Origin of the sequence: Desulfovibrio sp. JC010, assembly GCF_010470675.1 — a bacterium.
Lineage (GTDB): Bacteria > Desulfobacterota > Desulfovibrionia > Desulfovibrionales > Desulfovibrionaceae > Maridesulfovibrio.
The window spans coordinates 57,672-115,342 of record NZ_VOIQ01000013.1; the positions used below are offsets into that span (position 1 = coordinate 57,672).

At 49.2% G+C, this 57,671-nt stretch carries 51 protein-coding genes (2 of these 51 cut by a window edge); 30 read left to right on the forward strand and 21 right to left on the reverse strand.

The window, feature by feature from the left end; all coding sequences use genetic code 11:
• The 6 genes from mutS to FMR86_RS15110 all read left to right on the forward strand — a co-directional run.
• Nucleotides 1–1,943: the 3' portion of a DNA mismatch repair protein MutS gene (gene mutS / locus FMR86_RS15085; protein WP_373682489.1), read on the forward strand. 712 nt of this gene lie to the left of the window's left edge; the window shows 1,943 of its 2,655 coding nt (coding positions 713–2,655); the start codon falls outside the window, past its left edge; the stop codon is at nt 1,941–1,943.
• Nucleotides 1,943–2,395 (forward strand): hypothetical protein, encoded by a 453-nt coding sequence (locus tag FMR86_RS15090; RefSeq protein WP_163352234.1) that lies wholly within the window; start codon nt 1,943–1,945, stop codon nt 2,393–2,395. The genes mutS and FMR86_RS15090 overlap by 1 nt, the downstream gene beginning before the upstream one ends.
• Nucleotides 2,396–2,418: 23 nt before the next feature.
• A complete protein-coding gene (gene lysA / locus FMR86_RS15095) occupies nt 2,419–3,657 on the forward strand; it encodes a diaminopimelate decarboxylase (protein WP_163352235.1) in 1,239 nt (412 codons plus the stop codon).
• Between the two features lie 223 nt (nt 3,658–3,880).
• Nucleotides 3,881–4,603 carry a 16S rRNA (uracil(1498)-N(3))-methyltransferase gene (locus tag FMR86_RS15100; RefSeq protein WP_163352236.1) on the forward strand — a complete coding sequence of 241 codons (723 nt, stop codon included), beginning with the start codon at nt 3,881–3,883 and terminating at the stop codon, nt 4,601–4,603.
• Between the two features lie 225 nt (nt 4,604–4,828).
• Nucleotides 4,829–6,091: a replication-associated recombination protein A gene (locus FMR86_RS15105; RefSeq protein WP_163352237.1), complete on the forward strand. Its 1,263-nt coding sequence runs from the start codon at nt 4,829–4,831 to the stop codon at nt 6,089–6,091.
• Nucleotides 6,092–6,169: 78 nt separating this feature from the next.
• Nucleotides 6,170–7,297, forward strand: a complete 1,128-nt coding sequence (locus FMR86_RS15110) for a PAS domain-containing sensor histidine kinase (protein ID WP_163352238.1) — start codon at nt 6,170–6,172, stop codon at nt 7,295–7,297.
• On the opposite strand, the gene FMR86_RS15115 is transcribed toward FMR86_RS15110, so the two are convergent.
• The 4 genes from FMR86_RS15115 to FMR86_RS15130 form a co-directional block, all read right to left on the reverse strand.
• A complete protein-coding gene (locus tag FMR86_RS15115; RefSeq protein WP_163352239.1) occupies nt 7,290–8,510 on the reverse strand; it encodes an HDOD domain-containing protein in 1,221 nt (406 codons plus the stop codon). The two genes, FMR86_RS15110 and FMR86_RS15115, sit on opposite strands and share 8 nt — an antisense overlap.
• Before the next feature lie 30 nt (nt 8,511–8,540).
• Nucleotides 8,541–9,419 carry a protein-glutamate O-methyltransferase CheR gene (locus FMR86_RS15120; protein WP_163352240.1) on the reverse strand — a complete coding sequence of 293 codons (879 nt, stop codon included), beginning with the start codon at nt 9,417–9,419 and terminating at the stop codon, nt 8,541–8,543.
• A gap of 89 nt (nt 9,420–9,508) precedes the next feature.
• Entirely contained in the window at nt 9,509–10,783 is a 1,275-nt protein-coding gene (locus FMR86_RS15125; RefSeq protein WP_163352241.1) for a glycosyltransferase, read from the reverse strand.
• 12 nt (nt 10,784–10,795) lie between these two features.
• Nucleotides 10,796–12,016, reverse strand: coding sequence for a glycosyltransferase family 9 protein (locus FMR86_RS15130; protein WP_163352242.1), 1,221 nt, complete (start codon nt 12,014–12,016; stop codon nt 10,796–10,798).
• A gap of 104 nt (nt 12,017–12,120) precedes the next feature.
• Here FMR86_RS15130 and FMR86_RS15135 point away from each other — a divergent pair, with 104 nt between their 5' ends.
• The 6 genes from FMR86_RS15135 to FMR86_RS15160 all read left to right on the forward strand — a co-directional run bounded on the left by FMR86_RS15135 (nt 12,121) and on the right by FMR86_RS15160 (nt 17,232).
• On the forward strand, nt 12,121–12,798 hold the full coding sequence (locus tag FMR86_RS15135; protein WP_163352243.1) for a bifunctional precorrin-2 dehydrogenase/sirohydrochlorin ferrochelatase: 678 nt from the start codon (nt 12,121–12,123) through the stop codon (nt 12,796–12,798).
• Entirely contained in the window at nt 12,785–13,612 is an 828-nt protein-coding gene (locus FMR86_RS15140; protein WP_163352244.1) for an inner membrane protein YpjD, read from the forward strand. Before FMR86_RS15135 ends, FMR86_RS15140 begins: the two co-directional genes overlap by 14 nt.
• Before the next feature lies 1 nt (nt 13,613).
• Nucleotides 13,614–14,933 (forward strand): glutamyl-tRNA reductase, encoded by a 1,320-nt coding sequence (gene hemA, locus FMR86_RS15145; protein ID WP_163352245.1) that lies wholly within the window; start codon nt 13,614–13,616, stop codon nt 14,931–14,933.
• A gap of 12 nt (nt 14,934–14,945) precedes the next feature.
• Entirely contained in the window at nt 14,946–15,281 is a 336-nt protein-coding gene (locus tag FMR86_RS15150; RefSeq protein ID WP_163352246.1) for a hypothetical protein, read from the forward strand.
• Between the two features lie 181 nt (nt 15,282–15,462).
• The gene (gene tilS, locus FMR86_RS15155; RefSeq protein WP_163352247.1) at nt 15,463–16,488 is read left to right on the forward strand and encodes a tRNA lysidine(34) synthetase TilS; all 1,026 of its coding nucleotides are present in this window, start codon (nt 15,463–15,465) and stop codon (nt 16,486–16,488) included.
• Nucleotides 16,489–16,560: 72 nt separating this feature from the next.
• The gene (locus FMR86_RS15160) at nt 16,561–17,232 is read left to right on the forward strand and encodes an adenylate kinase (RefSeq protein ID WP_163352248.1); all 672 of its coding nucleotides are present in this window, start codon (nt 16,561–16,563) and stop codon (nt 17,230–17,232) included.
• Nucleotides 17,233–17,298: 66 nt separating this feature from the next.
• On the opposite strand, the gene FMR86_RS15165 is transcribed toward FMR86_RS15160, so the two are convergent.
• Together FMR86_RS15165 and mgtE are read right to left on the reverse strand one after the other, a co-directional pair.
• Nucleotides 17,299–18,723: a transferase gene (locus tag FMR86_RS15165; RefSeq protein ID WP_163352249.1), complete on the reverse strand. Its 1,425-nt coding sequence runs from the start codon at nt 18,721–18,723 to the stop codon at nt 17,299–17,301.
• Between the two features lie 230 nt (nt 18,724–18,953).
• Entirely contained in the window at nt 18,954–20,306 is a 1,353-nt protein-coding gene (gene mgtE, locus FMR86_RS15170) for a magnesium transporter (protein WP_163352250.1), read from the reverse strand.
• Nucleotides 20,307–20,477: 171 nt separating this feature from the next.
• On the opposite strand from mgtE, the gene nadC reads away from it, so the two are divergent.
• The 3 genes from nadC (at nt 20,478) to nadB (ending at nt 24,047) form a co-directional block, all read left to right on the forward strand.
• The gene (gene nadC, locus FMR86_RS15175) at nt 20,478–21,353 is read left to right on the forward strand and encodes a carboxylating nicotinate-nucleotide diphosphorylase (protein WP_163352251.1); all 876 of its coding nucleotides are present in this window, start codon (nt 20,478–20,480) and stop codon (nt 21,351–21,353) included.
• A gap of 11 nt (nt 21,354–21,364) precedes the next feature.
• On the forward strand, nt 21,365–22,387 hold the full coding sequence (nadA, locus tag FMR86_RS15180) for a quinolinate synthase NadA (RefSeq protein ID WP_163352295.1): 1,023 nt from the start codon (nt 21,365–21,367) through the stop codon (nt 22,385–22,387).
• A gap of 79 nt (nt 22,388–22,466) precedes the next feature.
• Nucleotides 22,467–24,047 (forward strand): L-aspartate oxidase, encoded by a 1,581-nt coding sequence (gene nadB / locus FMR86_RS15185; protein WP_239057254.1) that lies wholly within the window; start codon nt 22,467–22,469, stop codon nt 24,045–24,047.
• Nucleotides 24,048–24,130: 83 nt separating this feature from the next.
• Here nadB and FMR86_RS15190 read toward each other — a convergent pair whose 3' ends face one another.
• From FMR86_RS15190 to FMR86_RS15240, 11 genes are all read right to left on the reverse strand, one after another.
• The gene (locus FMR86_RS15190; RefSeq protein WP_163352253.1) at nt 24,131–25,585 is read right to left on the reverse strand and encodes a TrkH family potassium uptake protein; all 1,455 of its coding nucleotides are present in this window, start codon (nt 25,583–25,585) and stop codon (nt 24,131–24,133) included.
• Entirely contained in the window at nt 25,585–26,952 is a 1,368-nt protein-coding gene (trkA, locus tag FMR86_RS15195; protein ID WP_163352254.1) for a Trk system potassium transporter TrkA, read from the reverse strand. The genes FMR86_RS15190 and trkA overlap by 1 nt, the downstream gene beginning before the upstream one ends.
• 190 nt (nt 26,953–27,142) lie before the next feature.
• Complete coding sequence (rpsT, locus tag FMR86_RS15200) at nt 27,143–27,406, reverse strand: 30S ribosomal protein S20 (protein ID WP_163352255.1); 264 nt, start codon at nt 27,404–27,406, stop codon at nt 27,143–27,145.
• Nucleotides 27,407–27,586: 180 nt separating this feature from the next.
• Complete coding sequence (glyS, locus tag FMR86_RS15205; protein ID WP_163352256.1) at nt 27,587–29,680, reverse strand: glycine--tRNA ligase subunit beta; 2,094 nt, start codon at nt 29,678–29,680, stop codon at nt 27,587–27,589.
• Nucleotides 29,681–29,696: 16 nt separating this feature from the next.
• Nucleotides 29,697–30,569, reverse strand: coding sequence for a glycine--tRNA ligase subunit alpha (gene glyQ, locus FMR86_RS15210; RefSeq protein WP_163352257.1), 873 nt, complete (start codon nt 30,567–30,569; stop codon nt 29,697–29,699).
• A 73-nt stretch (nt 30,570–30,642) separates the two neighbouring features.
• Nucleotides 30,643–31,383 carry a DNA repair protein RecO gene (gene recO / locus FMR86_RS15215; RefSeq protein ID WP_163352258.1) on the reverse strand — a complete coding sequence of 247 codons (741 nt, stop codon included), beginning with the start codon at nt 31,381–31,383 and terminating at the stop codon, nt 30,643–30,645.
• A 27-nt stretch (nt 31,384–31,410) separates the two neighbouring features.
• Nucleotides 31,411–32,298, reverse strand: a complete 888-nt coding sequence (locus FMR86_RS15220) for a helix-turn-helix domain-containing protein (RefSeq protein ID WP_163352259.1) — start codon at nt 32,296–32,298, stop codon at nt 31,411–31,413.
• An 89-nt stretch (nt 32,299–32,387) separates the two neighbouring features.
• Nucleotides 32,388–33,326, reverse strand: a complete 939-nt coding sequence (locus tag FMR86_RS15225) for a SurA N-terminal domain-containing protein (protein ID WP_163352260.1) — start codon at nt 33,324–33,326, stop codon at nt 32,388–32,390.
• Between the two features lie 132 nt (nt 33,327–33,458).
• A complete protein-coding gene (locus FMR86_RS15230) occupies nt 33,459–34,421 on the reverse strand; it encodes a SurA N-terminal domain-containing protein (RefSeq protein WP_163352261.1) in 963 nt (320 codons plus the stop codon).
• Between the two features lie 32 nt (nt 34,422–34,453).
• Nucleotides 34,454–37,903, reverse strand: a complete 3,450-nt coding sequence (mfd, locus tag FMR86_RS15235; protein WP_163352262.1) for a transcription-repair coupling factor — start codon at nt 37,901–37,903, stop codon at nt 34,454–34,456.
• 149 nt (nt 37,904–38,052) lie between these two features.
• Nucleotides 38,053–38,532, reverse strand: a complete 480-nt coding sequence (locus tag FMR86_RS15240; RefSeq protein WP_163352263.1) for a chemotaxis protein CheW — start codon at nt 38,530–38,532, stop codon at nt 38,053–38,055.
• A 246-nt stretch (nt 38,533–38,778) separates the two neighbouring features.
• On the opposite strand from FMR86_RS15240, the gene FMR86_RS15245 reads away from it, so the two are divergent.
• Nucleotides 38,779–38,994: a hypothetical protein gene (locus tag FMR86_RS15245; protein ID WP_163352264.1), complete on the forward strand. Its 216-nt coding sequence runs from the start codon at nt 38,779–38,781 to the stop codon at nt 38,992–38,994.
• Between the two features lie 51 nt (nt 38,995–39,045).
• Here FMR86_RS15245 and FMR86_RS15250 read toward each other — a convergent pair whose 3' ends face one another.
• Nucleotides 39,046–40,392, reverse strand: coding sequence for a UDP-glucose/GDP-mannose dehydrogenase family protein (locus FMR86_RS15250; protein WP_163352265.1), 1,347 nt, complete (start codon nt 40,390–40,392; stop codon nt 39,046–39,048).
• A gap of 248 nt (nt 40,393–40,640) precedes the next feature.
• On the opposite strand from FMR86_RS15250, the gene FMR86_RS15255 reads away from it, so the two are divergent.
• The 8 genes from FMR86_RS15255 (at nt 40,641) to FMR86_RS15290 (ending at nt 48,045) form a co-directional block, all read left to right on the forward strand.
• Entirely contained in the window at nt 40,641–41,366 is a 726-nt protein-coding gene (locus tag FMR86_RS15255) for a pyridoxine 5'-phosphate synthase (RefSeq protein ID WP_163352266.1), read from the forward strand.
• Nucleotides 41,367–41,369: 3 nt separating this feature from the next.
• Nucleotides 41,370–41,744 (forward strand): holo-[acyl-carrier-protein] synthase, encoded by a 375-nt coding sequence (locus FMR86_RS15260; protein WP_163352267.1) that lies wholly within the window; start codon nt 41,370–41,372, stop codon nt 41,742–41,744.
• A 121-nt stretch (nt 41,745–41,865) separates the two neighbouring features.
• Nucleotides 41,866–43,401, forward strand: a complete 1,536-nt coding sequence (locus tag FMR86_RS15265) for an NAD(P)H-hydrate dehydratase (protein WP_163352268.1) — start codon at nt 41,866–41,868, stop codon at nt 43,399–43,401.
• On the forward strand, nt 43,395–43,844 hold the full coding sequence (locus FMR86_RS15270; RefSeq protein WP_163352269.1) for a CBS domain-containing protein: 450 nt from the start codon (nt 43,395–43,397) through the stop codon (nt 43,842–43,844). Before FMR86_RS15265 ends, FMR86_RS15270 begins: the two co-directional genes overlap by 7 nt.
• On the forward strand, nt 43,845–44,339 hold the full coding sequence (gene tsaE / locus FMR86_RS15275) for a tRNA (adenosine(37)-N6)-threonylcarbamoyltransferase complex ATPase subunit type 1 TsaE (protein WP_163352270.1): 495 nt from the start codon (nt 43,845–43,847) through the stop codon (nt 44,337–44,339).
• Between the two features lie 38 nt (nt 44,340–44,377).
• Nucleotides 44,378–45,616 (forward strand): aspartate kinase, encoded by a 1,239-nt coding sequence (locus FMR86_RS15280; protein WP_163352271.1) that lies wholly within the window; start codon nt 44,378–44,380, stop codon nt 45,614–45,616.
• A 3-nt stretch (nt 45,617–45,619) separates the two neighbouring features.
• Nucleotides 45,620–47,221, forward strand: a complete 1,602-nt coding sequence (gene cimA / locus FMR86_RS15285; RefSeq protein WP_163352272.1) for a citramalate synthase — start codon at nt 45,620–45,622, stop codon at nt 47,219–47,221.
• Nucleotides 47,206–48,045 carry an MBL fold metallo-hydrolase gene (locus FMR86_RS15290; RefSeq protein ID WP_163352273.1) on the forward strand — a complete coding sequence of 280 codons (840 nt, stop codon included), beginning with the start codon at nt 47,206–47,208 and terminating at the stop codon, nt 48,043–48,045. The genes cimA and FMR86_RS15290 overlap by 16 nt, the downstream gene beginning before the upstream one ends.
• Nucleotides 48,046–48,126: 81 nt before the next feature.
• On the opposite strand, the gene FMR86_RS15295 is transcribed toward FMR86_RS15290, so the two are convergent.
• From FMR86_RS15295 to FMR86_RS15305, 3 genes are all read right to left on the reverse strand, one after another.
• Entirely contained in the window at nt 48,127–50,358 is a 2,232-nt protein-coding gene (locus FMR86_RS15295; protein ID WP_163352274.1) for a DUF3536 domain-containing protein, read from the reverse strand.
• A 167-nt stretch (nt 50,359–50,525) separates the two neighbouring features.
• On the reverse strand, nt 50,526–51,071 hold the full coding sequence (locus FMR86_RS15300; RefSeq protein WP_163352275.1) for a hypothetical protein: 546 nt from the start codon (nt 51,069–51,071) through the stop codon (nt 50,526–50,528).
• Between the two features lie 188 nt (nt 51,072–51,259).
• On the reverse strand, nt 51,260–51,679 hold the full coding sequence (locus FMR86_RS15305) for a hypothetical protein (protein ID WP_163352276.1): 420 nt from the start codon (nt 51,677–51,679) through the stop codon (nt 51,260–51,262).
• Nucleotides 51,680–51,900: 221 nt separating this feature from the next.
• Here FMR86_RS15305 and FMR86_RS15310 point away from each other — a divergent pair, with 221 nt between their 5' ends.
• From FMR86_RS15310 to ybgF, 6 genes are all read left to right on the forward strand, one after another.
• On the forward strand, nt 51,901–52,161 hold the full coding sequence (locus FMR86_RS15310) for a DUF493 domain-containing protein (protein WP_163352277.1): 261 nt from the start codon (nt 51,901–51,903) through the stop codon (nt 52,159–52,161).
• A gap of 161 nt (nt 52,162–52,322) precedes the next feature.
• Nucleotides 52,323–55,136 carry an isoleucine--tRNA ligase gene (gene ileS, locus FMR86_RS15315; RefSeq protein ID WP_163352278.1) on the forward strand — a complete coding sequence of 938 codons (2,814 nt, stop codon included), beginning with the start codon at nt 52,323–52,325 and terminating at the stop codon, nt 55,134–55,136.
• Nucleotides 55,137–55,500: 364 nt separating this feature from the next.
• Nucleotides 55,501–55,971 (forward strand): signal peptidase II, encoded by a 471-nt coding sequence (gene lspA / locus FMR86_RS15320; RefSeq protein ID WP_163352279.1) that lies wholly within the window; start codon nt 55,501–55,503, stop codon nt 55,969–55,971.
• A gap of 2 nt (nt 55,972–55,973) precedes the next feature.
• Complete coding sequence (gene lgt / locus FMR86_RS15325; protein ID WP_163352280.1) at nt 55,974–56,729, forward strand: prolipoprotein diacylglyceryl transferase; 756 nt, start codon at nt 55,974–55,976, stop codon at nt 56,727–56,729.
• A complete protein-coding gene (locus tag FMR86_RS15330; protein WP_163352281.1) occupies nt 56,729–56,965 on the forward strand; it encodes a PLD nuclease N-terminal domain-containing protein in 237 nt (78 codons plus the stop codon). The genes lgt and FMR86_RS15330 overlap by 1 nt, the downstream gene beginning before the upstream one ends.
• Nucleotide 56,966: 1 nt before the next feature.
• Nucleotides 56,967–57,671 carry the 5' portion of a tol-pal system protein YbgF gene (ybgF, locus tag FMR86_RS15335; RefSeq protein WP_239057255.1) on the forward strand. The gene runs 207 nt beyond the window's last position, so only the first 705 of its 912 coding nucleotides appear in the window; it begins with the start codon at nt 56,967–56,969; its stop codon lies off the right edge, out of view.

The window sequence follows — 57,671 nt, forward strand, 5'->3', positions numbered from 1 at the left end:
GTGCGCTAATTTCCTATCTGCGCCAGACCCAGATGCAGGATTTTGATCATCTCGGTGAATTCAAGCCGCTCAATCTGACCAAATTCATGATTCTGGATGAAGTCACCGAACGCAACCTTGAGCTTTTCAAAAGGCTGGACGGCAAAAAGGGCAAAGGCACCCTGCTCAACGTTCTCGACAAGACCATTACCCCCATGGGCGGACGTCTTCTCGCGGTGCGTTTAAAGCAGCCGTGGCGCGAGATTTCGCCTATTGAGCACAACCAACGGGCGGTTACTTTTTTTCACGATGACGACTCTCTGCGCGCCAAAGTCCGCGAACTGCTCGATACGGTCTACGACCTTGAACGCCTTTCCACCCGTGTCGTGCTCGGCCGGGCAACCCCCAAGGATTTCATCAGCCTGCGTCAGAGCCTGAAGACCCTGCCTCCGGTCCATCATCTTCTGCATGAAGCAGTAGTCGGCGTGGACGAAGAAAATCCGGTCACTCCGGCCCTGAAATCCATCGTCAAAAAATGGGATTCCATGACCGATGTGGCTGAACTTCTGGAAGCAGCCCTTGTGGACTCCCCTCCCCCGGTCATCACCGAAGGCGGGTTGTTCAAGTCCGGTTTTAACGAAGAACTGGACGAACTCATCGAGCTGACCGAGCACGGGGAATCCACCCTTGCCGGACTGCTGGAAAACGAAAAATCCGCCAACGACCTGCCCAAGCTCAAACTGGGATTCAACAAGGTCTTCGGTTACTATTTTGAAATTTCCAAAGCTTTCAAGGGACAGGTGCCGGACTATTTTGAACGCCGCCAGACCCTTGTAAACAGCGAACGCTACATTACCCCGGAACTCAAAGAGCTTGAAGAAAAGCTCATTTCAGCTTCGGATAAACGCAAGACCCTTGAATACAACCTTTTCCAGAAAATACGTGAGGAAATTGCCGGGAACCGCAGTCGTTTCATGTTCATGGCAGATGCCATTGCCGCTGTTGACTTCTGGCAGGGACTGGCTGAAGCCGCAAGGGCCAACCGCTGGTCCTGCCCGGAAATCCATCCCGGCATGGAAGTGGTCATTGAGGAAGGCCGCCATCCCGTGGTCGAAGCCGTGCAAGGGGCGGCAAACTACATCCCCAACAGTCTGACCATCGACGAAAAACGGCGTATCCTGCTCATCACAGGGCCGAACATGGCCGGTAAATCAACCGTGCTTCGTCAGGTCGCGCTAATGGGCATCATGGCCCAGATAGGTTCCTACATCCCGGCCACCAACGGACGTATCGGGCTTATGGACCGTGTATTTTCCCGCGTCGGTGCTTCGGATAACCTTGCGCAGGGACAATCCACCTTTATGGTTGAAATGATGGAAACCGCACGCATCCTGCGCCAGGCTTCCAAGCGCAGTCTGGTCATTCTTGATGAAATCGGACGCGGAACCTCTACCTTTGACGGGCTTGCGCTGGCATGGGCTGTTGTGGAAGAGCTTTCCAAGCGCGCACGGGGCGGTATCCGCACCCTTTTCGCCACCCATTACCATGAACTGACCTCTCTTGAGGGAGTCATTGACGGCCTGCGGAATTTCAACATTGCGGTCCGTGAATGGAAAGGTGATATCCTTTTCCTGCGCAGGCTGGTTCCCGGTCCGGCGGATAAAAGTTACGGTATCGAGGTGGCCAAGCTTGCCGGGGTACCCAAGCCTGTAGTAGTCAGGGCTAGGGAAATTCTTGCGAATCTTGAAGAAAAATCGCAGGATGTGGATGGTCAGCCTGTGCATCAGGCCCCGTCCGTGCAATCAATCCTGCCCGGAATGATCTGCACCGAAAACAAAAACGAAGCTCCGCCCGAAGATCATGCACTCATCAAAGAGCTGCGTAATCTCGATGTGAACGGACTTTCACCCATAGAAGCCCTTACCCTTCTGAATCAGTGGAAAAAATCACTGGGAGAAAATTAATGAAATTTTATAATCTTAAAAAACATGTTGTCCTTGCTGTCATGGCTGTGATGCTTCTTGCCAGCGCAGGTTGCGGCGTTAAAATCTGGCCCGCCCCTACTAAGAGTGAAGACTTTTTCAAGTTCACTTCAGTGGAAGGCCGCCGCGTAGGTGAGTGCCTTAAAGTTGTAGTAAAGGTTGACGGCGCATATAAAAATGTGGACAATTTGAGCCTTCAATTTCAAGCTGACGGTTCCGGTCCGGGAGAAGGCTGCCCCACATGTCCTTTCTTCCCGGCTATCAGGAAAGATTTTACCCCCGGTTCCGAAGGTATTCAATCTGACGGCTCCACTTTCGTATTCAGCGATTGTGGACTTGATCCCGCTAAAAGCTATCGTTGGAGAGTCGTAGGACGCAATGTTTACGACGCACTCGGAGTAGTAATTTCCGACGTATACACAGCTGCACCCTAATCATTTAATGGAGTCCTTCCACAATGCATCATTTTGAAATTAAAAATAATGAATTGCATGCTGAAAATATCAGCATCAATGAGCTTGCCAGAGAATACGGCACCCCGCTCTACATCTACTCCGCAGCCACCCTGCGCAGACATTTTGAAGCTTTTGATTCCGCTTTCACCGGGCTGGACCACATGACCTGCTATTCCGTAAAAGCCAACTCCAACCTGAGCGTGCTCAAGCTGCTGGCTGAAATGGGCGCAGGCATGGATATTGTCTCCGGCGGCGAACTTTTCCGTGCACTCAAAGCAGGCGTACCCGCAAGCAAAATCGTATTTTCCGGCGTGGGTAAAAAAGCGTACGAAATCGCTGAAGCACTCAAGGCCGATATTCTCATGTTCAACGTTGAGTCCGTGGGCGAAATGCACCGCATCAACGAAGTGGCCGAGTCCATGAACAAGACCGCGCGCATCAGTTTCCGTATCAATCCGGACGTTGATCCCAAGACACATCCCTACATTTCCACCGGGATGAAAAAGAATAAGTTCGGTCTGGATATGGAAACCGCCAAGGATGCATACAAAACCGCAAAAGAGCTTCCCAACGTCTCCCCCATCGGCATGGACTGCCATATCGGTTCCCAGCTGACCACCATTGAGCCGTTCCTCGAAGCCCTCGACAAGCTCCTCGCTTTCCGCGACGAACTCGGCACCATGGGCATTGAGATCGAACACCTCGACCTCGGCGGCGGACTCGGCATCACCTATGATGAAGAAGAGCCGCCCCATCCCAAGGAGTTCGGTGAAGCCCTCAGCAAGGCTCTCGCAGACAAAGGACTTAAAGTAATCCTTGAACCCGGCCGTGTAATCGCCGGTAACGCAGGTATTCTCGTCGGTGAAGTTATCTACACCAAGAAGACCCCGACCAAGGATTTCCTGATTGTCGATGCGGCCATGAACGATCTGGTGCGTCCTTCTCTGTACCAGTCCTATCACCGTATTTCCGAAGTCACCCAGAACAACCGTCCTGAAATCGACTACGACATTGTCGGCCCCATCTGCGAATCCGGAGATTTCCTCGCCAAGGATCGCATGCTGCCCGAAATGAAGCAGGGCGAGCTTATCGCGGTCTACTCTGCCGGGGCATACGGTTTCACCATGTCTTCCAACTACAACTCCCGCCTGCGTGCCGCAGAGATAATCGTCGATGGAGATGACGTCATCATGGCCCGCCGTCGTGAAACTTACGAAGATCTGCTTAAACTGGAATCTTAGTATATAAAGGCCTCCGGCGGCCCTGCCGGAGGCCTTTTTTGATGCGCTTCGCGCTTTTTGATGGAAAGATTTCGCCTCCGGCGGCCAAAGAAACTTTTTGGAAAAAGTTTCTCTGGACTCTTCAAAAACTTTTAGTAGGGCTTTGCCCCTTTTAATTAGAGTCCTGTCGCAACTCCCCTCCTTGGGGATTTTCTTTTTTGGGGACTTTAAATAGGATAAGGCTATGGCTAGACTAAATTCATTTTACTTAGCTTCAGAAGATTGGGACACCCCTTTTATTCTCCAAGGCAGCGAAGCCAAACATCTCGGAAAAGTGTTGCGCACCCGTGTCGGTGATACCGTGCGCCTTTTCGACGGCTGCGGTCGCGAAGGATTGTTTACAGTCACTGATATCACCAAGAGCAAGGTGCAGCTTGAAATTACCGAAGAAAAATCAATCTCTGACTTGCGTAACATCACCCTTGCCATTGGCTGGAATAAAAGTTCGCGCCGGAATTGGATTCTTGAAAAATCTGTTGAATTACAGACCCGTGGCTTGATATTTTTCCAAAGCGAATTCAGTCAGGGTAAGGTTCCTGCCGAGATTAAAGACAGCTGGCATGAAAAGCTGGTTGCCGCTGCAAAGCAGTGCGGCAACCCATGGTTGCCCGAGCTGCAGACCGTATCCGGATCAATCGAAAAACTCATCGAAGCATCCGCACCCTATGCCAACAAACTTTTCTTGTATGAAAAAGCGGATGAGGATACGGTGCCGGATAATTCAATCTTTGCCGCCGAATCCACCCTTGCCGTTATCGGCCCGGAAGGAGGATTCAGCCCGCGCGAAGCTGAATTATTAATTGAAAATAATTTTATTCCCCTCAGTTTAGGTAATTCTATTCTCAGGTGGGAAACAGCCGCCCTACTCTGCATGGGCAGTGCATATTTAGAAAGACAAAAAACTTGATGCGCTACGCGCTTTTATTAAAAAGATTTCGCCTCCGGCGGCTTAAACCCTTTTGCAAAAGGGTTTAAGAATCCCAAAACCTTTTATTTCGCTTCGCGATTATGGTTATGGATATTTTTTTATGCGAAGCGGCGAAGCCATATTAAAAAGTTTTGAGGGGATGGGGTCTGGGGAAGGGGAACTTTTCCCAAAAGTTCCCCTTCCCCAGCCGCCGGAGGCACCAATATGAAATTAGAATTAACAGATAATCAGCCTTTGGCTGACCGTATCCGTCCTAAAAATATAGATGAATTTGTAGGACAGGCTCATGTGCGTGAGCGTGTTGAGGCATTTGAACGTTCCAAAAGGCTGCCCAGCCTGCTGCTTTTCGGGCCTCCGGGCTGCGGAAAATCTACCTTGGCTTTGCTGCTGGCAAAATCCACGGGCCGTCATTTCATGCGTATCAGCGCACCGGAATCGGGCATTGCAGCTTTACGTAAACAGCTGGCGGGCATGGATATTTTAATTCTTGATGAGCTGCATCGCTTTTCCAAGGCACAGCAGGATTTCTTTTTGCCCATTCTGGAATCAGGCGAAATCACCCTGCTGGCGACAACCACTGAAAACCCTTCTTTCAGCGTAACCCGGCAGCTGCTTTCAAGATTGCATGTGCTGCGGTTACGGGCGTTGAATAAGACAGATCTGCAGGCGATTTGCAAGCGGGCCTGCGAAGAGCTTGAAATCGAACTGAGCGAAGAAAGCCTGGCCCTGATCACCTCCATGGCCGGCGGTGACGGTCGCAGCCTGCTCAATCTGCTGGAATATGTTTCCCAGTTGCCGGAAGAAAAACGCGAAGCTGAAAATCTGCGTAAAATCCTGCCGGAAACAGTTGTTCGCGGCGACCGGGACGGCGATTCACATTACGAACTGGCTTCCGCTTTGATCAAATCTATCCGCGGCAGCGACCCGGATGCGGCACTTTATTATCTTGGCTGTCTGATTGAAAGCGGTGAAGATCCGAAATTTATTACCCGCAGACTGATTATTTCCGCGGGGGAAGACATCGGACTGGCTGATCCTCACGCAATAACCATGGCTGTTTCCTGCCAGCAGGCCGTGGAATTCATCGGCATGCCTGAAGGATTTATCCCTCTTTCGGAATGCGTGGTCTATCTGGCCCTTGCCCCCAAGAGTAACAGCACCTACGCAGCCTACCATACTGTAAAGCAGGAAATCCGCCAGAACGGCATGCTTCCGGTTCCGCTTCATTTGCGAAACGCGACTACAAACCTGCAGAAAGAATGGGGCTACGGACGAAACTACCTGTATCCGCATTCATATCCGAATTCTTATGTGGAACAGAAATACCTGCCTCCGGAAATTGCGGACCGTATGTTTTATGATCCCAAAGATCAGGGAGAAGAGCCGCGTTTGAATGCATGGCTGAAAGGGCAACGCAGACCACGCGCTCCGCGTAAAAGACCGGAACCCAAAAAATGGGGTAAATAAAGGCTTAAAGACGCAATTTAGTTGCTTGTGTTTTTACGGGGGTGTATACTTTGGGCAAACTACCGTAAGGACACATAAATGCCTTCTTTTAATTCCATAATTATCGAGAATATTATTGAAAGTATCGATGTAGGACTGATGGTCATTTCCCGTGAGGGAAGGATCGAATTCCTTAATTCGGCAGCATGCAATATTCTTAATCTGGATCGTAAAAAGCACCTCGGCTTCGGCTGGGGGGAGCTTTTTATTACTGACGCCGTTTTCAATGCCGAGTTCAATCAGGTTATTCTTGATGTTATAAGTGAACAGAAGGCCGGGCTGAAACATGTAGTTCCGTATGCTGTCAAGGATATGGAATGCCCTAAAAAATTATCCATCACTTCATCTTACCTTACTGAAAACAACGAAATTATTGGTCTTGTATTTCTTTTTGATGACATAACTGAAATTTATAATGCCGAAGAACGTGAGAAGAAGGCCCTCTCCCGCAATGCTGAACTGCAAAAGGAACGAATTGAGGGACTGGATTCACTGTCACAGGCTGTGGCACATCAGGTACTAAATCCCACTACTGTAATCGGGGGAATGGCCAATCTTCTTTCCCGCAAATTACCCGAAGAAGACCCGCTGCAAAAAGAATTGGAAATTATTTCTGAAGAAGCCATGAAACTGGAAGGTCTGGTTGCAGCCGTTAAAACCTATTCTAATATTCCAAAACCATACCCATCAGAAATAAACACCGTCCAGCTTTTTAAAGAAGCCCTGCACAATGCCAACCTGATACTTGAACGTATTGGCGAACGCATAGAAATGAAGCTTGATTGCGAGGTGGAGACGATTATTGTCGGCAAAAAATTATTCGAAGCCGCAATAGTTGAGCTGTTGCTCAATGCCAGCAACTTTACCCCGGAAAAAATTACCGATGTAGGAATTGAAATCAAAAAAGTAGAACAGACAATCCAGATCAGGATAATGGACCACGGCATGGGCATTGAACCGCAAATTATGAACCATGTGCTGGACCCGTTCTTCTCCACCAAAGCCAAAGGGGTGGGCATGGGCTTATCGAGGGTAAAAAAGATTGTCTTCGAACATCAGGGCAAGCTGGAGATTGAAAGCCCCGGCAACGGACTGGGAACCACCGTAACTATTGACCTGCCTTGTCCCGACGCGGACTGCTGCCCTAAAGGTAATAGTTTTAATTAAAGAAATTGCTGAACAGTTCTTTAATCTGGTAGTCATAACTCTCAACGATCTTTTTCAGAATGTCGGTATCGATGCCCAGCTGTTCCCATACTTCCTCATCAACACCGGGCAGGACATACATGCCGCCCTCAGCTATGCCGACTGACAGGGCAAGGTTGTCTGCTATTTGCAGGATAGCTGCTTCTTTCGCCATACTGCTTTTTCCCGGAGCATGGTGACTGCTGATAATCTCGGTAAGGGCCGCAGGAAAATTCCACTTCTCCAGCATGCAGCGGGCCACCTGAGTATGGTTGAAGCCGAGAACCATATCTTCAGCTTCCAGCAGAGGAATAAAATTTTCACGGGCGAAAAGCATGGCCTGAACCGCACTGTAAGGCATCTTTTTGAACAGAATCAACCGCCCGACATCATGCAGAAGACCGGCCGTAAACATCATTTCCGGCCCTACTCCGTCAACTTTTTCAGCAATCACTTTGGAAAATACACCACAGGTGAGGGAGTGCATCCAGAAACTCCGCATATCAATGAGTTCCGGTGGAATATCCTTGAAATAACCGATGGTCGAAAGTCCGAGAGCCAGAGTACAAAGTTCCTTTCCGCCTATCAGAGCCACGGCACGGACAAGGTTATTGATTTCTGAGGGGAATCCGTAAAGAGGACTGTTGACCAGTTTCAGCAGCTGTGTGGATAACCCCACATCAAGACCGACAACTTCTGCGATATGTTCTGCTGTGCTTTTGGAATCTTCAACAGCTTCTTTAACTTTGAAAAATATATCAGGAAAGGATGCGATTTTAAGTTCAGCTTCAACGATGTCTTCAAAGGTACCTTCATCGCGGAAAAACAGATCCCGCATTTCATCAAGAGCGACCACATGCTGTTCATCTTTTGTGGGCAGCCGCCAGCCTTCCATTACCCGCATGGCTGTCTTGTACACGGCCACATCAAACATCTGCATAATTACCGGATCATCATGATTGACAAACATGAAATAATCACGCGCATAGACAAAAGCTTTATCAATGCTCTCGTCATCCGGCTCTGCTGCTCCGGAAGGTACTATCTGAAGGGATTCGATACCTTGATTTTTAAAAACAGAAATATTTTTATTGGTCAGAACGGAACCTGCGGGCAGAAGCATTCTGCCACCCTGCAACAGATCTGCGGCTAAAATCATACCCGGCTGGACGTCATCAATGCTCACTGTCTGCATATTGCACCTCGCAAATGTTGAACGGCAGAATCAAATTTTATGATAAGTAATAGTTCCAGCGTGCTGCCTCGGTTTGAATTTGTCCTTTACAAAATGAAGTGATTCAGAGTGTCCCACATATAAGTGTCCGTTATCAAGCAAATTATTATGAAAATTGCTGAGGACTTTCTTTTTCATGTTCTTATCGAAATAAATAATCACATTGCGGCAGAAGATTACGTTGGACTTGGGAATCCTGGCAACGTCACGATCCAGATTCAAATTGATTTTACCAAACCTGACCAATCGTTTTACTTCAGGATTTAATTGAAAGACCTCATTTCCCCTGTCCTTAAAATATTTTTTAACAATGTGAATCGGGGTGGTTCTTAGTGCGTGGCGGGTGTAAATTCCTTTTTGTGCCATTTTTAAAACATTGGTCGAAATGTCATTGGCGGTAATGCTGATTCGCCATTTGCGGATTTCATCCTTCAGTGCTTCATGCAGGATAATGGCAAGGGTGTACGGCTCTTCACCGGATGAACAGCCCGCAGACCAGATTTTAATCTCACGGCGTCCGGTTTTATTACTCTCATCAATAATTTTTTTAAGGGTATGATTTCTGAAAACCTTCAGTTGAGAATTATCTCTGAAAAAACTGGTCTCATTGGTCGTGATCAATTCCGTGAGCATACTCAGCTCTTCGGTTTTTCCTTTATTATGATTTTTCAGGTAATTTATATATGCGGAATAACTCTTCAGATTCAATTCAGAAAGACGGGGAGCAAACCTGTTTTCAATCAGGAATTTTCTGTTGTCCTGCAAATATATACCGGACAGCTCATAGATAATGTCTCTGAGCTGTACAAATTCATTCTGAGTAATTTTTATTTTACCGCTGAATCCTTTTCCTGAAAACAAACCACTCATATATGCAACTCACCACTGGATAAATATTCGATAGTTAAACCTGATAGTATTTCATACTAAGCTAGCAGAGAATAATAAAAACTCAAGAACTATCTTTTATATATTTTTTTCCATTCATCAAGAAAAAGGACCGCTGTGTCCAACGGATTCAACTGTCCTTGCTGTGCTCTAACTGCGGATACGAGATCATCAAATCCAACATTTGCAGGCAAACCCAGTTTTTCAATCAGTTGAACAATATCATTTTTCAATTCATCAGGGAAGCCGGTGTCAAAAAGAGTGTCAACATTCCTTTCCGCAGGCCAATCAGAAAACTGCTTTGCGGTAAAATCAATCAGGGTCTGCATTCTTACTTCATAAGTATGCTCTTTAAGTACCTTAGCCCGTGCCCTTTCGCTGAATGCTGCGCGCTCCTTGGGGTGACTGAGAAAATATTCTATCTTACGATCAAGATCATCAAGGTCTTCAAAATGGGCCAGTTCACCGTCATCAAAAGCTTCAGCCATGAGGCTCCGTTTATCCACAAGCTGGAATGCTCCGCAGGCAGCCAGTTCGAATGTTCGCGGATTGATAAAATCCCCCCCGCTGACCAGTTCATCGGCATTGATTGATGAATGCAGGTTGAGGTTGATCTTGGTGCCGTTGAAAATTTTCACACATTCATCGGAAGATACGCGCCTTCCTTCAAGTTGAAGATAAGGTTCAAGTACGTGGTCCCCATCCCATTCATTGCCCCAGATTTTCAGACCATGATGAATGAGCTTTCGAAAGGCCATACGCCTGTTGGGATAACCGGCCCCCATAAAAGATACGTCACCGCCGTATTTGCGGGTCTCAACGGGATTCAGTTCCTGCGGTTTATGGAAATCCGGATCTGCAGCCAGTGGGAGATACAAAACATTCTCCACTCCGATCTGCTTCAATTCATTAAAAAAGGGATCTTTCTGGATAACTGCGAAGACATCATAAAACGGCGCAAAAGACTGCCAGTAGGTAAAAAGGCGGAAATCCTCCACAAACCACATGGCGGTTTTCACATTGTCTTTGCGCAACCTTTTCAGGGCCTGATGGGTCAGCGGAGCCTGAGCCATGGCCAGCACCATATCGGGCTCAAATGTTTCCACTTTTGCCAGCACAGCCTGCGAGAGCATATTCAAATAGCTGTTACGCAAATACTGATGGCGGTCAGAGGTTACCTTAAGATCGTCAATGGCATTGTAGGCACTGTAAAAATCAGGAGCTTCAAAGGTTTCCACCAGATGACCCATTTTTTCCAATGCGGAAACACAAAAACGCCCTACGGGCAGTGATCCCCCATACAAGGGAAGAACAACCAAAATCCGTAAAGTCTTATTCTTATCCATATCTATAACCTTTTAAGGAGTTATCCAGTCTTTATCTTTGTAAAATTTTTCCGCCAGATCAGGAAACGGGCCATGCTCGCCGATATCAAGCAATCCGAGATGGCAGCCGATAAATTTACGCAGTCTTTGCCTGCGTTCACCCGTAGGATCATTGCCCGCCTTGAGAACAAACCCGGTTCCCAGAAAATCGCAATCTGATTCAAGTACAGAAATACCTTTGGACAAATGTTCAGATTTGCGGGTGGCTACGTAACGGACTGTTAACGGATCAGCAAACGGGTCCAGACATTTTATTTTGTTGTAGCAGGGGCCAGCTTCCATGCATGGAGAGCAATCCATATCCGCCTGCAAAATGGTATGCCCTTTACCATATGGCCCGGTCTCGGAACACCATGCCGAAGAAAGGAAGAAGCCCAGCACCGGAACGCCCAGATGTGCGCCCAGATGCATGGTCCCGGTATCCGGGGTAATAAGCAGGTCAAGTCCGCAAACAGCATCCGCAAGTCCTTTCCAGTCGGTTTCCCCGGCAAGATTGGTCGTGCTTTCCGCCACTGATGCCGGAAACTTGGCCATAAGCTTCCTTCCGGCATCGCGTTCAGCCTTGCTGCCCAGCAGAAAAATATTCTTATTTTTATTTGTAGAACGTGCGGCCATAACCAGCGGGGCCAAAACTTCATAGGGCAGAGAACGCCGACTTTCCCGTCCGGCCAGCACTACCCCGATTCCGCCTCCGCCGGGACTGGCTGCGGGATTAACTTCCGCAGCCGGAATCATGTCCGGACTGAGTGCCGCCCAGTAATCCACAAGATTGATATTGTTGCGTCGCTCGGTAGCCAGCCGGAACCCCAGTTCAAACCACGGTGCTTTCATGACTTGCCCGTTCACACGCTTATGCCCCTTGACCTTTGCGGGATCGAACATAGATGAAAGGGCATAGTTCATGGGCGAAAAATTCAGGTTGTACACTTCCTTGAAATCAATTTCAGCCAATTGTCTAAAGATTTCGTAGTTGACAGGTAGTACCGTGTCTGCACCCTGCCCCTCTATTCCGCTGCCATGGGCTATCAGCGAATGGATTTCGCAATAGGGATAAATAATCCGGGCCAGCCCTTCCAAAGACCTGTCTATGCAGAGATGGACAGTAAAACCGCGACGTTGCAGGGTCAGCACCAGACGTTTGGTCTGGACTAGATCACCGAATCTTGTGAGTTGTATAACCAGTGCCCGTTTCATTAAAAATAGATATCCTTGCAAGGGGTTGATATTTTAAATTATATCTTTTTTTCAGCACTTTGTCATTTTACAATGCGCATACACTTTTGTTATGCAGGACTTCTATGACCTACTACCCTATTTTTCTCAAAGTGGAAAACCGCAATTGCCTGCTGGTCGGTGCCGGGGCTGTCGGAGTGCGTAAGCTCAAGTCCATACTTGAGTGCGGCCCCGCACAGGTAACCGTGCTCGATACAGCACAGCCAAGCCCGGAGATGCTCGAAATCAGCCGTGATCCACGGGTGAAATTTGAACAGCGGCCATTCCGTGACAACGATCTGGATGCCGTATTCATAGCCTTTGCCTGCACCAGCAATACGGGACTGAACCGACGCATAACCGATCTCTGTGCTGAAAAAAATATTCTCTGCAATATCGCTGACTTTCCCGAAGGAAGCAACTTTATTGTTCCCTCGGTCATCAGGCAGGGAGATTTAACGCTGGCCGTGTCTTCCGGTGGTTGCACCCCTGCTTTCACCAAGAAAATACGCCGCGAACTGCAGGATATTTTCGGGCCGCATTACGCTGCGTTTATTACTTTAATGGGAAGAATAAGACCGCTGGTCCTTGACCTCGGCAAGGAAACAAGCCACAACACCGCTTTGTTCAGGCAACTTGTCGGGTCCCCGATTTTAGATGAACTGGAGGCTGGAAACATGGACCGGGTAAAGGAAATTCTGACCTCTACTCTGCCCCAAGAACTTGTTCCCCGTATACCGGAGTTAATTGATGAGCTTATTTGAATTATTCCAGTACGTGACTATCGCCCTCTATCTTGCGGGTACGACCTTTTTCTTCATCGGAAGCCTTAAAAGCAACAAGTTGTTGGGAAAACTGGGTAACCTTTCCGCAATTGGCGGATTCGCATTACATACCCTTGACCTGCTCCTGGCTGTCACCCTCTACCGGGGTACGGTTTTAAGCGGTGGCTATTTTTATTTCAGTCTGCTGGGCTGGAGTTTTATTCTTGTCTATTTCGGGTTGTGGTGGAAACTGCGCTCAACTTTTTTCGCGCTTACCGCCTCCCCGCTGGCTCTGCTGCTCTTCCTCGTCTCCCTTGCATCTCAGGGATTGAAAGTAACTCTGCCCACGCATCTGGCAGGACTTTTTATCGGTCTGCATATCGGAACCATTTTTGTCAGCATTGCGCTTATGGCTATGGCTGCCGGGGCCGGAGTGGCTTTTCTTTACCTGAACAATAAAATTAAAACCAAGGCAAACCTGACCGGAATGGAAAAGGAAATGCCTTCGCTGAATACCTTCGACAATGTAAACCATTGGTCGATCATCATTGGATTCCCTCTTTACACTTTGAGTCTTGCTTCCGGTTTCCTCTGGGCCCGGGCAGCTTTCTCCAAAATGTTTTCATGGGATCCCAAAGAAATTGTTACTTTAGTGGTCTGGTTTCTTTTCGCCTTCGTCTTTCACCAGCGTATTATGGTGGGCTGGCGGGGTAAGAAACCGGCAATTATGGTGATCATCGTTTTCGTAATCACCATGATTTCCCTGTGGGGTATCAACTTTTTCGTCCCCACTCACCATAGCTTTAAAGCCTGATATGGATCATAATATTTACCTTATCGGCCTCAACCACCGCTCCGCCGGAGTGGATGTGCGTGAGCGTTACGCCCTGACCAATGTAGAGGAGTTCGAAGACGGACTGCTTGAATTCGGTGTGCGTGAAGTAATGGCCTTATCTACCTGTAACAGGGTCGAAATCCTTGTTGTCTGCTCTCCGGGAATCACCCAGACCAATATCCTTGAGTACTGGGCCAAGCGGTGCTGCGGTTCTGTGAGCGAACTGGAACCAAACACCTATTGCCACGAGAGCTTAAACGCTGTGAAGCATCTCTTCCGCGTAGCCTGCAGCCTTGATTCCATGATTGTAGGTGAACCCCAGATTCTGGGACAGCTCAAGGATTCCTACCGCAAAGCCGTAGATGCCGGGGCCGCACGGGTTATCATCAACCGTATGCTGCACAAGGCTTTCTTTGTCGCTAAAAGGGTCCGCACCGAAACATCCATCGCCTCCAGTGCTGTTTCCATCAGCTATGCTGCGGTTGAACTTGCCAAGAAGATTTTCGGTGAACTGCAAGGCCAGCGGGCCATGCTCGTCGGAGCCGGGGAAATGGCGGAGCTTGCCGCCACGCATCTGCTGAACAGTGGTGTGGAAAAGATTTCCATTGCCAACCGTACTTATTCCCGTGCTGAAGGTCTGGCCGAATGCATGGGCGGAAGCGCGGTGCCTTTTGAAAATCTGTATGACCATCTGGTTGATGCCGATATTATTATCAGTTCCACCGGTGCCCACCATGCGGTCATCTCCGCCAAAGAGATGAAAAAGGTCATCAAAAAGCGCAAATTCAGGCCCATGTTCTTCATCGACATTGCCGTACCCCGCGATATCGACCCGGACGTAAACGGTCTGGACAACGTCTATCTTTACGATATTGACGATCTTAAAGATGTAGTTGAAGAAAATAAATCCCAGCGCGAAGATGAAGCGGTCAAAGCCAATTCCATCGTTGAATTCGAGACCCTTTCCTTCGGCAACTGGATCAACTCTCTCGATTTGCAGCCCACAATTGTGGACCTTTTCAACCGCAGTGAATCCGTGGCCCAGCAGGAGCTTGCCAAGACTCTCAAGAGGCTCGGCGAAGTTGACGCCAAGACTCACAAAGCCCTTGAAACCATGGCCATGTCCATCGGCAAGAAGCTGCTTCACGAGCCTGTGGCTTTCCTCAAGCGTCGTACTGAGGAAGAAGGCAAGGCTGATGAATTCGTTGATCTTGCCCGGCGCATGTTCAACCTCGACAATGAAACCATTCCTGCGGACGCCCATTGCGGACGCAAGAAGAATAGCAACCCGGAAAATTAAAGGATTTCAGGAATGAGAAACTATCTGCTGGATGATATATACGAAGAAGATGTCAAAAAGATTTCCGCTGCTCTGGCCGAGCTTGAATTTCAGGGACCCATTGAAGGCATTTTCTATCTTCCGGTTCCCGAGGAACTTCTGATTGATGAACAGAAGGAACACATGGGTGAATGCGGACCGTTTTTCATGGCCCTCGAAGTCGAAGAAACATCCGTAAAAGTCGAGCTGCTTGTACGCGCACGCAACAAAATCCGCTGCTCCTGTGTGGCCTACGCTACTTCCGAACAGCGTAATCACATGATGGAATATATTGATAAATTCATCGCTGATTTAGAAATTTCGTACTAAGCTAGCCTTCGGCGACCCTGCCGGGGGCCTTAAACCCTTTTGGAAAAAGGGTTTAAGAATCCCAAAACTTTTTAATAGTTTTAATTGGATAAAAATTAAAAGTGGCGAAGCCCTATTAAAAGTTTTTGAAGAGTCCAGAGAAACTTTTTTCAAAAAGTTTCTTTGGACGCCGGAGGCGAAAATGAAATCGTTGCCAGATAAACTTCAAGATTTAAGCCCTAAGCTTGCTAAGCTTTGTTTAGATATTGAAAAGTTCGGCAAACAAAAATCAGGTGAAGACTTTGCTTCTAAATCAATGCTCGTCGGCGTATCCGGCGGCATTGATTCTACTGCTTTACTGATTATCGCTACCCTGCTTGCCCGTAAATCGGGAGGCAGGGTTTTTTGCGCCCATGTGGATCATGGCTTACGGGATGAATCTGCCGGGGACCGTGCTTTTGTTGAGGAATTGTGCGGGCGGCTGGGCATACCTTGCGAGTCACTTAAGGCCGATGTTGCGGGCTATGCCGCTCAAAATTCCATGGGAATCGAAGAAGCCGGACGTATTATTCGATATGACTTTTTCAAGCAGTGCTTGAAGAAATTTGAGGCTGACTTTTTGCTGCTGGCCCATCATCTGGGGGATTTGTCAGAAGATGTGGTCATGCGCTTGATTCGCGGTACAGGCTGGCCAGCACTGGCTGGCATGGATGCATATGATCCGGCAAGAAAACTTCTGCGCCCCCTGCTCTCTACTAAAAAAGAAGATCTTGAAGAATTTTTGCGCTCCATAGATTGCACGTGGCGGGAAGATAAGACTAACGATTCAGACGATTACACCCGCAACCGGGTTCGCAACCGCATCCTGCCATTACTCCATGAAGAGAATCCCAGTCTGGGGACCGGGCTGCTTAGATTAAAAAGTCAGGCTGAGCTTGATGAAGAATTCTGGCATGAACAGGTTACAGATATTTTAGGCCGGGCTGAATCTGATGATAATGGCGGACTCTTTTTATCTTGTGCCATTTTGAACAAATGCCATTCTGCGTTAAGATTGCGGGTTTATAAGAAAATTTTGGATGACCTTGGTTCGGGACATGCCCTTTTTGATTCGATTATGCAGCTCGATCAGGCCTTTGAGGATCGAAAATCAGGTTCCACCTTCCAGTTTCCGGGAAATAAGGTGGTCAAGGTCAGTAAAACAGGGCTCTTATTCAATATGAAATAGGGCATTGACAGCGACGACAGCAAGGTTTAGAACTTTGTGAAATTTGTTACTAATTCTTTAGGAGGACAACACATGAATATTCTTATTTTTGGACCCAACGGTAGTGGTAAAGGAACTCAGGGCGCTCTTGCTAAGAAAAAATACGACCTCGATCACATCGAATCCGGCGCAATCTTCCGTAAGCACATCGGTGGCGGCACCGAGCTCGGCATGAAAGCTAAAGAGTACATCGACAAAGGTGAACTCGTTCCTGATGATATCACCATCCCCATGGTTCTCGACGTTCTCCAGTCTTCCGGCGAAAACGGCTGGCTGCTCGACGGTTTCCCCCGTTCTATCGTACAGGCTGAAAAGCTCTGGGAAGCTCTCGAAAAAGACGGCGTAAAGCTCGACTACGTTATCGAAATCCTGCTGCCCCGCGAAGTTGCTAAAAACCGCATCATGGGCCGTCGCCTCTGCGAAAACGATCCCAACCACCCCAACAACAAATTCATCGACGCTATCAAGCCCGACGGAGACAAATGTCGCGTATGCGGCGGTGCTCTCTCCGAGCGCGCTGATGACCAGGATGAAGAAGCAATCAGCAAACGTCACGACATCTACTACGATGACAAGACCGGTACTGTTGCAGCAGCATACTTCTACAAAGATCTGGCTCCTAAAGCCGGCTTCAAATACATCGAACTCAATGGTGAAGGTACCATCGACGAGATCAAAGAAACCCTCATGGGTCAGCTCTCCTAGTTCGAAGTTAGCCGATAATATGAAAGGCCCGCAATCAGCAATGATTGCGGGCCTTTTTCTGTTTTCTTAATCATCTTCCACAATAATAGTCGGGAACATGCCCTGCTTTTCCCCGGCCAGATAGGGCTGGAACAGGTTGTAGGAAACGTACTGCGTTCTCTGTGCGTGTCCCCTGCTCTCCTTGTCGCCGTTATAGCGGGCACCGTTTTCCTGCAGAATATGCTCAATACGGTGCTGAAAATCACTGATAAATGCCGCACCATCGCCTTTGAAGCTCATGCGGCCGATACTGAATGCTTTCTCCTTGGAGAAATCAGCAAGAGACATGGACTGGCCGACCAGATCACTCTGCTTGGTGATGTAGCCCCAGACAATGGTTTCATCAGGGATATCAATAGGCTCGGAAGCATGGATAATGGTATGCGGCATGACAATCGATCCTGCGCCAACAGAAACCTTATTTTCATCTGTTCCGTGCAGGAACGAGTTAAACCCGATGAATACATTCTTCCCGATATGGGAATGAACCATCTTACCACCGTGGGCGACTACGACTAATCCGTCGAACTTGGTGTCGACGATAAAGCTGTTTTCCTGAGCATTGGATCCGGCACCGAGCACGGAATTCTCAACGTATGCCCGCTGGGCCACGAGGCAGTTCTCACCGATTTCGCAATCCCCTTTGACAACGGCATAACGGCTGACAAAAGCATTTTCAGGCACCCAGACCGGAAATGAATCGGACAGGGAATCATAGACAGGCAGAAAGTCGCTGCGGCGTCCTTTAAGGAAATCCGCAAAAAGACCTACCAGTTCGCCGTTCTGGTCCCATGAAATGTACTTTTCAAGGGTTGCCTGCGGATAGCGGTAGTCGAATTCATATTTACCTTCAGCCTTGATCCAGATACGTCCCGGATCAATACAGACCTTGGAAAGATCCCCGGCCTGCACGTAGCAGTAGTTACCGAGGATGCAGTTGTGCAGTACGGAAAGGTCGGCAGTAGCGAATGCGCCCAGATAGGCACCTTCTGTGGTGGTGCCATGAATGTTGGCGTAATGCATGGCCACGGTGTTCAGAATACGGAAGAATTCAGGGATTTCCGGATTGCGTGAATGGTTGTGCACCAGTGTCTTGAAAAGGAAGCTGTTAACCACCTGAATGATCTCATCGCGGTAAAGCTCGGTCTTGATGCCGCCGAATTCTACTTCAGTGCCTTCGGTTTTAAGTTCGTCACCGCGAATGTCGCTGCGGATGATGATCGAACGGTCCACATCACATTTGCCCAGAAAATATGATCCGCCGAGATTGCTTTCCCGGAATCGGAAATAAATGGGATGATCGATGGACAATGCGTAATAGGCATAAGCCTCGGTCAGCTTGTCAACATTGATGGTACTGGTCAGGGCCTGCTCCACATCCAGTCCCATGGGGCGGAGGTTTACATTAACCCTTGATATAATATGATTGATAAGTTTTTTGACTCTTCTCATGTCTATCCTCTTATCTGACGCCCAAGCAGCGCGAATCAGTCGGAAACATCCGGTTTGTCTGCAATTCGTTTAAAACACAACATGCAGAATTAGATTTTTAAGAAGGTACCTTTTACCCTTCCGCCATTCAATAGAAAAAATGTCGTAATTTTATTAAGTTGAAATAAAAAAAGACCCATTTGAATATGAAATTCAAATGGATCTAAAAATTATCTGATCAGCTGCATCGTTTAAAGCAGGAATATTCCGGCAAGACCGAGCAGCGAAAGAAAACCGAAACTGTCTGTTATTGTAGTCAGGAATATTGAGGAGGCCTGCGCCGGGTCACGACCGAATTCCTTGAGGACAATAGGAATCGCCCCGCCAACCACCGCGCCGAGCACCATATCAATGAACAATGCCCCGGACATAACCATTGCCAGCGCATAATTGCTGGTCAGCATGAACACAGCCCCAAGAACCAGAAAAGAAACGCATATTCCATTGGCAAGACCGATTTTAAGCTCGCGCAGAACAGCTTCCCATGATTTTTTACGATCAAACTTCTCGGTGGCAAACTGGCGGATCATAACCGCGAGGGCCTGCTGCCCGGTATTACCGGCCTGGTTGGCAACAATGGGCATAAGCACTGCCAGCATGGCCATCTTGGCGATGTTGTCCTCAAAGAGATGGACAACCCATGCGGACACAGCGGAGTTAAGCACGTTGATTACCAGCCACGGCAGACGTTTTTTAACCGAATAGCTCCATGGGGAATCAACCGTTTCGTCAGTACCCGCACCAACCATTGCCTGCATATCTTCACTGGCCTCTTCATTGATAATGTCAATGACATCGTCAACAGTAACAACGCCGATGAAGCGGTGGTCGAAATCTGTTACAGGCATGGCCAGAAAATTATAGTGGGCGATGAGCCGCGCAACTTCTTCCCTGTCCACATTGTAGGTCACGGAGATCAGGTGCTGGTTGTGGGTCAGGTCGGTAAGCATTTTCCCGGGCCGTGCAATGAGCAGGTCGCGCATGGAAACCACACCCACAAGCTGGTTGCGCCGCCCTACTATATAAGCATAGTAGGGAATACTTTTATCTTCCACTTCCTTGCGGATTTCAGCAATGGCCTGATCCACAGTCATATTATCGCGGACTATGGCAACCTCGGTGGTCATAACACCACCGGCGGTATCGGGATCAAAGGTCAGCAGGGTCGAGATTTCTTCCCTGTCTTCGGCTTTGATCTGACGGAGCAAGGTTTCCCGCAGGTCATCATTCAGTCCTTCAAGAATGTCCGTGGCGTCATCCGGAGACATGATCTCAAGAATGCGGGCAGCCATGCCGACGTTGAGCCGTTCAATAAGCTCCCGCTGATCATATTCTTCCATCTCGGCAATGGAATCCGCGGCATCGCGGATAGGCAGCTGCTTGATAAACTTGACCTGTTCTTCCAGACCGAGTTCTTCAATATGGTCAGCAGCATCCGCAGGGTGCATGGCATCGATAACGCGCTGGTCAACTTCACCTGCGCGTCCTTTGCCGTGTTCCTGCCACCGCCGTAGTGGTTCGGGGATTCCTTTTGGATTAGCCATGGCGCATCAACTATACCAATTAGTCCCAAAGGTCAAAATTTATCACCTTGAAACAGCTGAAAAATTAGTTTGTGAAATCCTTCTCAGCCCTTGTGCTGCTTGACAAAACCGGATACCAAATTTCGTTACATGACCTCAAACACAATGTTACAAAATATTAACAGGAATCATATGACTGAAAACGCATTCAACGACTTCTTTCAGGCCGAAGCGAAAATGTTCCTTCTGGCAACCATACGTATAGCTTTAAGCGAAGACGGCCCGGACCTGACCTCTATGGGGTTGTTTGAGCAGGACGATATTGCCACCGCTCAGATCATCGCCAAAGAAGATACTGTTATCTCCGGACTGCCCCTTATCAACTTGATTCTTGAATTTGCAGATCAGGAAAACAAGTGCCAGGTGCATCTCAATGTGGATGAAGGTGATAAAATCTCCACAGGTACGCTCATTGCGGCCATTCAGGGTCCTGCCGGCCTGCTCCTCAAGGCGGAAAGGGTTATCCTGAATTTCATCTCCCACATGTCTGGAATCGCAACTGAAACCCGTAAATACGTGGACGCGCTGGATCATAGCGAGACTATCCTCCTCGATACCCGCAAGACCCTGCCCGGCCTGCGTTACCCTGAAAAATACGCTGTCCTCTGCGGCGGAGCCAAAAACCATCGCCTTAATCTGGTGGAAATGCTCATGCTCAAGGACAACCACATTGACCGCGCCGGATCAATCACCTCCGCCGTGGAAAAACTGCGCGCCAAATATGGTGAAGAATGTCCGCCCATTGAGGTGGAATGCCGCAATCAGGAAGAAGTGGACGAAGCCGTGGCTACCAAAGTTGAGCGCATTATGCTCGACAACATGACCTTTGATGAAGCCAAGGCAGCTATCGCCACCATTCCCGATGAAATTGAAACCGAGATCAGCGGAAACGTGACCCTTGAAACCATTGCCGCTCTTGCAGAAGCGGGCCCGGATTACATATCCGTAGGCAGGATCACTCACTCCGCAAAATGCTCAGACATGAGCATGCAGATCGTATCGATGTAGGTTCTACTTTGATGTATTCGGATATAATTGCTGAACAAAAGAAAAAATATGGCAAGAGACTGGCGATTCTGGGACACCATTACCAGTCCGATGAAATCATAAAACATACCGATCTCAAGGGCGATTCCCTGGAACTGGCCCGTAAGATCGAAACACTGGAAGCGGAATACATTGTATTCTGCGGTGTCCACTTCATGGCTGAATCCGCTGCAATCGTGCGCCGGGAAAACCAGAAGGTTTATATTCCCGATGCAAGCGCGGGCTGTGTCATGGCCAATATGGCCCCGGCATGGCTGGTGGATAAGGTTCTGACCAGACTCATCAATGAGACCGGAAGAAAAATCATTCCGCTGGCCTACGTGAATACCCCTGCGGCGGTGAAAACTGTCTGCGGTAAACACGGGGGCACGGTCTGCACTTCCGCCAATGCTGAAAAAATGCTCCGCTGGGCGCGGGAACAAGGGGACGCTGTCCTCTTTCTGCCTGACAGGAACCTTGCGCTCAACACTGCGGATACGCTGGGTATTGGTCCTGAAAAGCGGATGATCCTCAATGTCCGTTCCCATGGAACACAGATTGACGTTGCGGAAACCATGGACAAGGAACTGCTCATCTGGCCGGGGCTTTGCGCCATCCACCAGCGTTTCAAGCTGGCCCAGATTGAGAAATTCCGCGACGAGCATCCCGGCTGCAAAATGGTCATTCACCCTGAGTGTCCCCCGGAACTGGTGCAGGCTGCCGACGGTGCAGGATCGACTTCATATCTCATTAAATATGTTGATGAAGCTCCTGCTGGTACTACTATAGTCGTCGGTACGGAAACCAACCTTGTACTCAGGTTGAAAGAGATATTCCCTGAAAAGAACATCCTGCCGCTGTCCATCAGCTATTGCAGCAACATGGCCAAGATCACAGAAAAAAATCTTGCTGAACTCCTTCAGAATCTGGAAACCGCCCCTTACGAGGATGTTTCCGATGAAATCAGGGAACCGGCAAGACTTGCTCTGCAAAGAATGCTCGACGTCTGCAAATAAAATTCTACTGACTGAACCTTTAGCCGGAACCTGCATAAGGCTGCCGTAAAAAGAGATAGAAGGCATGCAAGAAAACCGGATGAAAACTGAAGTTTTGATTATCGGGTCAGGTATCGCCGGATGTATATCAGCTCTGACGATAGCAGAAAAAGGTATTGAAGTTATACTATTAACTCCGGGAGAGGATCTCTTTACCGGGAATTCGAGGCTCGCTCAGGGCGGCATCGTCTACACCGGTCCGGGCGATTCACAAAAAACACTGGAAAAGGATATTTTAACCGCCGGTTGGAATTACAACAATAAAAAGGCAGTAAGGGCGATTTCCAAAAACGGCCCTGAAGCACTGAAAAGACTGCTGCTGGAAAAATATCCTGTCGACTTCCATAAAGAAGATGACGATGAATACGACCTGACTAAAGAAGGCGGGCACGCTGTCAAACGTATCCTCCATTGTGCCGACCATACCGGTCTGTCCATCATGGAGGTGCTGGTCAAGCATGTAAAAGAACATCCTTACATCAGGGTTTGCCCGCATAGAACCGCCATTGACCTTTTAACCAACCACCACCATGCCCGGGATGATGAGTTCAGATATACCCTGAGCAACAAATGTCTCGGCGCATATGTTTATAATGAAGCGTTGAACATGGTGGAAACCTTTTTGGCCGATTTCACCGTGCTGGCAACAGGCGGACTCGGCCAGATTTACCTGCACACCACCAACACCCCCGGCTCCATCGGTTCCGGCATCGCCATGGCCAACCGTGCCAAGGCAAGGGTAATCAATGCCGAAATGGTCCAGTTCCACCCCACTTCTTTTTTCCAGCGGGTGAGAACAAGGGCCAGCCGCCGTTTCCTCATATCGGAAGCTGTTCGAGGCGAAGGAGCCAAGCTGATTAACTGTTACGGTGAGCCGTTCATGCACCGCTACGATCCCCGTGGCGACCTTGCTCCCCGTGACATTGTGACCCGCTCCATTCTTGAAGAAATGCTGCGCACCAAGGAAGAATGCGTCTATCTGGATGCTGCCAACCATGTGAAACAGGATCTGCCCACAAGGTTCCCGACTATTTACGGGAAATGCCTTGATAACGGCATCGATATCAATAACCAGCCCATTCCGGTTGTCCCGGCCGCCCACTATTTCTGCGGCGGAGTGCTGGTGGATGAAAAAGGCAAATCCACTCTGGATCGTCTTTATGCCATCGGTGAGTGCTCCTGCACAGGAGTGCACGGCGGTAACCGCCTTGCCAGCACATCCCTGCTCGAAGGCATGCTCTGGGGGTACACCTCAGGTGAGGATATCGCATCACGTCTGGTACGGAAATCACGAATTCCCAAGAAGCTGCTCAATGCCGTTCCGGACTGGGAAAACCCCGGTTCCAACGAGAATGAAGATCCGGCCCTCATTGCGCAGGACTGGGCCTTCTTACGCAACATCATGTGGAACTATGTGGGTATCACCCGCTCTACAGCGCGTCTGAACCGGGCTATAGACGACCTGCAGAACCTGAACCACAACCTGCGTTCATTCTACAAGAGAACCCCCATCAGCAGGCCGATTATCGACCTCTTTCACGGCAGTCAGTCGGCACTCATTGTGACTATTGCCGCCCTGCGCAACAAGAAAAGTGTGGGTTGTCACTACCGTGTAGGATAAATGGTTTACAAATAATCTAAAAAAGAAAGGGCAGCCCGCAAGGACTGCCCTTTTTACTGATCTATTTTCGATAAATAACTAGTCTACTTTCTCCAGAACTCAGGAACGCACAGCACAATCACAGTATAAATTTCAAGACGGCCCAGCAGCATGCAGAAGATGAGGGCCCATTTTCCGATTTCCGGAATGTGCGCGTAGTTTTCGGTGGGTCCGACGCTGCCGATACCCGGACCGATGTTTCCGATACAGGCCAGCGATGCGGCAAAGGATGAGACAACATCTATACCTGTTGCCGCCACCACCAGTCCGCAAACGACGAAAAGGGCCAGCCAAAGCACGAAAAATCCGAGGATGTCGTTCATGGTTTCAGGCTTGACCACGGTCTTGCCCAGCTTGACCCGGTTCACGGAACGGGGATGAATGATGCGGAAAACTTCCTGATATGCCTGCTTTAGGAGCAGCATAATACGCAGATGTTTCATGCCGCCGCTGGTGGACCCGGCACATCCGCCGAGAAACATGCAGAAAAGAAGCAAGCCCTGAGCCACCGCTGGCCAGATCTCATAATCCGCAGTGGCATAACCTGTGGTACTGATAATGGAAGCCACCTGAAATGACGTATAGCGGAAGGAATCCGAGATGGAATCATAATTGGTGGCTGAATATACTGAAATAGTGATGATCGTTACGATGATGAGGGTCAGTACCCCGAAAAACCTGAATTCAGGGTCTCTCCAAAGCAGCAGCGGACGTCCTTTGATCATCTGGTAATGCAGGCTGAAGTTCACCGCCGCAACAAGCATAAAAAATGTAATTACATAATCAATATACGCACTCTGGAAATAAGCCACGGATGAATTCTTGGTAGAAAATCCTCCGGTAGCAAGGGTGCCGAATGTATGGCAGAGAGAGTCGAAAAGATCCATTCCGCCCAGCATAAGCAGTATCGCTTCAATGGCGGAAAAGAGTACATAAACCTTCCAGAGCACCAGTGCGGTATCTTTAATTCTCGGTTTGAGCTTATCCGGCACCGGGCCGGGAACTTCCGCCTTGTAGAGCTGCATGCCCCCTACTCCGAGGAAAGGCAGGATTGCCAGCGAAAGTACGATGATTCCCATACCGCCCAGCCAGTGGGTCAGGCTGCGCCAGAAAAGGATGCCTTTAGCATTCTTTTCAATGTCCATCATCACCGAAGCACCGGTGGTGGTGAACCCGGAAAGGGATTCAAAAAAACAATCCACATAGTTGCTGAATACATCACCGAAATAAAAAGGCAGGCTGCCGAAGAACCCGGCAAACACCCAGCCCAGCGCAACAATGGCCATGCCTTCGCGGTGACTGAGTCCTTTATTGCCTTCCCGTTCTTTAAAAATCAGGAACATGGCCAGCCCGCTGATACAGGTCAGCCCGAAAGATTTAAGCAGAGGCAGGATTCCCGCATCCTGATAATAAAGAGAGAAACCAAGCGGGAAAAGCATGGTCAGCCCCACGCACAGCGTCAAGGCCCCGATGATGTGCAGAACTATTTTCCAGCGCATTAATAAAGCTCCAGCTTGGTGGTGAGAGCCTTCTCAATCTTGGGAATATTCTTATGGGTGGAGATGATCAGCAAACGGTCATTGGGCTCTATCACAGTGGTACCGGTGGGGATGATAACATCATCGCCGCGCTGAAAGCACAGAATGAGTGTTCCGGGCGGAATATTGAGTTCCATGATCGGCTTGCCCACGATGGCGGAATTTTCCTGCGCAATAGCTTCCAGTGCTTCCGCTTCCTCGCCTTTAATGGAAACAGCGGAGATAACCTTACCCTGCCTTACAAAATGCAGAATGGAGTTGATGGCTGAAAGTCGCGGGCAGACCAGATGGTCAATACCGATGGGTTCAATGAGCGGAATGTAGGCGAATTTATTGATCCGGGTGATGGTCTTGCGTGCACCGAGATTCTTGGCCAGCAGGCAGGAAAGGATATTCATTTCCTCATCCCCGGTCACAGAGATGACCATATCCAGATCGCCGACGTTCTCTTCATTGAGCAGGTCCTGATCAGTGCCGTCACCATTGAGGACGATTACCCGGTCAAGGGTCTCGGAAAGGTGGGCGCAGGTATCAGGATCGTTATCGATCAAACGGGTATGGTATTTTTTGCTGTCCAAAGCCTGTGCCAGCAGGGAACCGACATTGCCTCCGCCCACGATCATGACCTTTTTGATCGGATCGGAGAGGATTCCGGCACGTTTGAGCAGGTCGTTCTGCTGATCCCTGAGACAGGTAAAATATACGATATCACCCTCTTCGATGGTATCCAGACCGCCGGGAATGATCAGCTCGTCATCACGCACAAGGGCGGCGATAACCACGTCTATATCATCACCGAGAGTTTCACGGACTTTCATCAACTGCACGCCCACCAGCGGACTCTCGTCAGGAAGCTTCACGCCCACCAGACGCACTTTTCCACCAACGAAATCATTGATTTCCACCGCACCGGGCACACTCATGACCCGCAGGATGGATTCAACAACCTCTTCATCAGGGTTGATGATGGTATCGATGCGCAGGTCCCCTTCAGTAAACATGTCGGAGTACTTGGTGTAATCCTCGTTCCTGATGCGGGCCAGCTTGATAATTTCAGGATTGAGTCTGTTGGCAAGAAACGTTGCGATAAGGTTGATTTCATCTTTATCTGTCACAGCCAGAAAAATATCAGCATCAGCGACTCCGGCTTCTTCCAGAATCTCCGGGCTGGAGCCGGAACCTTGAATGGTCTGGACGTCCAGAGAATCGGAAACCTTGCTGAGAGCCTTGGGATTCATGTCAATTACGACAACATCCTTGTTCTCACCGGAAAGACGTCTGGCAACATTGAAGCCGACTTCCCCGGCCCCTACTATGATAACTCTCAAAAGTTACTCCTTGCGCATTACATCTGGCTGTAAACAGAAAAGTACTGTTGAAATCAATAGTTGCTTATAACTTGATAGCCGTAAATCAGCAACAACTACTTTGTTTAAAAGTATCTAGAACGTAAAAAGCCCGTCGCACAAAGCGACGGGCTGATTCTGTCTTGTAAAGAATATAAAATCTTTTAAGACACTAAGCCATTTTGTTAACGGCTGCACAAAGGCGGGAAATCCTGCGTGCTGCAGCACGAGCGTGGATTACCTTTTTGGTAGCAGCTTTATCGAGAACAGAAGTGGCCTTACGCAGAGCAGTTGCTGCGAGTTCGGTGTCGTTAGCTTCAACAGCGGAACGAACTTCTTTTACAACGTTTTTGATACGGGTACGTACCATGGTGTTGCGTGCGTTACGTTTAATGCTCTGACGATGTCTTTTGAGTGCGGACTTATGGTTAGCCAAGGTATTTCTCCTTAAAATTAAATTTCTATTTTTTAACCCGGCGATCCGGGATTACGTTCAAACGAAAGGAGTCTGTAACCAATAACAGTCGAAGCTGTCAAGGATATCGGTCATTTTTTTTAAAGAAAAAGTCTAGAAAAAAATGCCTATACAAACGCTCTTTTAGTAAGGGCCGCAGAATTAAACCTGCAAAGCTCCGAAATCAGCCAGCCTGCTCAGCCTGTCGACCAGTGCCTTAAGCAGGTTGAGACGGTTCATCCTGAGTCCCTTGTCTTCGCAGATAACCATTACGTTATCAAAGAAGTCATCAACAAAGGGACGCAGTTCGCCGAGGATTGCGAACAGCTTGGCGAACTCGTCATTTTCCCAGAGTTCCTCAAAACGGGCAGCTGTTTCATCAAGCTTTTTGGCCAGCTCTTTTTCCTGCGCTTCTTCAAACTTATCAGCTTCAAAGCCGCCGGTGAGCGACACACCCTGCTCACTGCCCTGCTTCTTGATGATGTTTGCTGCGCGCTTGAAAGTAAGCACGGCCTGTTCAAATCCTTCAGCCTTGGCGAAATCTGCCAGAGCTTCGACTCTTGCCTTGAGAGCGGTCACATCACGGTATCCGGCTCCAAGAGCTGCATCAACAACCCTTGTTTCATAGCCCTGACCTGTGAAGTAGGCACGGAGTCTGTTGGAAATGAACCCACCCAGTTTTTCGAGGAGTTCAGACTTTTCGAGTTTCCACTTGATATCTTTGGAGTAGCCTTCAAAAGCCATATCCATGATTTCAAGGATGTCCACCCGAAGGTCGAATTCTATAATCATGCGCACGATACCCAGAGCGGCGCGCCGCAGCGCGTAGGTATCGTTTGCGCCAGTGGGGATCTTATTCAGACCGAAACAGCCGACCAGAGTGTCAGCTTTATCGGACATGGAAACAATAGCACCGCCGAGGGTGGAAGGTACAGGACTTTCCGGGCCGGCAGGCAGGTATTGTTCGTACAGGGCTTTGCAGACAATATCATCTTCGCCGCACTTGGATGCGTAGATGCCGCCCATCTTACCCTGAAGTTTATCAAATTCGTTTACCATTTCGGAAACGAGGTCGGCCTTGGCAAGACGTCCGGCGCGGGCCATCTCGGTCTGCAGGGAAGGATCGGTCTTACCTGCGATCAGCGCGGCAAGACGTTCCATCCTGCGGGACTTGTCACCCATGGAGCCAAGGGGACCGAGGAAAACAACGTTATCCAGCTTGGCAAGCCAGGTGTCGAAATCGGTCTTGAGGTCGTTTTTCCAGAAGAAACGTCCATCTTCAAGTCTGGCACGCAGAACTTTTTCCCAGCCCTTGCGGACCAGTTCCACATCTTTGGGAACAAGGTTCAGGGTACACAGGAAGTGCGGGAGCAGTTCGCCGTCTTCTTTCTGGATGCCGAAACATTTCTGGTGACTTTCCATGCTGGTCAGCAGCACTTCTTTGGGAAGCTCAAGGAAAGACTCATCAAAGTTACCGATGATGGGTACAGGCAGCTCAACAAGGTTGCTGACTTCTTCCAGCAGGGAATCTTTCCAGACCACGGAACCGCTCAGCTCGGAAGCGAGCTTATCGCCTTCCTTGCGCACGAGCTCTCCCCTTTCAATGGGGGAAATGACGATGGAGGACTTATCCTTGATCACATCAAAGTAATCATCGGCGGACGCAACTTCCCAGGGACCGGCACCCATTACGCGATGACCGTAAGTCTTGTTGCCGGAAGGTAGACCCGCCATTTCGAACTCAACCACCTGGGCACCGTAAAGGCAGAGCAGCCAGCGCAGTGGACGTCCGAAAGCGAAATCAAGGTTGCCCCACTTCATTTTCTTGGGGAAGGAAAGCTTCTTGATCGCGGTAACGCAAAGCTCGGGCAGGATGGAGATGGTTTTACCGCCGCCGACAGTCTTTTTAGCTGCGAGGTAATCACCTTTTTCGGTCTCAAGGGTGTAAACATCTTCAAGGGTGATCCCCTGAGATTTTACAAACCCCTCAAGGGCTTTAGTGGGATTGCCGTCAGCGTCGTAAGCAATGCGCGCCGGAGGTCCGGAAACCTCTTCTTCCACCTTACGCTGCATGTGAGCCATATCTTTAACAAAGATAGTCAGTCTGCGCGGGGTGGCAAAAGTTTCAACGCTTGCGTTATCAATCATAGACTCTTCAAGAAGAGTGCTGAAAATATCTTTAATATCGATACCCAGCCGGGGCACAAAGCGGGCGGGCATCTCTTCAATTCCAATCTCAAGTATAAAATCGGCCATCTTAGCTTCCGTTTTTTTAATCGTTATTAAGCATGGGGTAGTTCATGTTCTCGCGTTCTTCCGCATAAAGTTTCGCGGCGGCGGAAGCGAGATTACGTACTCTGCCGATGTAGGTTGCCCTTTCAGTAATGGAGATGGCTCCGCGGGCATCAAGCATGTTGAAGGTATGCGAACACTTCAGGCAGTACTCGTAAGCCGGGCGGGTCAGCCCTTCTTCGCAGAGTTTTTTACTTTCAGCTTCGTATTTATCGAAGAGGTCCAGCAGCATGTCGGCATCGCTGTGCTCGAAGTTGTACTTGGACTGCTCCACTTCGTTCTGGTGAAAAATCTGTCCGTAGGTAACTTCGTCATTCCACTTGAGATCATATACGGATTCAACACCCTGCAGATACATGCAGATACGCTCAAGACCGTAGGTCAGTTCAACGGAAACAGGCTTGAGATCGATACCGCCCACCTGCTGGAAGTAGGTGAACTGGGTAACTTCCATGCCATTGAGCCAGACTTCCCAGCCAAGGCCCCATGCGCCGAGTGTGGGGGATTCCCAGTCATCCTCGACAAAACGGATATCATGCTCGGCAGCATCAATGCCGAGAACTTCAAGACTCTTCAGGTAAAGATCCTGAACATCATCAGGAGAAGGCTTCAGGATTACCTGAAACTGGAAGTAGTGCTGGAGCCTGTTGGGGTTCTCACCGTAACGTCCGTCAGTGGGACGGCGGGAAGGCTCAACATAAGCGGTATTCCACGGCTCAGGACCGATTACACGGAAAAAAGTTGAAGGGTTGAATGTACCCGCACCTACCTCAATATCAAGAGGCTGGACAATACAGCATCCGTAATCAGCCCAGAAGTCCTGAAGTTTAAGTATAACGTCTTGAAAATTCATCAAATTCCTCTCATCTAGCAAACATTTATAAAACTATTAACACGCACTCCACCACGTATGGGCGGATGAAATTTTATATCTTCCGGTAACCGTTGCCTTCCCAGACCAACCCCATATGGTAGGCCATAAAACGGTCCATCACGGAAAAGCACTCCTGCCGGATTTCCGCCGGAAGTTTGAGCGAAGCCCAGTTCTTCGGCCCGGTATCCTGAATCCAGGCCAGTGTTCTCACTGTACCGGGACTCACGGTCTCCCCTTCGCGTCCGTCTGCGCAGTCCAGACAACTGACCTGCCCTTTCTCGATATTGAAGACCACAGGACGGGAACTGAACAAAGGTTTGCCGCATTGAGCGCAAATTGTAAAGTCAGGATTGTATCCTTGCTCAAATGCAACCTTGGCCCGGAAGAAAAGCGGGAAGAAATCATCCGGCTGCGCTTCTTCGATAACATCCAGTGTTTCAGCCAGCAAATCAAAGACCGCACGGTTGCCGTCCCGTTCCAATACCGCAGATTCAATAAATTTAAAACAGTTGGCAGCAAGCCCCATCTTGCGTAAATCCGAACGGATTCCGGGATAACCTTTTACAAGGCTGCCCTCCTGCAGGACCTGATAAGTTCCGGTCTTGTTGGTTCCGGTTTTAAAAAGAACCTGCGAAAAAGGCTCCATGCACCCGCCGAACCTTCTACGGCTCCTGCTGCCGCCAAAAGCGAATGCGTTCTGGACTCCCCGTGTGGAAGACAGGAAACGCACCCAAAGATCGTTTTCCTTAAATTTTCCGGTCTTAAGTATGATTACTTTTTCAGTCAGTTCCATCAGGTGTCACGACCATACCGGAAAAATCTACTGGGCAGCGGGAAATTCCAGTTTCTTAACCTTGCCCTTGGGCGCGTCAAACTTGAAAGGCTGACCGTCGGAAACAATTTCGACACCGCCGCCATTGCCAAGCTTAACCTTCAGATCTTCCTTGTAAGGAAGAGAAAGGGCATCACCTTCCTGGAGAACATATTCTTTGGCTTCACCGTCAACCACAGCTTCCAGCCAACAGGCTTCACCGGGCTTTGCAGTGACAACTACCAGATTTTTAACCGGAGCAGCTGCGGGTGCTTCTTCCACTGCAGGATTTTCCGCTACGGTTTCAATCACTTCTTCAGGTTTGACTTCGACTTTTTCTTCAGCAACAATTTCCGGTTCAGCGGGAACAGGCTCAGCTTCTACTGCTTCAGCTTTTTTTTCCACAACCGGAGCGGCGGTCTCAGCAGTCGGTGCAGCAGGAGCTTCCTCTACCATCTCTTCAACAACCGCAACCTCAGTGCTATCACCTGATTTGGCAGCGAAAAAGGAATTATCGTGCAGGTAATAAACAAGACCACCGACAATTCCAGCCAAAATCAAAATAAGAAAAATAGTACCAACCGGACTTTTTTTCGGTCCCGGACCATATTCAGGCTGGGTTATCTCTTCCGGCTCCGTTCCGATCTCGGTAATTCCGGAAGACATGATCCGGGAAAAGTCTTCACCTATCTCATCTGCGTCAAGCCCAAGAGCTTTGGCGTAATTTTTAATAAAACCTTTGGCATAAACTTCGTGGGGGAACTCATCCCGGTCACCGCTTTCAATGGCATTAATGTTGACTCGGCTGACTTTAGTAATCTCCATGATCTGTTCAATAGTCAGTCCCTGCCGCTCTCTTTCCTCTTTTAACCGGGAACCTAGCTCTTTCAAATCCATACGACCCTCTCGATACAGTCTGGCAGTAGTTTTATCGTAGTCAAAAGCCGCCCGAAAGGCGACCGAAGTCCGCTACAGTTCTCCCCGAATTATTTAAGCTCAATAACAGCTTTTTCCCTGAGCTTTTTGATATAATCAGCGAACAGATCGTCCTGTTTCTGACGATAAAGCCGATCATAAATTTCCTGTTTACTATCTTCAAATGAAGCTTCTTCCGTATTGACATAAGAATCCAGCTTAAGCAGTGCTTTTAAATCCTGTACGTCAAAAGATTTACTTACATCACCGGGCTTAAGTCCTTCAAGGGCCTCATGCCATGTCATGGCAAGGTCGTCCCATTCCAGAACGCCGAGATCACCGCCGCTGCCCATACCGGGGCCGGTGGTATATTTGTCCGCTGCATCTTCAAAACTTATTTCTCCAGCAAGAATCTGTTCCCGAATCTCATCTGCAGATGTTGTCGAAGGGAAGAGAATAAGCTTGAGATGCACGCTTTTGGCAACTTCACCCTGATCCGTGCGAGTGCTGTTCCATGCTGCTTTTATTTCCTCATCGGTAACAACGACTTTGTTCTTGATTTTATAGGAAAGAAGGCGGTGTTTACGGATATCCTTCCCTATTTTTTCTTTAAATTGATCAAGAGTTGTCTTCTGAAGCTCAAGCTGGCGTTCAAATTCTTCATCAGTAAGGTTACTTTTTTCCTTGATTGCCTTTACTTCACCTTCAATGTCCTGATCAGACACATCAACTTTAAGCCGTTTACTTTCCTGATCAATAATGATTTCGTTGATCAAACGGTCAAGCAACTGCTTGCGTACTTTTTTAAGTTGTTCCACCTCAACAGCAGACAATTCTCTTCCATCAAATTGCTTCATGATGGGAGCAAGCTTGCTATTAAGTTCATACATAGTAACTACTTCACCGTTTACAACGGCAACAATACCATCAACAACCTTTTCTTCTGCACAGGCAATGGAAGCGGAACAAATGGTAATACTGACCAGCACACCGACAATAAAGCGTTTCAATTCAATATCTCCTGAAATATAAAATACCGGAAACCTCCGGCCTTATCATCAAAATATCTGCAAGTCGGCACCCAAAATGGCAAACTTCACAGATTCCTATGACTAACTAAACTCTTTCACAGAACTATGCAACTATTCAACTTTTGCTGCTTCCTGCGGATCAGTATCCGGCCCTGAATTTTCAATTTCAGGCAACAGATCTTTGCTGATTTTAATTTTTGAGGTCGCCATCTTGTTTTTCAACCATGCTTCAAACTTTTCCTGCAGCATTTTTTCAAGCAGAACCTTCTCCACCATGGGATAAGCCTGTAATGGTGTGAGCAGAGTTGCCTTTTTCTTTTCCTTTAGAATCAGGCACAGGAATTCTTTTTTCTGAGTAATTACAGAAGTAGCTTCCCCGGCTTCCAGATTTTCCACAAAAGTTTTCCAGCCGGCAGGAACCTGTCCGCTTCTGATCCATATTTCCTGAACGGACACCTTACGTAATTTTGCAGAAATAGCAGCGGGTGAAAGTCCTTCGCGGTATAGTTCAACGCCTTTGAGCACAAGATCTTTGCTCAGTCCTTTTATCATTACGAAACGGAAGCCCGCAGGCATATAAAAATCAGAGAGGTGGGTCCGGTAATACTGCTCTGCTTCCTTGTAATCAATTTTGATTTCAGGACGCAGAATGTCGCTGTAGAATTTATCCATGGCCAGCTGGTATTTCAACTGGGAACGCCATGCGTTTATGTCGATATATTCTTCAATGAGAATCTGTTCAAAAGAATCATCAGGGTAGTCGGAACGCACTTCGTCTTCGGCCTCTTTCATTTCCTTGTCGGAAACAGGAATTTCACGTTCTTCCAATTCCTGCGAAACCAGTTCCTGTACAATGAGATCGCCAAGAATCTGTCCGTACTCTGCCCGGACCTGCTCAACAGACGGAACAAAACCGCCATTTCCTTCGTGGGTCAGATCATATTTGTATTCAAGCTGGGCCAGATAAATGGGTTTACCATTTACACGGGCGATAATCCCCGGATCTTCACTTTTATTCTGGCAACCACTCAATAGAAAACAGCCCAGCAGAACAGCGATGAGTATCTTTTTCATAAAAATTCCGAATTAACCGTCATGCGGCAAAGTTAAAGTAGCGGTTCAAGTTTTTTGCATATAGAATCAAGGCCTTGAGAAATGGAAAGGCTCTGGTCAAGACGAACTTCAAGGGCTGCCGGGGGCTTGAGTCTGGCCTTGTCGCTCTGCTCACCAATCCATGAGATAAGTTTTGCCGGATCGACCGGATTATTGTTTTCCATCCAGGTCAGAATAACCCGGGTGGGGAACAGATCCGCCCGCACAACGCCCAGCTTGGCGAGTGTCCGTTTAAGATAGAGGACAGAAAGAAAGTTTTCCACCTCTTCAGGAAAATGTCCGAAACGGTCCTTGATTTCAGCTGCCAGTTCTTCGATTCCGGCTTCGCTTTCAGCAGAGGAAAGAGCGCGGTAATAACGCAAACGCTCCCTTGCGTCAGGAACAAAATCTTCCGGCAGATGAGCCTTGAACACAAAATTCATCTCAGGATCACTGACTGTTCTTGAGTCATCGCCTTTGATCCTGCGTACTTCTTCGTCAAGCATTTCAAGAAATAGATCAAGGCCAACTTTCGCCATCTGCCCGGACTGAACCTCACCGAGAATGTTCCCGGCCCCGCGCAGACGCAGGTCTTCCATGGCAACCTTGAACCCGGCACCCAGGTAATCAAGCTGCAGGATAATCTGCATCCTGCGCTTGGCTTTTTCCGAAAGGGAATCCAGCGAGGATACCACAAAATAAGCATAAGCCTGACGGGTGCTGCGCCCCACCCTGCCGCGAAGCTGGTAAAGCTGACCAAGCCCGAACATCTGGGCCTGATCCACAATCAGGGTGTTGGCATTGGGGAAGTCCAGACCGGATTCAATGATGGCTGTAGCAACCAGAATATCAAGTTCCTTGTGCCAGAATTTATGGATGGTCTCTTCAAGGTTTTTCTCGGTCATCTGGCCGTGGGCCATACCGATTTTGGCATCCGGGGCAAGCTTCTTGACGTATTCAACCACCCTCTCAAGTCCCTGTACCCGGTTGTGGACCCAGAAAACCTGTCCCCCGCGTTCAAGTTCACGGGCAACCACAGAAGCAAGCATGTCGTCTTCCCGTTCGATCAATGCGGTTTCAACTGGCTTGCGGTCCACAGGAGGAGTTTCAATGGTGCTCAGGCTGCGCACCCCGGAAAGGGAAAGCTGCAATGTGCGGGGAATGGGTGTTGCGGTCAAGGTCAAGGCATCAATGTTCTTGCGCATTTCCTTGATACGCTCTTTATGGCGGACACCGAAACGCTGTTCCTCGTCAAGAATCAACAGACCGAGATTGGGAGCTTCCACATCTTTGGAAAGCACCCGGTGGGTCCCAATCAAAATATCAAGTTCACCGGAAGCCATTTCTTCCAGCACTCTCTTCTGGCGGGTTTTGGTCACAAAACGGCTGAGCATACCCACAGTGACCGGAAAACCTTCCATGCGCTGCACAAAAGTCTGGTAATGCTGCTCCGCAAGCACGGTCGTGGGGCAAAGCAGAACCACCTGTTTGCCGTCAAGCACTGCCCGAAAAGCCGCACGCAAGGCAACTTCGGTCTTACCGAAACCAACATCACCGCAAACAAGACGGTCCATGGGTTCCGGGCTTTCCATATCGCGAAAAACATCCTGAATGGCTTTTTCCTGATCCGGGGTTTCCTCGAACCCGAAAGTAGATTCGAATTCCCAATACATTTCATCCAGCGGACCGTAGGCATACCCTTTGGCAATCTTACGGTAGGCATACATCTCCACCAGTTCCCCGGCGATCTTTTCAATGGCCTTGCGGGCTTTTTCACGGGTCTTGGCCCAGCGGGCACCGCCCAGTTTATCCAGAACCGGACATGTGCCTTCAGGCCCCTTAAATTTCTGGACCAGATTCAAGCGGTCCACGGGAACGTAAAGTTTGTCCTCGGAATCAAAAAAGAGCAGCAGGTAATCGTTGGCCACATCGCCCACATTCATGTGATGCAGCCCGCCGAATCGGGAAAGTCCGTAATCACGATGCACCAGCAGGTCATCGAGGAGCAGGTCCTCATAACTGGTCATGCCCTCAAAGGCTTTATCGCGGCTGCGTGTGCCCTTGGCGGCCTGCGGCTGAATAACATCTTCACCGAGGATTACCGTCTGATTCCATTCCAGTTCCATACCCTGCCGCAGCGGAGAAACAAGAGCGTAAATGCCTTTGTTCAGAGGGGAATATTCAGTGGAAATGGTCAGTTGTTCCGGCTCGATAAGGGATAAAAATTTCTTGCGCGAACGTTCAGTGCGGAAACTGAGCACGGCCTGAAACCGCTCTGTCTTCCATTCTTTTAAAGCCGCAACCAACGCTGCCCACGGACGCTTGATCTGCTCCGGTTTCCAGAAAATATCCGTGAAAGCTGAAATTGCGCGCTCGGAAAGATCAACCCCGTCCTTTTCGCGACCGATGACCAGATCTTCATATACGATCTGCCGTTCACCCTGCCATGTGGCGCGGGCTTTTTCTTCATTCCAGCAGATTACGTGCATGGGCCACTTGCAGCCGTTGTGAGCGGATTTATCCTGCAGAAAAGTTTTCCAGCCGTGCTCCTGATCCTGTAATTTAGAACGCAGGTTGGAAGCGGATGAAAGCACGTAGACGGATTTTTGCGGAAAGAATTGTTTGAGATCCACGGCTTCAGGGTAAAACAATCCCGGCCAGATCATGCCGTCAGCATTTTCTGCCTTTTCAAGCAGGCGGGTATACCCTTCTGATGAAATCTCCCCGGTTTTCTTAAGTTGCGACCAGAGCGCTTCAGCTTCATCCACATTATTTCCGGAGAGCATGGCCGGAGCTACGGGCAGGAGGGTCACTTCATCAAGATCAGCCTTGGACCGCTGGGACCCCGGATCAAAAACACGGATTTCCTCCAAGATATCCCCGAAAAACTCAAGACGTACCGGAAGGTCGTAGCCGGGAGCATAGATATCGAGGATATCCCCGCGCATGGACATCTCACCGTACCCGGAAACCAATTTGGTCCTTGTGTAACCCCATGTAACCGCCTGTTCCATGAGCAGCTCCGGGTCCATTTCCTCGCCTTTGGCAAGGACTATATAGTTGTTTTCCAGAACTGCCGGAGACGGCCATTTAGGAAGCAGATTATCCGCAGTCATCAGTACGGACTGCTTGCCGCCACGGGTAAGCGCGTGCAGTGCGGCCCAGCGTTCAGCCCAATCAGAAGCAGCGGGATTTTTGCTCAGATATGGCGGAAGGAAAACCCAATCGCGTTCCCACGCCGGAACCACCTTGCCTTTGTTCTCAAGATCATTGCGGCTGAAAAGGGTCAGCAAAGCCTTGAGTTCGGAATATTCACGTGCCCCCGGTGCAACAAGCACCACAGACTCACCCCGTGAATGAAGGTTGTGGGCAGTGAAAGCCTGCGTGCCGTGGCCGCTTTTAAAAATACGCAAGTTATCACCGCTTCCGGAAGCGAAAGCGGAAAGTCGGGCTGGTAAGGACAAACTATCTCCAGAAATTTATCAAAATTAAAGTCGCCCTCTGCTCATGCAGAGGACGACTTTTTTTTGCAGAGAAATGGTATCGCTGTCCAGTTCAAAAACAATTATTAGCAATCAACAGGACTGATACACATGAAATGTTCAATTATAAACTAAACCTGAGCCAGCTGTTCCTGTTCTTCGCTGGACAGGAGTCTGTTCAGGTCGAGCAGGATAAGCAGTCTGTCTTCAAGTTTACCGACTCCGCTGATATATTCGGATTCAAGACCGGAAACAACAGGCGGCGGCGGTTCAACGGTGGACGCGGGAATTCTGAGGACCTCGGAAACGGAATCCACAACAAAACCCACAATCATATCATTTATTTCAATTACGATAATTCTTGTATGCTGATCGTGTTCACGGAACTGCAGGCCGAACTTGCTTCTGAGATCGATAATGGGGATAACCTTACCGCGAAGGTTGATTACACCCTCGACAAATTGCGGAGCTCTGGGAACCTTGGTAATTTCCATGGTTCTGATAATTTCCTGAACCTTGAGAATATCAACGCCGAATTCCTCTTCACCGATACTGAAGGTAACCAGCTGAATCAGTTCCGCATCAAGCGTAATCTTCTTACCTTCTTCCATACTTGTCCCCCTGTTATTCTTTTACAGTGGATGACCAAGGGATTTGATCAATTTGAGTTTATGAACACACAATATAGTTCGCTATTAATTTCATATTATTATTCATCTGAAACATTTGCAAGCTAATCCTGAAATTATAAAACAATTACGATATTTTTCTTGCTCCGGAAATTGACTAGTGTCTTTTAAATGACTATTGATTGTATCTGATAGCAAAAAGCGAAGCTCAGGAGGGTATGAACTCGCATGGCTCAGTTTTCCCCGACAGATAATATCACACTGGAAGACCAGATTAAATCACTAGCAAATGAAGAACTGCTCGACTTCTGGGAAGAAACCCAGTTTCTGGCAAAAATGCTGGAGCAGGATAATCAGGAAAATATTCAATACAGCCCGGAGTACGAAAGACTGATTCTGCAGGAACTGCAACTCAGGTCATCAATGAAAACTCTGGACCCCTAAAAAAAATAAGGCCCGCTGATGCGGGCCTTTTTATTTGTCATATCTGAGAGGCTAACCCTCTACTCCGATCGGACGGCGACCCACACTGAAATATGCGAATCCGCAACTTCCAAGATAAGCAGGGTCGTAAAGGTTTCTGCCGTCAAAGACGAGCGGTGCATTAAGGGAATCCTTGACCTTGTCAAAATCGGGGTTCCTGAACTGGTTCCAGTCGGTAACAACAGCAAGTGCGTCTGCATCTTCCAGCACATCGTACTGGCTGTGGACAATCTCCACCAGATCATTATCACGCAGAATTTCTGCTGCCTTTTTATGGGCGACAGGATCGAATGCTTTAATTTTCATACCGGCGGCAGTCAATTCTTCAATAATGGAAAGAGCAGAAGATTCGCGCATGTCATCGGTATTTGCTTTAAAGGCAAGTCCCCACATTGCAAGGGTTTTTCCTTTAACTCCGCCCTGAGGCTCAAAGTAATCCAGAATTTTACTGGAAAGCATTTTCTTCTGGCGGTTGTTTACAGAATCTACCGCTTCGATGAGTTCCGGCTGTGCGCCCACTTCCTTGGCGGTGTTGATCAGGGCCTTTACATCTTTAGGAAAGCATGATCCGCCGTAACCTACACCGGGGTAGATAAAATAGTAGCCGATGCGGTGATCGGAACCGATACCCAGACGCACCTCACGAACGTTGGCACCCACTTTTTCGCAGATACCGGCCATTTCGTTGATAAAGGAAATCTTGGTTGCCAACATGCAGTTGGCAGCATATTTGGTCATTTCCGCACTTCTGGTGCCCATGAAGATAAGTTTTTCACGGCTGCGGGCGTAAGGGGCATAAAGAGTCTCGAACTGTTTGCGGGTCTCTTCGTTTTCAGAACCGACAACAACACGGTCAGGCTTCATGAAATCGCTTACCGCATCCCCTTCCTTGAGGAATTCAGGGTTGGAAGCAACATCGAACTCAATATCAAGACCGCGTTTATCCAGTTCTTCCTGAATGGTTGCCCGGACTTTATCGGCGGTTCCTACAGGAACGGTGGATTTATCAACAATAATTTTCGGCTCAGTCATATTCTGGCCGACCTGACGGGCTACAGTCTCCACATAGCTCAGGTCGCAGCTTCCGTCTGCTCCGCAGGGAGTTCCCACGCAGATGAAAACCATTTTGGCTTTGGCCAGCCCTTCTTTAAGGTCGGTGGTGAAGAAAAGTCTTCCGTCTTCGTAGTTGCGCTTAACAAGCACATCAAGACCGGGTTCAAAAATATGAACTTCACCCTGCTTCAGGGTTTCAACTACATCGGGGTTAACATCCACGCACCAGACATGGTTACCCATTTCAGCAAAACAAGCCGCGCTGACCAGACCCACATATCCGGTCCCAACAATACAAATGTTCATTCGTTGTTCTCTCGTTTATTTATGGCGTTTTTTAATTTCTATAAAATAGCTGGCAGAATCTTCGATTACCGGACTGCCGCTCGATTGATCATAGAGCGGATAACGCCTTTATGTTTTTAATGTCAACTGTAACCCGGTTACAAAGATATGACGGTTGCCATCAAACTCCATTAACTATATTGTGCTGTTAGCAAGCCGAAAACCGCTTGCCGTCAAAAAAATAAATTAATTTACCGGAGGATATAATCATGCCCCTCTTATGCGTCAATGTCGATCATGTCGCCACTATCAGACAGGCCCGTCAGGGAATCGAGCCCGATCCCGTAACCGCAGCAGCCATGTGCGAACTGGCCGGTGCCGCAGGAATCATCATGCACCTGCGAGAAGACCGCCGCCACGTGCAGGACCGGGATATCGACCTGATCAGCAAAACCATCCAGACCGACTTTCATTTTGAGATGGCCGCTACCGATGAAATGCAGCGTATCGCGCTGGATATCGTCCCGGCCACAGTCTGCCTTGTTCCGGAAAAACGTGAGGAACTGACCACCGAAGGCGGCCTGAACTGCATCGGACAGGAAAAACGGCTCATCGAATACCTCGCTCCCCTGCATGAAAAAGGCGTCGGTTCCAGCCTGTTCATTGATGCCGATCCCGAACAGATCAATGCAGCCAAAGCCATCGGTGCCGAATACATCGAAATCCACACCGGACATTTCGCCGATGCCACCAACCGCACCGAGCAAAAAGCAGAGCTGGACCGCATCATCAACGGTATCGAGATGGCGCAGGATCTCGGCCTGAAGGTCAATCTCGGTCATGGCCTGAACTACGTAAACATCCTTGATTTCGCCGACGTGCCCGGTATCTGCGAATACTCCATCGGTCATTCCATCATGTCCCGCGCAATTTACGTGGGCATTGATCGCGCAGTGCGTGACATGGTTGAAATCATTAGAAACTTCGCTGATTAATCCATGATCATCGGACTGGGCATAGATATTACCGAACTCGACCGCATCAAGCGTTCGCTGGACAAATACGGCGAACGCTTTGCGGAAAAGATACTCACTCCCGCAGAACTGGAACTAATCCCTGCGAAGAACCCCGTGCCCTACGTCGCTGCCCGCTTCGCTGCCAAAGAAGCAGCCGTAAAAGCACTGGGAACCGGGTTTGCCGAGGGAATCACATTCCATACTATTGAAATCACCCGCATGGAATCCGGCGCGCCGCAGCTAACTTTTCTCGGCAAAGCCTTAGAACGCAGCAAGATGATGGGAGTCGAAAGTAATCACATTTCTATAACTCACGGACGCGACACAGCAGCAGCCGTTGTTGTGCTCGAAAAATAAAATGGCGAAGCCCTATTAAAACGTTTTGGGATTCTTAAACCCTTTTGGAAAAGGGTTTAAGCCGCCGGAGGCGAAATCTTTTCATAAAAGCGCGTAGCGCATCAAGTCCTCAGGAGTCTTCATGTTCACACCGCTTCCTACTCCTAAAGAAATGTCCAATTGGGACAGAGTGACCATCAATGAAATAGGCATCAAGGGCGAAATCCTCATGGAAAACGCCGGACGCGAGGCTGTTTTTGCCCTGCTTAAAGGTTATGGCGATGTGTACGGCAAAAAAATCCTGATCATCGCCGGATCAGGCAACAACGGCGGCGACGGCTTTGTCATGGGCCGCATGCTGGCGGATATGGGCGCGGAAGTGCTCATCATGCACACGGCTCCCAAGGGCAAATACAAAGGCGACGCCGCATACATGCTCAAGGTTGCCGCACGGCTGGGCGTGAATATGAAATTTTTCCGGGCAAAGGAAAAAGTCGTGCTCCCTGAAGCTGATATCATAATAGATGCCCTACTCGGGACCGGATTTTCCGGGGAACTGCGGCCCTTTGCCCACGGAATCGTTGAAGCGATCAATGCTGCCACAAACAGTTTTATTTTTGCAGTGGATGTTCCTTCGGGATTGAACGGCCTGACCGGACATCCTCAGCCTGTTGCCGTACAGGCCCATATGACCGTAACTTTTGAAGAAGCCAAGATTGGGCTTGCCCTGCCGCAGGCGGATGCGTACACAGGCACTTTAGTGGTCGCTCACATCGGCATTCCGGGTGAAGTGAAATACAAGCATCCGGCCACGCATCAATTAATCAGTGACAACGCGCTGGAATTCATTCCCATGCCCTCCCCGGCCATGCATAAAGGCAGTTCCGGGCATGTGCTGTTGGTCGGTGCGTCTAAAGGCCTTACCGGGGCACTGCATCTGGCCGGAATTTCCGCCCTACGCGCGGGAGCCGGACTGGTGACCATGGCTTGCCCGGACGGTCTGGCAACTGAAGTGAAAGGCGGCAAACCGGAACTGATGACTAAAGGGCTTGGTTCAGGCGATCAGTGGAATGATCAAATGATCGCGGAACTGCTCCCGGAGCTTGAAAAATATGACGCGCTGGTAATCGGCCCGGGACTGGGACGCGATAAGGGTGCGCTGGATCTGGTGGAAGCTGTGGTTAAACATGGCCATCCCCCTGCCGTGTATGATGCTGACGCCTTATATGCTTTTGCCGAGCGTCCGCACCTGCTGAAAATAATCGCAGAGAATTCCATCCTGACCCCGCATCCCGGTGAAATGGCCCGCATGATCGGCAGCACTATTCCTGAAGTTGAAGCTGACCGCATCGGCGCAGCGCGTAAGTTTTCCGAGTCAAGCAGAACCCTGCTGGTGCTCAAGGGTGCCGGAACGATCATCGGCAGCCCTGATGGACAGATTGCTGTCTCGCCAATATCTGCGCCGAACCTTGCTGCAGCCGGATCCGGTGATATTCTTGCCGGAATGTGCGGAAGTTTGCTGGCAAGAGGAATTCATCCTATGCAAAGCGGATGTATCGGGGTATACTGGCATGGACTGGCAGGACAGTATCTGGCTGATAAATTTCCGTATCGCGGAAATATCGCAACAGAAATAGCGGATGCGCTCCCCCAAGTGCTCAAGGAGGAACTATGCTGAAAGCCAAAGACATTATGACTTCCGGTGCCCTGACCCTCGAACCTGAAAACGATGTTGCAACCGCAGCCAAGCTCATGCTTGAAAAACACCTGAACGGACTCCCGGTCGTGGACCGGGACGGCAAGCTGATCGGAGTTCTCTGCCAGAGCGATCTTGTGGCGCAGCAGAAGACCATTTCCATGCCGTCGCTGTTCACCATTCTGGACGGTTTTATCTCCTTCTCCTCCAATGAGGAGCTTGAGCGGGAGGTGAACAAGATTGCGGCCACCAAGGTGCAGCATGCCATGACCCCTGATCCGATAACCATTGACCCCGACACATCCATTGAGAAAATAGCCGACCTGATGGTTGAAAGAAAATTCTACACCCTGCCGGTGGTGGAAAACGGCAAGCTTGTCGGTGTGGTCGGAAAAGAAGACGTTTTAAAGGTTTTAGCTAAGTAAATGAATAATGATAAACTGATCATCAACCTGCCGGATGTGGAGGCGACCTTAAGACTCGGCTCCACTCTGGCTTCTTTTTTTATGGAAACGGGAAAACTGGTTCCCATCTTTCTGAACGGGGACCTTGGAGCGGGAAAAACAACTTTTGTTCGCGCACTGGTCGAATCCTTTCCGGGTGCGCAAAACGCAGAAGTAAGCAGCCCCAGTTTCAATATTCTTAATATTTACCCCACAAAACCTCAGGTTGCTCATTTTGACCTCTACAGATTGGAAGGTCAAACACCTGATGATGATTTCTTTGATCTGCTAAGTGATAAAAAAACTTTGACAGTTGTAGAGTGGATTCAGTATCTGAATATGGAATTCTGGCCTGAAAGCGCACTGCTCTTCACTTGGACCCCTGCCGCATCCGGTAGAACAATAGAATTGACCCTGCATGGTTCAGCGACCTCCCTCTATGAAGAGCTTGCCTCATTTCTTGAATCATTCCAATAAGATCCGTTGAACTCATGTGGTAAGGAGATAATGTTCAGATGAACATCGTAGTACAGAAATTCGGTGGAACCTCGGTCAGGAACCTCGAATGCATGAAGCAAGTACTGGAAAAAGTCATGGTGCCTTACGAAAAAGGCAACAAAGTTATCGTAGTCCTCTCTGCAATGTCCGGTGAAACAAACCGGTTGATTGATCTGGCCTACGAATGGTCCGAAGAACCGGACCTCGCCGAAATGGATTCCCTGGTCTCCACCGGGGAACAGGTTTCTACTGCCCTTTTTTCCATGCTTCTGAAAGATCGCGGAGTTAAAGCGCGCTCCCTGCTCGGCTTCCAGATTCCCATTAAGACAGATTCCGATTATTCCCGCGCCCGTATCCTTGATATTGACCGCGCTAAAATCGAAGAAATGCTGCAGGAAAACGATATACTGGTCATGGCCGGCTTTCAGGGCTGCGACGAAGGCAGACGAATTACCACCCTTGGTCGCGGGGGTTCCGATACATCCGCAGTAGCCATGGCTGCAGCCATCGAAGCTGATGTCTGTGAAATATTTACCGATGTTCCGGGCGTATTCACTACCGACCCCAACATCTGTTCACTGGCCCGCAAGCTTGACCACGTTTCCTATGACGAGATGCTTGAAATGGCCAGCATGGGTGCGAAGGTACTACAGATTCGTTCAGTTGAATTTGCCAAGAAATATAATGTTAAAGTTCATGTCCGCTCTACTTTCAGCGATGAGATCGGAACATACGTCACTCAGGAGGATAAAAATATGGAATCAGTACTTGTTTCCGGAATTGCATACGACAAGGATCAGGCCCGTGTAACCCTATCCAAAGTTAAGGATGAGCCGGGCGTATCCGCAGCTCTCTTCACTCCTCTTGCTGAAGCAGGCATTCTGGTTGATATGATTGTCCAGAACCCCAGCCGTGACGGCCGCACCGACATGACCTTCACCATCCCCAGAGGCGATCTCAAGAAGACCCTTGAAATCATCGATGAGATTAAAGACCCCATGGGTGCTCAGGATGTGCTCTACGACCAGCATGTCTGCAAGGTTTCAGTTATCGGTGTAGGCATGCGTAACCATTCCGGTGTAGCATCCAAGGCATTTCAGGCCCTGCGTGATGAAAACATCAACATCCTGATGATCAGCACTTCCGAAATTAAAATTACCTGCCTTATCGAAGAAAAATATACCGAACTGGCTATAAGAACGCTCCATAACACGTTCGGGCTCGATAAATCGGGGTCCGATGAAAACACGCTCTAGCAAATGAAACAGATAAAAATATACGACACCACCCTGCGTGACGGCACACAATCCGAAGAAATAAACTTAAGCGTACAAGATAAAGTGCGCATTACCCGCAAGCTGGACGACCTCGGCGTACATTACGTCGAGGGCGGCTGGCCCGGGTCCAATGCCACTGACAAGGAATTCTTTCAGGAAATCCAGAACTACGCTCTTAAAAACATCAAAGTCTCCGCTTTCGGTTCAACCCATATGAACCGCCTGACCCCTGAAAATGACCCCAACCTGAACGCCCTGATAGAATCAGGAGCCAAGGCCATGTCTATTTTCGGAAAAACATGGGACTTCCACGCCACCAGCGCACTTGGTGTCACCCTTGAAAGAAATATCGAACTGATCAGCAACAGTATCGGCTACCTGCGTCCGCACGTGGAAGAGCTGTTCTTTGATGCCGAGCACTTCTTTGACGGCTTCAAGGCCAACCCGGAATTCACCATCAGCTGCCTCAAGGCCGCATACGAGGCCGGGGCGGATGTTCTCGTCCTCTGCGATACCAACGGCGGCTCCATGCCTGAAGACGTGGCTGAAGCATGCAGGGTCGTGCAGGAAAAGATTCCCGGCTGCAGTATCGGTATCCACGCCCACAACGATTGTGAGCTGGCTGTTGCCAACTCCCTTGCTGCGGTCAAGAACGGAGCCATCCAGATTCAGGGGACTATGAACGGATACGGGGAACGTTGCGGTAACGCCAACCTCTGTTCCATAATCCCCAACCTTGAGCTCAAGCTCGGCTACGAGACCATCGGCAAGGATAAGCTGATCAAGCTGAAGGAGACTTCCACTTACGTCACTGAAATCGCCAACCTGCGCCCCTTTCTGCGCCAGCCCTTTGTCGGTCAGGCCGCATTCGCGCATAAAGGCGGTATTCATGTCAGCGCGGTACTGAAGGATTCCACCAGTTACGAGCATATTGATCCCCTGCTGGTGGGTAACGACCGCCGTGTGCTGCTTTCCGACCTTTCCGGTAAAAGCAACGTGCTCTACAAGGCCAAACAATACGGTTACGACCTCGATAAAAACGATCCTGCGGTACAGACCATTCTGGCCGACATCAAGGAACGCGAATCAATCGGTTTTGAATATTCCGCAGCCGAAGCATCCTTTGAACTGCTCTTTTTCAAAGCCATGGGCTGGTCCAAACGTTACTTTGAGTTCATCAACTTCTTTGTTGTTGATGCCAAGCGCAAGAATGATCAGGAGCCTTTTTCCGAGGCTACGGTCATCGTAAAAGTCCATGGCGAGGAAAACCATACCGCCGCTTCCGGCGACGGTCCGGTAAACGCGCTTGATAAAGCATTGCGCAAGGCTCTTGAGCCTTTTTATCCATCTCTGAAAGATGTTCGTTTACAGGACTTTAAGGTAAGAGTATTGTCCGGGGCTGTACGTCAGGCAGCAGGCACGAGTTCCAACGTGCGGCTGCTCATTGAATCCACTGACGGCAAAAGCCAGTGGACCACCATGGGCGTCAGCCACAACATCATTGAAGCGAGCTGGCAGGCCCTTGTGGACTCCATCAACTACAAGCTCTTCAAGGATGATCCTCAAAAATGGCCATCGAGATAACAGGACAATACACCGAACCGTGCAAGATATCCGTACTTTGTGACAATGAATCCCTGAATGACAATCTGGGCAGTGAATGGGGCTTTTCCATGGCTCTTGAACTGCCCGGAAACGGTCTCTGGCTCTGGGACTGCGGAGCAAGCCCGCTTTTCCTTAAAAACGGAACAGACATGGGTATAAAGGCGGCAGATGCCAAGGGCATCGCCCTCAGCCACGGACACTGGGATCACACCGGAGGGATGGACGCGCTCATGGAAGCTGATTTCATGGGACCGGTTTATGCCCACCCTGATTTTGCCAACAAGCGTTATTCGAGCAGAGGTAAGGACGGATCAGGTGATGCTTCCTTTCCCTGTGAATATCCCGGCACCATCATTGTCCGCGATGATTCGGAACTTGATGACGGTTTGTTCATGATCACGGAGATTCCCCGCCGCGAAGGTTTATTCGAGGCAACGCAAGGACTTTTCCTTAATCCTGAAAAGACCCAGCCGGACCCGGTCCGTGACGACGCTTTCCTGCTGCTGATGAGCAATTCCGGCCCGATTGTGGTGCTGGGCTGCTGTCACAGCGGTCTGGCAAATTCGCTTTACCATCTGCGTGATCTGACCGGGATCGATTCGGTCCATGCCATTGTAGGCGGTCTGCACTTATACAAAACGGACGAGACTGAATTCGAGAACACCGCCAAGGTAATCGAGGAATTCAAGGTCCGCACTGTTGCCGCCGGACATTGCACTGGAAAGGAAGGTTTCGAATTCCTGAAACAGCGACTCTCCTGCGAAGTACTGCCCATGGGGTCAGGTTCGGTTTATGAGTTCTGATCTATCTTAAAATAAATCAATAAAAAAGGTCCGTTGAATCAATTTCAACGGACCTTTTTCCTGTACGTTCATTAACAGATATTATAAATCGAACCCGATCATCTTGGCTAATTCCGGGTCATTCTCGCCCAAAAGCACTTTATCCCAATAGCAATTCTGCAGTTTCCAAAGATCAATAGGGAGTTCCAGCTGTCTGGTCCGCTCAATAACGCCGCGAATACTGTCCCAAAAAGTAAGATCGTTATGCAGCATTATGCAAAGCTGTTTACCCAGTTGCTCGATAAAGTAGTCAAGATCGGGATGGTCGCGTCCAACAGTTTTAGCAAATTCAATAAAATCGTCACTAACACTGTCCCCGGAAAAAATGTAACTCCAGACAATGCCCGGCCATAATTTTTTCCAATGCGATTCCCAGCTTTGACGAGCCTGGTAATCTTCAAATTCATTAAAAAGCGCAGGCCCGCACCCGGTATTCAAAATCTGGGCCTGCCATGCTGTGTCTGCAAATCGTTTTACCCATGTCAGGGCAATGGTTTGCTTTTTCTTCCATGATATTTCAGTCAGCGGATAATGTTCTATCTGTCCGCCGGGAAGAGTAATTTCAACAGAACCGGTCAGGACACGTTCACCCTTCTGCCACTTCCAACTGTATTTTTTTACTTCGGATTCAAGATGCCATTTAATTTCAGCTTCGCCACGGGCCATAACCAGTGAGCTGTCATTGGTCTTAATGAGCACTGAGACACCCGGCCAGCTGACACTTCCCTCTTCGCCGGGCAGGGGCAGCACTCCCTCTACATAAAGGCGGCCAAGTGCCTGACCGAGCAGACTGCCGGGAGTTTCACTCTGCGGTTTGATTTTACTATTCCAGAGATCCACAGCCGATCCGTACCGTTCTTCGTTGGAGCGAGCCTCTCCTGCAATGGAAAGGAATTTCTCCTCCAGACCGATCAGCCCGGTTTCCTTGGACAGCTCAATGGCTCTTAACGCAAACCCCATATTGTTGACCGGTTCTAGCCGGGCCAGATCATCAAAAAACCAACCGCAGCTGGCAAAGGACGAAAGTGCCCATTTCTGCATGGAGAGCAGTTTCCAGCCCAGATCAGCATCAGCACTGTCCTTTAAAACCTTAAAGTGACGGTTAAAGAAATCGTCTTCCGAAACAAGCCCGCTCAGGACTGTTCCGTAATCAATCAAGGCTGCACGCGCATCTTTGAAAATCTTATCACCATAATTGAAGTAATGGGCATTCATCAATGTTTTTACAGCATCAAGCCCTTCACGCAAAGGTTTACGCCACTGCTGATTCCAGTCGGGGTGGCCGCCGGTACAACAACCGCAATCGCTGCGCCAACGCTCAACACCGTGATAGCAGCTCCATGAGGACTCTTCATGGATTCTGACCTTGCGGGTCGGAGGATGCTGCTCAAGATAGGCACCGTAGTTCAGTAAAGAGACACCGTCACGTTCCTTGATCGCCTGTGAAAGCACATAGGCAAGGGCCATTTCACCGAACTCCACATGGTGTCCGTAGGTTTCGCCGTCTGTGCCGATGGAAAGAAGACCTTCAGCAGAAGCACCGGAAAGTTTGTTCCAGAAATCGTCACCGTTCTTCAGCAGCCCTTCGAATGCTATGGCCTGTGAAAGGCCTCCGTCATAGAAAAAAATTGAAATAGTTCTGCCGGAAGGCAGTTCCACAAGGTAAGGTTCTTTAATATTGATGGAGTATTCATCCACCTGATGCCAATCATCAGAGCCGATATCCGCAATAGCAGCAGCCTGTCTCGGGGCCAGCAGAGTGAAAGCAATGCCGTGGTCCGCCAAGGTTTCAAGGGTGTCAGTATCGCAGGCTGTTTCGGAGAGCCACATCCCTTCCGGCCTGCGTTTGAAACGGGATTCAAAATCAGCTACAGCCCAGGCAACCTCGGCATCGCGGTCCAGTTCCGAAGCAAGCGGCATGATCACATGATGGTAAATCTGGGCGATGGCATTGCCGTGTCCCCAACGCTTGAAGCTCAAGGCATCGCCTTCCAGTATCTTGGCATAGAGTTCAGGCTCGGAACGTTCAATCCAGCGGAACAGGGTCGGCCCCACATTAAAACTCATCCATTCATAGCAGTTGATGATATCAAAAATGCCGTCGCCGCCCATGCGTCTGGCCCATGCCAGCGGTGCGTAACTTTCGCGGCAGATACGTTCATTCCAGTGGCGGAACGGGGCTGCGCTTCCTTCAGGGAAAATCATATCCAGCCACGGGTCTTCCCGGGGAGGCTGGTAAAAATGGCCGTGTATGCACAAGAATTTGCCTGACATAACATCCTCACAGTTAAAGTACGATTAGCTGAATACTATACCAATTAAACCCTGAAATCCAACACAAAGGACAATCGCGACCATATATTAACACATTATTGCGCATGGAAATAAAAAAGACCTCCCGGAATCCCCGGAAGGTCTGAAAAATAAGCAGAGTTGAAAAATTATTTTACATAGCCGGCCTGCTTGAGCATGCGTGAAGCCCTGTCCGCCAGAACAAAACCGCTTTCATATATAATTGCCGGTCCCTTAAGGGAAATCTTATTGATATACCCTACATCTAGCAAAACATTCAGAATATCTTCGGTGAAAGCTTCCTGTAGAATTGACTTGGGAGCTATTCCGCGAAAAAGAGAAATTCTTGAGAGATGAAAAATATCAATTAAAGCCCTGATGTGGATCTTATCCAGAATTTCATTGATTTCAACATCAATACCGCAAAAAGTTTCCCATTCCTTATCTTTAACCTCTTCTCCAAGCCTGTCGAACTCTTTTTCGGCTTTCCTTGAAATCCTGTATCCTTCCAGATTATTTCCACAGGAAGTACAGATACTACCCTCGTCAATAAGCCCCGCTTCAAGAAGCTCTTCAATCAGTTCAGTGTCATAAAGGTAAGTTTCACGCTTGGGCAAAAGGCCGTGGTATCGTTCAATCTTTGCATAACTTCTGACATGTTTCAGCAGTTGCATATGTCGTTCATTAAGAACCATAAGGGCGAAATCTCCAGATTAAATAACTCGCGGATACAATCGACAAAGACCAATAGTTACAATCCGGCGTTTTTTCCACCACTTTTGTGTTACATTTTTTAATACGTAAATAAAAAGGAAACGGAACTGCCCATTAGATGAACAGTTCCGTTTCAAGGTGTATATTAAGGACTGAAAAATGAAGTTGTTTAGCTGAAAAGCCTCAGCAAAGGCTTTGTTTCCTTCTTGGGCCTGCTCTTATGGATAATATTGCCGGTGGGCATTTTCACGAACAGGTTCTGGCAGGAATAGCACTCCCAGTGCTTGGTCCGCTCCTGAAGTCTGATCAGGACTCCATCACGGTCATAACAGACCTGACAATACGGTCCGGTCTTCTCATTATCTTCATCGATCCAGTATTTCTGGCCGTCAAACTCCATGCACTCGGCAAGATCCAGAATCTCAGCAACCTCTTTAATCTGAGACCGCAATTCCTTGTTTTCCTCATACATGGTCAGATAGTCATCCTGGATGATACGCAGCAGACTTTCCGCATCGCGATCACGTCCATCATTGAACAGCTCAAGAACTTTCCTGAAATTCGTAGCGTGAAGATTTCTTTTACTCATTTTTAAGCCCTACCCTTCATTTTATTTAAGAACACCTGCATATTTTATCGACAAAGCCGAAAAATCCTTTAGGGACAAGGGAAAAACTTTTTTTTACACCATTGACAGCACCATATACGATTCATATATCAACATTGCCCCACGAGGCAGCAGCCAATGTTGCCACCTCGTTCGCAATTACATAAAATTAAATTATTTCAGATAAATATAAGGAGAAAAACATGGATAAATCCATGGATCAATTCAAAGCAACACTTGATGAGCACCACGAATGGCCCTGCGATTATACCTTCAAATTCATAGTCCCCGGCAAGTCGCTGGCAGAACTTAAATCCATGCTTGAAGGCATTCCGCACGATGAAAAAGACTCCAAGACAGGTAAATACACCAGCGTAACCGTAACCATCCACGCCACCTGCTCTGATGAAATTGTGAACATGTACCAGAAAGCTTCCACCATTGAAGGACTCATTTCCCTTTAATAATGAAGCAACTCCGGGTTGACTTCCATCACGCCTTGTTTAAAGATGACGCCGCTCATTTTTGAGCATTTTTTATTTTTTACGTTTTCGCCAGAACGGCTGTTTAGAACGGCCTTTAATCAATATTATATCCAAGAGAGTTCCGGAGGACTTTTCCAGTCATGAGCGATTATAAAAAGACCCTGTGTCTGCCCAAGACCAAATTTCCCATGAAGGCCAACCTCAAACAGCGTGAGCCCGAAATGCTCAAACGCTGGGAGGAAATGTCCGTATACGACAAGATGGTCGAAGCCAATGCCGATGCCCAGCAGTACGTGCTGCACGACGGCCCCCCGTATGCAAACGGCCACATTCACATGGGTACAGCCATGAACAAGGTCCTCAAGGACATCATTGTTAAATCCCGCAACCTGCAGGGCATGAAAGCTGAATACGTTCCCGGCTGGGACTGCCACGGCCTGCCCATCGAGCACAAGGTTGAGCAGGAACTCAAGAAAAAGAAAAAAGAACTGCCCACCACTGTTATCCGCCGCCTCTGCCGCGAATACGCTGAAAAATTCGTCGGCATCCAGCGCAAGGAATTCAAACGCCTCGGCGTGCTCGGTACCTGGGAAGATCCTTACCTGACCATGAAGCCCGAATACGAGGCCGCAACCGCCCGCGAACTGGGCCGTTTCATGGAGAAAGGTTCCGTCATCCGCGGCAAGAAGCCCATTCACTGGTGCTGCGACTGCCGCACTGCGCTTGCTGAAGCTGAAGTAGAATACGAAGATCACACTTCACCTTCTATATATGTACGCTTCCCGCTCAACGATGAAAAAGTTCTGAAAGCACTGCCCGGCGATGCTGCATCCAAAGTGGACCTCTCACGCACCTACGTGTGCATCTGGACCACCACTCCCTGGACCATCCCCGATAACATGGCTGTGGCTGTTCATCCCGAATTTGAATACGTGGTTGCCGAAGTAAACGGCGACTTCTACATCCTTGCTGAAAGACTGCTGCCCGTCTGCGCTGAGTCCTTCGGCTGGGAAAGCTGGAATGTGCTGGCTACCGTTGAAGGAGCCAAGCTCGAAGGTGCGGTTGCCAAGCATCCCATCTACGACCGCGAGTCCCCCATTGTACTGGCCGACTACGTAACTCTCGATTCCGGTACCGGTTGCGTTCATACCGCTCCCGGCCATGGTCGTGAGGACTTTGAAACCGGTCTCAAAAACGGTCTGGAAATCTACTCCCCCATGAACAACAGCGGTGTGTTCCTCAAGGAAGTAGAATTCTTCGGTGGAATGAACGTTTTCGAAGCCAACCCCAAGGTAATCGAAAAGCTGGAAGAGCTGGGCAACCTCCTTGCACAGGAAAAAATCACCCACTCCTACCCCCATTGCTGGCGTTGTAAAGAGCCGGTAATCTTCCGCGCCACCACCCAGTGGTTCATCGGCATGGAAGAAAACGACCTGCGCGCCAAGGCACTCAAAGCCATCAAGGATGACGTTGAGTGGATTCCCGCATGGGGTGAAAACCGCATCTACAGCATGGTTGAAAACCGCCCTGACTGGTGTATCTCCCGTCAGCGTAACTGGGGTGTGCCCATCATCGCCCTGATCTGTGAAGAATGCGATGAGGTATACAACGATCCCAAGTGGGTTTTCTCCGTAGTAGACGAATTTGAAAAGCACGAACGCGGCTGTGACTACTGGTTTGAAAAATCCGTAGAAGAAATCGCTCCCGACGGTCTCAAATGCCCCAAATGCGGCGGCAATCACTGGGCCAAGGAAGACGACATCCTCGACGTATGGTTTGATTCCGGTACCAGCTACGCAGCAGTAGTTGAAAAACGCAAGGAACACCGCTTCCCCGCTGATCTGTATCTCGAAGGCTCCGACCAGCATCGCGGATGGTTCCACAGCTCCCTGCTCGCATCCGTCGGTACCCGCGATGTGCCTCCCTACAAGACCGTACTCACCCACGGTTACGTTGTGGACAAGAACGGCCGCAAGATGTCCAAGTCCATCGGTAACGTCATCGCGCCGCAGGAAATCATCGACCAGCACGGTGCTGAAATCCTGCGCATGTGGGTTTCCGCTGTGAACTATCAGGAAGACGTCCGTATCTCCGACGAAATCCTGAGCCGCATGGTTGATACCTACCGCCGCGTGCGTAACACCTGCCGCTACATTCTCGGCAACCTGAACGGCTTCAACCCCGAGACTGACGCAGTTGCCCCCGCGGAAATGCTGCCCATCGACCATTTCGCACTTGATCTGGTCAGCCGCCAGCACGAGGTTATCCAGCAGGCCTACGCAAACTTTGAATTCCACAAGGTTTACCACACCCTGCACAACCTCTGCACCACCGAGCTTTCCGCGTTCTATCTCGACATCATCAAGGACAGACTTTACGTCTCCGGTGAAAAGTCCCTCGAAAGACGTTCCGCCCAGACCGTACTCTGGCAGACCATGCTTATGCTGCTGAAAGACATGGCCCCCATCCTTTCCTTCACCGCTGAGGAAGCTTATTCCCACATGCCGGAAGAAATGAAAGGTGACGCTGAAACCGTCTTCGCCATCCGTCCCGAGCTGCTCAAAGCAGATATCGACGATGCAGAGCGCAAAAGATGGGAACTGCTCATGGAAGTTCGTACCGAAGTCACCAAGGCAATCGAACCCCTGCGCCGTGAAAAGGTCATCGGTCACTCTCTCGATACCAAGATCACCCTCTTCGCCAGTGATGAAATCGCCAAGGCACTCGAAAACATCGAACACCGCGAATTCTTCATCGTATCCGGTGTTGAGATCGCACCTCTGGCCGACGCAACTGATGATGCGGTCAAGCCGGAAGAGCTGGAAGGTCTTGCCATCAAGGTCGAAAAAGCTCAGGGTGAGAAATGCAGCCGCTGCTGGAGATACGATACCCTCGGCTCCAATGCCGAGCATCCCGAACTCTGCCCGCGCTGCGCAGCTGTTCTGGCCGGCTAAGTCTCTCGCTCTTTTAAAATTAAATATTGAATGCCCCCGTTTTCTCCGAAAGCGGGGGCATTTTTAAAATGTCTCCGACGGCTGGGGAAGGGGAGAGAAAACTTTGCTAACGCCCAAAGTTTTCTCTCCCCTTCCCCAGACCCCATCCCCTCTCTTTCAAAGACGTTTTAGTTATGCTTCGCTAGTAGCGTACTAAGGCGGTCTTCGAATAAAGATTGACAAAGCCCAACTAAAACGTTTTGGGATTCTTAAACCCTTTTGGAAAAGGATTTAAGCCGCCGGAGGCGAAATCAAATAATTCTTAAAAGCGCATTGCGCATCAAGATGCTCCCGGCAGGGCCGCCGGAGGCATCAATAGGCAATTATGAATAAATATTTTCTTGCCGGAATAATATCTGTCATAACGCTGATCTTGGATCAGGTTACAAAAATTGCGGTCCGCGAAAAGATGACCCTCTGGACATCAGAGGTGATTATTCCGGGATTCTTTAATCTGGTACACGTAGTCAATAAAGGCGCGGCATTTGGATTTCTGAACCGTGCGGATATTACATGGCAGCGCAACTTTTTTGTGGTGGTTACTATTATCGCGCTAGGTGTGATCGGCATGCTGCTGAAATCAGCGGAAGAGCGGGATAAATTCCAGATTGTGGGACTTGGCTTAGTGCTGGGCGGGGCAATCGGCAATCTGATCGACCGCATTCTTTATCATGAAGTGACCGACTTTCTGGATTTTTACTACGGCTCGCACCACTACCCGGCTTTCAACGTGGCGGATATTGCAATCTGTCTGGGTGCTTTTGCCCTGATCGTATCTTTTTACAAGAACAAGTAGCCATGAATCCGATTCTGTTCAGCATAGGCTCTGTAAACATTTATGCCTACAGCGTATTCCTGACCGCAGGTTGTCTGCTGGGCATGGGCTGGGCCATGCGTGCGGCCCGGCTGTGGGAACTTGATTACAAGCTTGCCCCGCTGACCGGAATTATTGCCGTTGTCTGCGGCGTTATCGGCGCACGGGCACTCTATGTGGGGCTGTACCCGAAGGAATTTACGGATAATCTGCTCTCCGTTTTTTATATCTGGCAGGGCGGGCTGGTCTTTTCCGGAGCGGTGATCTTCGGCTCACTGGCCGGGCTGCTCTACCTGCGTTCAAAAAAGCAGCCGCTTCTGGACTGGCTGGACTGCTTTGCGCCGGGGATTGCGCTGGGAATATCTGTCGGGCGGCTGGGTTGTTTTTTCGCGGGCTGCTGCTACGGCAAACCGACCGATCTGCCATGGGCGGTAACTTTTAAAAACACTGCATCGCTGGCTCCGCTCTTTCAGCCTCTACACCCGACCCAGCTTTACCATTCACTGTCCGGGCTGATAATTTTCCTTATTTTACTGGCTGTTGGCAACAAACTTCAGACTGAAGGACGCATTACCGGGCTATTCCTTGTATTGTTTTCTGTGTCCAGATTTATTATTGAATTTTTCAGGGCGGATTACCGGGGCGAGCTCGGTCCTTTGTCCATGACTCAGTTCATAACACTTGTCTTTTTCTCAATTGGTATATACCTGTTATCAATATACAAAAAAAGGAGCACCTAATGTTCTTCGGATCAATTCCCAATCTTCCCATGGAAACCTGGATCATTATCCTCGGCAGTGTCGGTCTTTTTGCAGCCTTGACACTTTTCGCCATATGGGATGCATTCAACAGGGAATTCCCGTCCAACATGGAAAAGGTCGGCTGGATTCAGCTCGCGATTTTTATTCCATTTTTAGGCTGTCTGGCTTACTTTCTCCTCGGTAGAAAAAGGGGGAAAAAATATAATGCAGAATAATATGAAAAAATCACTCATCGCCGCACTGATCGCTTTTCCTCTGGCTACAGGCTTCAGCGGATGCGTAACCACATCCGATATGGATAAGCTGCGCATGGAACTGCGCCAGACCCGCAGCCAGCTCAATAAGAAGATCGACAATGTCGAACAGCAGACCGCAGCCGACAACGTCACCCTGCGCGATGAAATCAAGCAATCCAGCTCCCCGGTGCAGACCCGGCAGGCGAATATGTATGCTGAAGTGAACGCCCTCAAAATGCAGGTTGCCAAGCTTCAGGGTACCGTCAACACCATGTCCGAGTCCGTGAACAGGCTTGATGCCGGGGACACCAACAGCACTGTATCCCTTGAAGATCTTTCCAAGAAAGTCGAGGATATGCGTCTGGCCCTCGAAAGCCAGCTGGCCATTGATCTTGGGCTCATCAAAGCACAGGCCCCCAAAGATAAAGCAACTCAGGAAGCGGTGGAAGAAACCGCAGCCGCAGTAGGCGGAATCGCTGCTGTTGTGGCTCCTGAGCCGAAGAAGGCTGAGCCTGTTGATCCGGCACAGGCTCTGTACGACAAGGGGCTGGCCCTGTTCAAGGATCGCAAATATAAAGACGCTATCCGCGATATGGCTGAGTTCACCAAAACTTTCCCCAAACACAAGCTTGTTCCCAATGCTATTTTCTGGGAAGGTGAATGCTACTACCAGCTGAAAGATTAC

Coding starts and splice junctions, on each gene's coding strand:
- lysA (WP_163352235.1), top strand. CDS start 2,419: ATGCATCATTTTGAAATTAAAAATAATGAATTGCATGCTGAAAATATC.
- FMR86_RS15120 (WP_163352240.1), bottom strand. CDS start 9,419: ATGAGTGGTTTGTTTTCAGGAAAAGGATTCAGCGGTAAAATAAAAATT.
- FMR86_RS15265 (WP_163352268.1), top strand. CDS start 41,866: ATGTTCACACCGCTTCCTACTCCTAAAGAAATGTCCAATTGGGACAGA.
- glyQ (WP_163352257.1), bottom strand. CDS start 30,569: ATGAATTTTCAAGACGTTATACTTAAACTTCAGGACTTCTGGGCTGAT.
- FMR86_RS15240 (WP_163352263.1), bottom strand. CDS start 38,532: ATGGAAGAAGGTAAGAAGATTACGCTTGATGCGGAACTGATTCAGCTG.
- FMR86_RS15105 (WP_163352237.1), top strand. CDS start 4,829: ATGAAATTAGAATTAACAGATAATCAGCCTTTGGCTGACCGTATCCGT.
- FMR86_RS15305 (WP_163352276.1), bottom strand. CDS start 51,679: ATGAGTAAAAGAAATCTTCACGCTACGAATTTCAGGAAAGTTCTTGAG.
- FMR86_RS15310 (WP_163352277.1), top strand. CDS start 51,901: ATGGATAAATCCATGGATCAATTCAAAGCAACACTTGATGAGCACCAC.
- FMR86_RS15115 (WP_163352239.1), bottom strand. CDS start 8,510: ATGCAGACAGTGAGCATTGATGACGTCCAGCCGGGTATGATTTTAGCC.
- FMR86_RS15280 (WP_163352271.1), top strand. CDS start 44,378: ATGAACATCGTAGTACAGAAATTCGGTGGAACCTCGGTCAGGAACCTC.
- FMR86_RS15230 (WP_163352261.1), bottom strand. CDS start 34,421: ATGAAAAAGATACTCATCGCTGTTCTGCTGGGCTGTTTTCTATTGAGT.
- FMR86_RS15250 (WP_163352265.1), bottom strand. CDS start 40,392: ATGAACATTTGTATTGTTGGGACCGGATATGTGGGTCTGGTCAGCGCG.
- FMR86_RS15125 (WP_163352241.1), bottom strand. CDS start 10,783: ATGGATAAGAATAAGACTTTACGGATTTTGGTTGTTCTTCCCTTGTAT.
- FMR86_RS15260 (WP_163352267.1), top strand. CDS start 41,370: ATGATCATCGGACTGGGCATAGATATTACCGAACTCGACCGCATCAAG.
- lgt (WP_163352280.1), top strand. CDS start 55,974: ATGAATCCGATTCTGTTCAGCATAGGCTCTGTAAACATTTATGCCTAC.
- tsaE (WP_163352270.1), top strand. CDS start 43,845: ATGAATAATGATAAACTGATCATCAACCTGCCGGATGTGGAGGCGACC.
- FMR86_RS15090 (WP_163352234.1), top strand. CDS start 1,943: ATGAAATTTTATAATCTTAAAAAACATGTTGTCCTTGCTGTCATGGCT.
- glyS (WP_163352256.1), bottom strand. CDS start 29,680: ATGGCCGATTTTATACTTGAGATTGGAATTGAAGAGATGCCCGCCCGC.
- mgtE (WP_163352250.1), bottom strand. CDS start 20,306: ATGGCTAATCCAAAAGGAATCCCCGAACCACTACGGCGGTGGCAGGAA.
- FMR86_RS15110 (WP_163352238.1), top strand. CDS start 6,170: ATGCCTTCTTTTAATTCCATAATTATCGAGAATATTATTGAAAGTATC.
- FMR86_RS15245 (WP_163352264.1), top strand. CDS start 38,779: ATGGCTCAGTTTTCCCCGACAGATAATATCACACTGGAAGACCAGATT.
- FMR86_RS15255 (WP_163352266.1), top strand. CDS start 40,641: ATGCCCCTCTTATGCGTCAATGTCGATCATGTCGCCACTATCAGACAG.
- hemA (WP_163352245.1), top strand. CDS start 13,614: ATGGATCATAATATTTACCTTATCGGCCTCAACCACCGCTCCGCCGGA.
- nadC (WP_163352251.1), top strand. CDS start 20,478: ATGACTGAAAACGCATTCAACGACTTCTTTCAGGCCGAAGCGAAAATG.
- FMR86_RS15300 (WP_163352275.1), bottom strand. CDS start 51,071: ATGGTTCTTAATGAACGACATATGCAACTGCTGAAACATGTCAGAAGT.
- FMR86_RS15190 (WP_163352253.1), bottom strand. CDS start 25,585: ATGCGCTGGAAAATAGTTCTGCACATCATCGGGGCCTTGACGCTGTGC.
- cimA (WP_163352272.1), top strand. CDS start 45,620: ATGAAACAGATAAAAATATACGACACCACCCTGCGTGACGGCACACAA.
- recO (WP_163352258.1), bottom strand. CDS start 31,383: ATGGAACTGACTGAAAAAGTAATCATACTTAAGACCGGAAAATTTAAG.
- lspA (WP_163352279.1), top strand. CDS start 55,501: ATGAATAAATATTTTCTTGCCGGAATAATATCTGTCATAACGCTGATC.
- tilS (WP_163352247.1), top strand. CDS start 15,463: ATGAAATCGTTGCCAGATAAACTTCAAGATTTAAGCCCTAAGCTTGCT.
- ileS (WP_163352278.1), top strand. CDS start 52,323: ATGAGCGATTATAAAAAGACCCTGTGTCTGCCCAAGACCAAATTTCCC.
- FMR86_RS15330 (WP_163352281.1), top strand. CDS start 56,729: ATGTTCTTCGGATCAATTCCCAATCTTCCCATGGAAACCTGGATCATT.
- nadA (WP_163352295.1), top strand. CDS start 21,365: ATGTATTCGGATATAATTGCTGAACAAAAGAAAAAATATGGCAAGAGA.
- FMR86_RS15220 (WP_163352259.1), bottom strand. CDS start 32,298: ATGGATTTGAAAGAGCTAGGTTCCCGGTTAAAAGAGGAAAGAGAGCGG.
- FMR86_RS15150 (WP_163352246.1), top strand. CDS start 14,946: ATGAGAAACTATCTGCTGGATGATATATACGAAGAAGATGTCAAAAAG.
- nadB (WP_239057254.1), top strand. CDS start 22,467: ATGAAAACTGAAGTTTTGATTATCGGGTCAGGTATCGCCGGATGTATA.
- FMR86_RS15165 (WP_163352249.1), bottom strand. CDS start 18,723: ATGAGAAGAGTCAAAAAACTTATCAATCATATTATATCAAGGGTTAAT.
- FMR86_RS15140 (WP_163352244.1), top strand. CDS start 12,785: ATGAGCTTATTTGAATTATTCCAGTACGTGACTATCGCCCTCTATCTT.
- FMR86_RS15100 (WP_163352236.1), top strand. CDS start 3,881: ATGGCTAGACTAAATTCATTTTACTTAGCTTCAGAAGATTGGGACACC.
- FMR86_RS15270 (WP_163352269.1), top strand. CDS start 43,395: ATGCTGAAAGCCAAAGACATTATGACTTCCGGTGCCCTGACCCTCGAA.
- FMR86_RS15290 (WP_163352273.1), top strand. CDS start 47,206: ATGGCCATCGAGATAACAGGACAATACACCGAACCGTGCAAGATATCC.
- FMR86_RS15295 (WP_163352274.1), bottom strand. CDS start 50,358: ATGTCAGGCAAATTCTTGTGCATACACGGCCATTTTTACCAGCCTCCC.
- FMR86_RS15160 (WP_163352248.1), top strand. CDS start 16,561: ATGAATATTCTTATTTTTGGACCCAACGGTAGTGGTAAAGGAACTCAG.
- FMR86_RS15130 (WP_163352242.1), bottom strand. CDS start 12,016: ATGAAACGGGCACTGGTTATACAACTCACAAGATTCGGTGATCTAGTC.
- FMR86_RS15135 (WP_163352243.1), top strand. CDS start 12,121: ATGACCTACTACCCTATTTTTCTCAAAGTGGAAAACCGCAATTGCCTG.